Below are 57,671 nucleotides of genomic sequence, written 5' to 3' on the forward strand. Positions count from 1 at the left end.
TGCCATTAGCCAGGCCAATGGGGGCTTTACCACCGGCGGTACGGGCTGGTACCGCAAAACCTTTGTGCTACCCGCCACGCAAAAAGGCCAACGCATCCAACTGCAGTTCGACGGCGTGTATATGAACGCGGAGGTCTGGGTGAACGGCCAGTCGATGGGGCCGCATCCTTACGGCTACACCAGTTTCTGGTACGATGTGACCGACAAAGTGAAGTTTGGAAGCCCTAACCTGGTGGCGGTAGAAGTGAAAAACGAAGGCCAGAACAGCCGGTGGTATTCGGGTTCGGGCATCTACCGGCACGTGTGGCTTACGGTGCAGGGGCCGGTGCACATTGCCCAGTGGGGTACGTTCCTGTCTGCCCCGCAAATCACGGCCGCTTCGGCGCAAGTGCAAGCGGAAACCGAGGTGGTCAATCAGAGCAGCCAAGCCGCCCAGTTCACGCTCCTTACGCGCCTGCGCAGCCCCCAGGGCCAGGAAGTGGCCCGCACCGAAACCAAGCAAACCGTAACGGCCGGCGCCACGGCCACCGTACAACAAACGCTGGCCGTGCAGACGCCCGAGCGGTGGTCGGTGGACAAGCCCGCTCTCTACACCGCCGTAACGGAAGTCTACCAGGGCAAGCAGTTGCTCGACCAAGCAGAGACGCGCTTCGGCATCCGCACCATTTCGTTTGACACGCAAAACGGGTTTCGCCTGAACGGCCAGACCATGAAGCTGAAAGGCGGGTGCTTTCACCACGACAACGGCCCCCTGGGGTCGAAGGCGTACGACCGGGCCGAGGAGCGCAAAATCGAACTGCTGAAAGCCAGCGGCTACAACGCCATCCGCTGTTCCCATAACCCGCCTTCGCCGGCCTTACTTGCCGCCTGCGACCGGCTGGGTATGCTCGTCATCGATGAAGCCTTCGACCAGTGGCGCGAACCCAAAAACCCCTACGACTACAACCTCTACTTCGATAAGTGGTGGCAAACCGACGTGGCCAGCATGGTGCGCCGCGACCGAAACCACCCGAGCATCATTCTGTGGAGCCTCGGCAACGAAATACCCGAACGCAGTAAACCCGAAGGCGCCAAAACCGCCCGCCAGCTAGCCGACTTCATCCGCACCCTCGACACCAGCCGCCCCATCACGGCTGCCGTTAACGGCCTCGCCCCCGATAAAGACCCGTTCTTCGCCACCCTCGACGTGGCCGGCTACAACTACGCCGCCGGCGGCGACCATCACCAACAAGACGTTTACGCCCAAGACCACGCCCGCGTGCCCAACCGGGTGATGTACGGCGCAGAAACCTATCCGCTTGAAGCGTTCGACAGTTGGATGAAGACCCTAGATCATCCGTACGTGGTGGGCGACTTTGTGTGGACGGCCGTGGATTATATCGGCGAAGCCAGCATTGGCTGGCTCGGCTACTGGCAATACCAATCGTTCTATCCTTGGAACCTAGCTTTCTGCGGCGACATCGATATTTGCGGCTGGAAACGTCCGCAGTCGTTTTACCGGGATGCACTGTGGAAAGAGAATCAAGTTTCGCTCTTCGTGAAGCCTCCCACGCCTTCTTTCCCCACCAACCCCAACAAGGAAGAGTGGAGCAAATGGGAGTGGCGCGACGTAGTAGCCGACTGGAACTGGCCGGGCCAGGAAAACAAGCCCCTGACCGTGGAAGTGTATTCTTCCTGCGAACAGGTGGAGTTGCTGCTCAACGGCAAGAGCCTCGGCACCAAGCCCACCAACCGCTCCACCCAGTTCACCGCCACCTGGACCGTGCCCTACCAAGCGGGCGAGCTGAAAGCCATTGGCCGCAAGGGTACCAAGCAAGTGGGTTCCGCCGAACTACGCACAGCCACCCAACCCACCCGCCTAACTCTCGCCGCCGACCGCACCACCATCAAAGCCGATGGCCAAGACCTAAGCTACATCACCGTGGAGCTAACCGATAGCAAAGGCGTCCGCAACCCCAAAGCGGAAAACGTCCTCAAGTTCCAATTAACGGGCCCCGGCACCATCATTGGGGTCGGCAACGCGAATCCTATCAGCACTGAGAGCTACCAACGCCCCCAGCGCAACGCCTGGCAAGGACGGGCACTGGTTGTGGTAAAGTCCAGCGAACAAGCCGGCAAACTCACCCTCCGAGCCACTGCGGAGGGCCTACCAGCCGCCGAAGTGACTATCGAAGCCCGTTAGGCTACTGCACCCTAAAGAAAGGGTCTGGGCAGCTTGCCCAGGCCCTTTCCTTAGCTGGATGTAATCTACGCAAACGTCACCACCCATACCCATTCGTTTCGCTCCCAAGCCGTAGGATAAATCGAGTTGAGCAGGGCACGAAAAGCGGCGACTGGGCTGTCGTACCACCGGTAGTGGCCAGGCACATCCGGGTCAGGCTCCACTCCACCCCACTGCAGGTGGCCAGCCACTTCCCGCTCTTGCACGCCTTCTGCCAGAGCATCTGCATCTGTGAGGTTACGGACCTGCTCTGCACGAATTGACTTTACTTTTATCACGAGGGACGCGTCTTCCTGAACTTGTAGAAGCTCTCCAGGCCGGCCAAAGGGGCAAGGGATACGAGGTAGCCAGCCGGGCGAATCAGGCTGGGTGCTTTCGAATAGCGCTCCTTCCTCTCCTAAGCTATGGTAGCGGTACCAATTGGGGTGCAGTTGCAGGGGTAGATGGGGCGCGAACCGCCGGCGGGTAACCGTTTTATAACCTGCCTGCACCGCCGCTAGCATGGCGGCATTAAAGGAAATGACACGCATAACTTCAGTGTGTAAACTGTTGGTACTATTGCCTCCGTGGGCAAACCTCAAGGAGTGCATGGTGCGATGGTAAGAGGCAATTGCCCCGCTAACTTGGCATAATCCTTCGTTCCTGCTGCCCCACCCGGCTTATCTGTCAACAGTAACAGGTAGCGGCTGCAACTGAAAAGCAAGCCACGCTGCTGCCTAGCAGCTATTGCCAATGCACAGGAGAGTACCGCTTTGTATAAAACTATTATTATATCTTATCTTCCGCTTGTGCTGTCTGAGGCAGGTTTTTCACTTCCCTGCTGCTTATCACCTACCACAATTCACCCGAACAAGTTGGCTTCTACCGTGCGTAACTTCTTTGTTTCCAACGCTAACAGTAGTTGACCCAGAGATACCTTTCATCCTACCTTTTCAGTACCTACCGATTCCGAATTAATCCGTTGCCTATGAAACTTCCATTACCCTTTAATGCCGCTTTTGTTGTCGTGCTGTCTCTGTTGCTGCTTTCTGCTTCGGCTGAGGCTCAGCAGCGCCCCAAACAAGGAAAAGCCCCCAAAGGCACGGCCGTAGTGTACGACACCGCATTGTACAATGGGCTACGGTGGCGCTCCATTGGGCCCTACCGCGGTGGGCGGGCCGGCACCGTTACGGGCGTGCCCGGCAATCCCAACTTGTATTACATGGGAACGGCTGGAGGCGGGGTGTGGCGCACAACCGATGGCGGCGGCACCTGGGGCAATATATCCGACCGCTACTTTGGTGGCTCGGTAGGAGCCGTGGCCGTCAGTGAGTCAGACCCGAACGTGTTGTATGCCGGCGAGGGCGAGCAAACCGTACGCGGCAATGTATCCTCGGGCTTTGGCGTGTGGAAGTCGCAGGATGCGGGGCAGACGTGGGTGCACGTGGGGCTGAAGGATTCGCGTCATATCGGGCGCATTCGCATCCACCCCAAAAACCCAGATATTGTGTACGTAGCGGCGATAGGCAACCTGTATGCGCCCAACGAAATGCGTGGCGTATACCGCACGAAAGATGGTGGCAAGAACTGGGAGCGGGTGCTCTTCGCCAGCAAAGAAGCGGGTGCCGTAGACCTGCTTTTAGACCCGGCCAACCCACGGATTCTCTACGCTAGCACCTGGAACGTGCGGCGCACGCCCTACAGCTTCTCCTCCGGCGGACCAGGCTCGGGGCTGTGGAAAAGCACAAACGGGGGAGATACATGGCAGGAGATTTCCCGCAACGAAGGACTCCCAGTTGGCACGTTGGGCATCATAGGCGTGGCGGTTTCGCCGGTAAACTCCAGCCGAGTCTGGGCGCTGGTAGAAGCGGAAAAGGGCGGCTTGTTCCGTTCCGATGACGGAGGGATGCACTGGCAGAAGCTCTCAGATGATCGGAACCTGCGCCAGCGAGCCTGGTACTACACGCGCCTGTATGCCGACCCTAAAGATGCCGAGATACTCTACGTGCTGAACGTGTCGTATCATAAGAGCAAAGATGGGGGCCGCACCTTCCAGGCCGCGGATGCTCCGCATGGCGACCACCACGATTTGTGGATTGCGCCCGAAAACCCGAACCGCATGGTAATGGCCGACGACGGCGGCGCCCAAGTCAGCACAGACGGGGGCCTGAACTGGACCACGTACCACAACCAACCTACCGGTCAGTTTTACCGGGTGGTAACCGACAACCATTTTCCGTACCGCATCTACGGGGCGCAGCAGGACAACTCGACGGTGCGCATTCCTCACCGCACAACAGGGCAGGCCATTGAGGAACGCGACTGGGAACCAACCGCCGGGGGCGAGAGTGCTCACCTCGCCGTCGATCCGTTGAATCCTGATATCGTATATGGAGGCAGCTACGACGGATTTCTGTCCCGAGTGGACCATAGTACCCAGCAGGAGCGCACCATAGACGTGTGGCCCGACAACCCCATGGGGCACGGCGCCGAGGGCATGAAGTACCGGTTTCAATGGAATTTTCCCCTGTTGTTTTCCCCGCACGACCCCAAAAAGCTGTACACGGGCTCCAACCAGTTGCACGTCACGACCAACGAAGGTCAATCATGGGAAATACTTAGTCCTGACCTGACGCGCAACGATCCAAAAACGCTAGGGCCCTCGGGCGGCCCCATTACCAAGGACAACACGGCTGTGGAATACTACGGCACCATCTTCGCCATTGCCGAATCTGCGGCCGAGAAAGGCGTTATTTGGACGGGCTCCGACGATGGCCTACTGCATATAACCCGCGACAACGGCAAAACCTGGGCGAAAGTGCAACCCAAGGGCATGCCCGAGTGGATCCAGATCAACAGCATCGATGCGCACCCAACCCTCAAAGGAGCTGCTTATGTAGCGGCCACGCTGTACAAGTCTGGCGACTTCCAACCGTATCTGTACAAGACCACCGACTACGGACAGACCTGGACAAAAATCACCACTGGCATTCCCGCTACGCATTTCACCCGCGTCATACGCGCCGATCCTAAACGCCCAGGACTGCTCTATGCCGGCACGGAATACGGCATGTATATCTCCTTCAACGATGGCAAGCACTGGCAGCCTTTTCAACTGAACCTGCCGCCGACCCCCATCACGGATCTTACCCTTAAGAACGACAACCTGATTGTGGCTACCCAGGGCCGAGGGTTCTGGCTGCTCGACGACGTAACGCCCCTGCACCAGCTCAGTGCGGCGGTGGCCACCAGCAAGTTTCACTTATACACTCCCACGCCAAGCTACAAAATGGAGGGCCGGGGCACCGCCACAATTCCCGCAACTGCGGGCCAAAACCATCCAGGGGGCGTTTTGCTGTACTACTACTTGGCTGAAAAGCAGGATTCGACCAGTGCTATGAAACTGGAAATTCTGGATGCGAATGGCAAGCTGATTCGCACATTCGCCAACACCGACCGGGACCTGAAAGGCAAAACCCTCACGAAAGAAGAAAGAGCCAAGGCGAAAAAAGAACTACTGCCCACCCGCAAGGGACTGAACCGCTACGTGTGGGACCTGCGCTACCCCGACGCCAGCCAGTTTGAAGGACTTATTCTGTGGGGTGGCGGAACCCAAGGCCCGAAAGCCGTGCCGGGCACCTACAAAGCACGCCTGACGCTAAACCAGCAGACTCAGGAAACCACCTTCACGGTACTCCCCGATCCGCGCAGCAAAGCCACTCCCCAAGACCTTCAGGCGCAGTTCAGCTTCTTGCAAGAAGTGCAGCAGAAGCTTACTGAAACCCACGATGCTATCCGGGATATCCGGACCATTCGCGGGCAGCTCAGTACCATTACGGGGCCGTTGAAAGACCACGCAAATGCCAAGGATGTGCTGGAACTAGCGGGAGATATCGAGAAAAAAATCACTCAGATCGAAGAGGTGCTGTACCAGACCAAAAACAAAAGCGGCCAAGACCCCCTGAACTTTCCCATCCGACTGAACAACAAACTAGCCAACCTGGTCGGTCAGGCCAGCACCGGCGATTATCGGCCTACGGAGCAGGCCATAGCAGTTAAGAAAGAAGTGACAGAGCAAATAACTCAGCAACTCACGCAATTCAAAACACTTAAAGAGCAGGAAATTCCGGCCTTGAATAAGCTCATTCGGGACAAGAATGTGGATGCCATTACGCTACCCAAGCCGTCCCCGCCCCCCGCGTCCAGCAGTCTGTAGGCTGGCGGTCTTGCTCCCTTCCGAGCGTAAGATGGGCCAGCGCTTACGGGGCCTTACCGAGCCCTGGCTTATCTGAACGGCGCAAGAATATGTAAGTAAAGCGCAAGAATTGGGCGTTCAACTAGGATGGGTTGGAAGACCTTTGGGGCAGCCAAACGGAATCAATTTATACCCTCTTCCTTTATGCAACCCCTCACTTCCAACTCCCTGGATACCTACTCCGACGAGCAATTACTTAAACACCTACCCGGCTTTACCAACCACTACGCGACCGTCAACGGCGTACGGCTTCACTACGTGGAAGGCGGCCAGGGTCCCGCATTGGTATGCCTGCCGGGTTGGCCACAGACTTGGTTTTCCTATCACCCTATTGCGGCGGAACTGGCTCAACACCACCGGGTCATCATCGTTGATATTCGCGGTATGGGCAGCTCCGACAAACCCGCCACCGGTTACGACAAAAAGACCATGGCTCAGGATATTTACGAGCTGCTGCGCTACCTGGGGCTGGAGAAAGCTTCGCTGCTAGGGCACGACATTGGGGGCATGGTAGCCGCCAGCTTTGGGTTCAACTACCCGCAGGCTACCGACAAACTTATCTTGGCCGACGGAGCGCACCCTAGCGAAGGCATGCGGCAGATGCCCATGTTGCCAGCCCCCGGGGCCTTTGCCGATAAAATGGACGGGCAGCAGCCCTATGTATGGTGGATGGCCTTCAACCAGGTGAAGGAATTGCCCGAGCAACTGCTGGCCGGACGGTTTGAATACCTCTTGGAATACCTGTTCCGCTACGTGATGCTAGACGAGAGTCGGATGTCGGCCTTCGATCGGGCGGTGTACGCGGCCGTTTACAACCAGCCCGAGAATATTCGGGCGGCCAATGCCTGGTACCAAGCGTTGGAGCAAGACATTGCCGACGCCAACACGTATGAACGTCTTTCCATGCCGGTGCTGGGTATTGGAAGCCACGTGTCGTACAGTTATCTACAGATGAGCTTGCCTTACATGGCCGAAAACGTCGAGGTAATCGGTATTCTGGACAGCGGCCACTATATGTTCGAGGAAAAACCAGCCCAAGTACTAGCCGCTGTTTTAAGCTTTCTGCAGCCGTTCGCCAACTGAAAAAGTAGCGTCCGAGAAACAAGGGGAGCATAGTCAAGCTCCCCCTGTTTCTCGGACGCTACTTTTTCTTTGGTCAGTTAATTCCTTATACGGTCCTACCGTTCAGCAGGACCGTTTTTTGTGCTTCAGGCACCGGCGGGAGCGACACAAGCAAGTGATGAGGCAGCCACTTCCTTTGCGCACTGTTGGCCTCACCGACGATATACCTACTGGGCTGGAACCAACCTCAAACAACTTGATAGCAAGGACTTGCAACCTGCCCCATCAATGTATCACATAACCTGGCCACCTAGCTGGCGCTTCAAGCATTGGTAGGCAACGTGTATGTTCACTTAACAACGTACCCCTCAAGCAAGCGAAGATTTCTACTGGCTATCCAACTGAAACCGCTCGAAGGTGGCAGTGGCGGCAACGGGGCCGTGGGCTAGCACGCCGACCCGTATGCCCCGGTCCCAGGGCGGCAAGTACGTGCCGTTAATGGCCGCAGCACCGGCGGCGGGCATGGCCTGCCAGGTTTTGCCGTTGTCGGCGCTGTAATCGAAGCGAAACTGGTTGCCGCTTTCAGCGCGCATGCGAAAGGTTAGGGTTGAGGCGGTGGGCAGTTTCATTTCACTGATCGTTTTCTGCTTGCCTTTTTCCAGTTGCCAGAGTTGCAACTTGCCCCCGCCGGCTGTCAGGGCCAATGTATTTTCCGGGTCGCCGTGAGCAGCAATGCCGGCTACGGTGCCAGCAGGTAAGGTGCCGGGGTTCAGGAGCGTAGTAGTGGCGGTGTAATCGGCGGTAGTGGTATGCTGGCCCAACACGGCGCCGCTGTGTTGCGGACGGGCAGTGAGTTGCAGTTGACCGCTGCGCACTGCTACTGTAGGCCGCTCTTCCACTGGCCACTGCCACGATGGCAACAACGTGGGGCCATCAAATTCGTCGTTTAGGTCGCGAGCAGCTGCTGCGGGAGCAGGATTGGTGGGTACGGAGCCACCGCGGAACTCGGGCCAACCGTCGGCGTTCCAGGTGAACTCGCTGAGTACGCCTTGGCGGCCCACAAACTCGAAGCTGCGGGTGTCGTAGGCGTGGTGCAGCATGTACCACCGGTCGCCACGGTTGAACACGGTACCGTGACCGGGGCAGGCCCACTTGTCGTTTTTGGTGAGAATGGGGTTCTTCTCGTACTTCTCCCAGGGCCCGAGCAGGCTCTTAGCTCGCGCAATCCCGGTGCCATAGGTGCACGTATGCCCGCAACAGCCATTGGCGGCATAAAAGGCGTAAAAATAGTCGTTGCGCTTGATCATCGACACGCCTTCCACGAGGTTGCCTTCCCAGGGCGCCGTATTGCGAAACAGCTCTTTTTTCTCGCCCAGCAAGGCCGTGTGCTCGTCGTTGAGGCGTTGCGCCCAGATGGGGGTTGGCAGGTTGCGGCTGTTGCCATCTTCCTTCCAAATCAGGTACAGCTCACCTTTCTCGTCGCGCATCGGGAAGCCATCAATCGAGCCAACCTCCTGCCCTACTAATGGGCCCAGGTCGCGGTACGGGCCAGCGGGGCTATCGGCCACGGCCACGCCCACGGCCAGGTTGCCGCCTTTCTTGTGGGCGGTGTAGTAGATGTAGGTTTTGTCGCCTTCCTGGCTGATTTCGGGCGCCCAGAAATAGTAGTCGGCCCAGTCGGGCAGCTCATTGGGAAACACGTGGCCCGCCAGTTCCCAATCGGTTAGGTTGGTTGACTTCAGCAGCGGGAACACCGGCCCCCAGTTCGACGAGGTAGCCGTGGCCCAGTAGGTGTCGCCTACTTTGGTGATGGATGGGTCGGGAAAGTCGCCGGCCAGTACCGGGTTGACAATGGAAATAGCAGGTTCATCTGCTTCCGCTTTTGCTTCGGCGGTGTCGGAAGTAGGCGTGCTGACGGAGGTAGTCTTGGTATCCTGGCAGGCCCCGAGCATCGTCAGGGACAGGCCTAGCACAAGGCAAGTGGTTTTGCTTAACGCCATAGAGGGCAACGGTTACGGGGTAGGTTGAGGGGGTGGAACGGTTGTTTCGGGCTTATTCGCCGGCGGGCTCGGGCAATGGTACGCCAATTGGCACGGGCGAATCGAAATTGGGTGTGCCATCGGGGTTCCAGGTGAACTTCTGCATCCGGGGGCTGCGCGCATCGCCGCACCCTTTGTTGGGCTCGGCGTTGGCGTGGTAGAGAATCCAGTCTTCCTGCCCGTTTTTCGACTTGAAAAACGTGTTGTGTCCTGGCCCATAGACCTTGTTGGCCGGGTCTTGAGAGAATACAGGCTGGCTGGATTTCGTCCAGGCAGTAGGGTCCATGGGGTCGGCGGTGCTAGAGGCCGTGAGCAGGCCCAGCGCGTAAGCATCGGTGCTACAATGGCTGGCCGAATACACCAAGAACGTTTTGTCGTTGTGCTTCAGCACTTCGGGGCCTTCGTTCACCTTAGGGTCGCCCATGGTTTCCCAGGTGAGTTGGGGGCGGCTAAGCTGCACCCGCGGCCCGGTCAGGGTCCAGGGGTTGCTCATCTGGCAGATGTAGAGGCGTTGCTCCACCGAGGCCGGCTCCTGCCCCGACCACACCAAATACCGCTTGCCGTTCTGCTCGAGGATGGTGCCATCAATGGCCCACAGGTCCTGGCCGGGCACCGCAATTTGGCCTTTCTCCACCCAGGTACCCGTGGTGGGGTCGGCGGCGGCGTTTTCCAGCACCCACATGCGCTGGCCGCCACAGCAGTTGCCGGGGCCCGCCGTGAAATACACGTACCATTTGCCATCGAGGAAGTGGATTTCCGGAGCCCAGATGTCCCGGGAGGTAGCCCCCGTGGCGGGCGGCGTCCAGATTACCTTGCTCGGCGCCGACCCTAACTCCGACATCTTCGCCGTTTTCCACAAGGTCAGGTTGCGGCCCGTGGTGTGCATGTAGTAGTAGAAGCCATCCTTTTCGTACACCCACGGGTCGGGGCCGGACGCGAGTAGCGGGTTGGTGTAGGTGGTAGTGGGCGTAACGGGCCCAGTGGGCACGGTGGCGGATGGATTATTTTCTTTGGCGCAAGACCAAAGCGCGACGAGCAGTGCCGCGGCTAGGGATTTATAAAGCGGGTTGGGAAGCATGGCAGGCAGAGGCAGGCAGACAAGTTCGACAAAGTAAGCTAAACAACGAGTTGAGCAGGCTACCACTGAACTAAACAGCCGCCCCGACCAGGGCCGGAGCGGCTGCCAAGTAAGGTGAGCCCGCAGTAGGTTTACCAGTTATCGTTTTGCGTGAGCTTGTTCAAATCGACTTCCGACTGTGGCAGTGGCAGCAAGCGCGAGCGGTCCACCCGGAACGTATTGAAGTCGGGGTCACGCGCCTTCAACTGATCAACACTAGTTTGGTTGTCGAGCAGGCCCCAGCGCTGCAAGTCAAACCACCGTACGCCTTCACCCGTCAGCTCGGTAATGCGCTCATGCATGAGCTGCATCCGCAGGCTTTCGCGGGTGAAGCTAGCCGTCAGGGGGGCCAGACCCGAACGTTCGCGCACCTGGTTGATAAAGGGAATGGCTGCGGCCGTCTGGCCCTGTTCGTTGAGGGCTTCGGCGTGTAACAGCAGCACGTCGGCGTAGCGCAGCACCCGCTGGTTGATAGGCGAGTCGAAGTCCTCGAACGTCCGATAATAATCAGTCTGGTACTTGCGCCAGTACACGCGGGCGCGGTTACGGGCGTCCTTGCCGTAGCGGGTCAGAAAGCCAGTGCCATAGGCCAGCGTATCGGCATCGACGGGCAGGGAACTCGCAAACTGGGTCTGGTCGAGGCGGTTATAGAACACTGTAGCGGCCAGGCGCGGGTCGCGCTGCCCGTTGGCGGCGGGTTCCCGCAGAAACTCGCGCACCACCCAAGGCCGAACTTCGCCATCGTTGAAACCGAAGCCCGGCACGCCCCAGAACTGCGAGCGTTGCCCGCCCTGCGACGAGGTGGCATCGGGGCCGCCACCGGAGTCGTTGCCGCCTTTCTTCTCGTCGGAGAACTGCACTTCGAAAATGGATTCCGGGTTATTTTCAGTGGTATGCCGGAAGTTGCTGGTATAAGGGACGCCCTCTACCCGGTATAGGTTTGAGTTGATTACCTGCGCAAACTGCGTCTGCGCATCAGCCCAGCGCTTGTTTTGCATGTAGGCTTTGCCAAGCAGCGTAGTGGCCGCGCCTTTGGTGGCCCGCCCGGCATCGGTCGCCGGATACGTAGCGGGCAGGTCGGTTTGGGCAGCTTGCAGGTCACTGATGATTTGGTCCCACACTTGCGCCTCGGTGCCCTGTGGGAACGACTGGTTCAGGCCGGTGGAGTATTGCAGCGCCAGCGGCACTTTGCCGTAAAGCGACACCAGGTTGAAGTACGACAAGGCTCGCAGGAACTTGGCTTCGGCCACAATGCGCTTCTGTAGCCCCGCGTCCATGCCCTGAATGGTAGGCACCCGGTCGATTACCTGGTTGCAGCGGAAGATAGTGCGGTAATGGTCGCGCCAGATGTTGTTCGACACCTCGAAGTCGTAGTTCACCTGAATGAAGTGGGTGAAATCGGCCAGTTCGCCCCAGGGGCTTTGACTGAAGCCGGTATCGTCGCGCAAATCGAAGGCAAAGTTGAGCCAGCGGCGGTACATGCCCAGGCCTTGCAAGCCCGCGTAGCAGGCCACAGAGCCTTTCACGGCATCGTCGGAAGTTTTCCACGACAGTTCGGTGAGGGGCAGGTTGGGGTTGGACTGATCGAGCAGGTCTTTCTCGCAGGCCGTGGCGCTCAGCAGCAACGTGCCTGCCAAGCTTAGCCGTATTAGGAAAGTATTTTTCATGTCAATGACTGATTGAAAAGTAGAAATTGAGGGTGGCGCTTGGATTGGAGCGCCTACCTTTTGACAGGTTTAGAAACCTGCCTGAATGCCCAGCGTGAAGGAGCGCAGGTTGGGGTAAGAGCCTTCATCTACGCCACGAGCCAGGTTGTTGCCGATGGTGTTGAAGGCGCCGCTGCCCACGGTTTCGGGGTCGTAGCCGGTGTAATCGGTTATGGTGAACAGGTTTTGGGCGGTGGCCACAACGCGCAGCGAGGCCACGTATTTGGTGCGCTCCAGCGCTGCTTTAGGCACTGAGAAGGCCAATTGCAGGTTCTTCAGGCGCAGGTACGAACCGTCCTCCAGCCAGCGCGTCGAGTTGAAGCGGGCGTTGCTACCAGCGGCATCCGCGTTCTGCGGGCCGCCCGACTTGATGGCCCGCGGCGTGGTGGTGGAGGGGTTGGTGGGCGTCCAGGGGCTGAAGTCAGCGCGGTAGTTGCTGTTGTCCGCAGTGTTGTCGGTCAGGAAGCGGGACAGGTTCATCACGTCGTTGCCTTGCACGCCCTGGAAGAAGGCAGTCAAATCGAAGGCGCCGTAGCCTACGTTTAGGTTCAGGCCGTATTGCAGCTTGGGGAATACCCGGCCCACGTGGGCGCGGTCCTTATCGGTGATATTGCCGTCGCCGTCGAGGTCCTTGTAACGCACGTCGCCTGGCGCCCGCCCCGCTGGGATATTGGTTTCACCGGTCTGATAGATGCCGTCGAATTGGTAGAGGTAGAACGAGCCGATTTCGTAGCCCACTTCGGTGCGAGTGATGTCGCGGGGGCCGCCATTAAAGAAGTTGGGCGCGCCACTTCCTTCCGCACCGGTGGTGCCCAGATCGAGCACGGTGTTTTTCAGCGTGGTTAGGTTAGCCGTGACGCCGTAGCGGAAGGGTTGGCGGTTGTCGCTGTAGCCCAGCACGGCTTCCAAGCCCTTGTTTTCAAGCTTGCCTAAGTTGCGGTAGGGGTTGTCGCCGGCGTTGCCCAACAGTAGTGGTACGGGCGGGTTGATGAGCGCATTGTTGGTTTGCGACACATAGTAATCAGCCGATAACGTCAGCCGATCTTCCAAAAAGCCAATGTCGAAGCCCACGTTGGTGGTGCGGCGGTCTTCCCACAGAATGCCTTCGCTGGCGTAACCGGTTTGGATGGCTCCGTTTTGAATCACGCCGCCCAGCACGTAGTTGGCATTGTTGTTAAGAAAGCCCTGCGAAACGTAGGATCCGCCGTAGGCCCCACTAAGCAAGTCGTTGCCAAGGCGGCCGTAAGAAGCCCGAAGCTTGAGGTCGGAAATAGCGGCAACACCCTCAAAGAAGCTTTCTTTCGACACTCGCCAACCTGCGGAAGCCGCACCGAAGTTGCCCCAACGCCTGCCCTCCTCGAAGCGCGACGAACCGTCGCGGCGGAACGCAGCCGTCAGCAAGTAGCGCTGGTTGTAGTCGTAGGTAGCTTGCGCAAAAAACGACTGTTTGCCCCACACGTACGATGTGCCAATGGCCTGGGGCGTTGTGGTACCGGCGCTTAGCTCCCAGAAATAGTTGGGGCCGGTGCCGTATCCGAAGTTCACGCCCCGTGTGAAATCCTGCTGAAAACGCTGCTGGCTGTAGCCGCCTACCACCGTCAGATTATGGTCGCCGAAGCTCTTATCGAAAGTCAGCGTGTGTTCGGCCATGCCGAAGAATTCGTTGCCCTGGTTTTCGCCGAAGTTCGACAGCTGGGTGATGTCATTCTGCCGCCAGATACCGTACTTCCGCTTCTGCTGGTCGTGGAAAGCGTGAAACTCGGTGGCCAAATTGAGGCGGTAGCGCAGGAAATCGAAAATATCCACTTCGCCGTACACGTTGCCCTGCAAGCGGTTGGAGGTACCCGTGTCGTTCAGCAGATTTTGGGAGGCAATAGGGTTGAGTCCAAATGTGCTGGCGTTGCCATTGCCGATGCCAAAGCCGCCTGCCACCGTGGGGTCGTACACGGGGTTGACGGGCAGCATCTGCACCACGTTGTAGAACGGCGAGCCGTAGTTGGGAATGACGTTTAGGCGCGTTTGATTGGTGCGCGAGAGCATGGCGTTTTCGCCGAACCGGAACCGCCCGCGGGTAAAGCCGGTGTTTACCCGGAAGCTGTAGCGCTCAAACTTCGGCCCTTGCACCGTGCCCGTCTGATTGAAGTAGCCCCCCGATACATTGAAGGTTGAGTTTGGCCCCCCGCCCGAAAAGCCTAGGTTGTAATCCTGAATCGCGCCCTGCTTGAAAAACTCCTCCTGCCAGTCGGTATCAATGCCGGGCAGGGTGGCGGCGTAGGGCTGACGCGTCAGTCCGGCATTTTCATACGCCTGGTTGTTGATGGTTGCCCACTGGGCCGCGTTCATCAAGTCGAGGCGCTTTACCAGGTTTTGCACCCCGGCCGTGGCATTGAAGTTGACAGCCGTAGTGCCGGATTTGCCTTTCTTGGTGGTGATAATAATCACGCCGTTGGCACCCGAGGCACCGTACGGGGCCAGTGCAGCCGCGTCTTTCAGCACCTGCACCGACTCCACATCGGCGGGGTTGAAGTCGCGCTGGCCGCCTTGGCTTTGCACCCACAGCCCGTCTATCACATAGAGCGGACCACTGCCGCTGGCAATGGTACCCAGCCCTCGGATGTTGATGTTGGGCGCCTGCCCCGGCTGTCCGGAGTTGGTGACCTGCACGCCTGGCAAGCGGCCCTGAATAGCCTCACCAACCGACGCAACTGGGGCCCGGCGCACGTCCTGGGCACTCACAGTGGCTACCGAGCCGGTTACGTTCTGGCGCTCCTGCGTGAGGTAGCCCACTACCACTACCTCGTTGAGGGCTTTGGCGTCGGGGGCCAAGGGCGTGTCGATGGTGGTGCGGCCACTCACTGGAACTTCTTTGGCCGTGTAGCCTACGTAGGAAAACACCAGCGTCGCATTATCGGGTACCCCCGCGAGGGTGTAGCTACCGTTGACATCAGTTTGCGCGCCGTTGGAGGTGCCTTTTACCAGCACGTTTACGCCGGGTATGCCCTCCCCTTTCTCGTCGGTCACGCGGCCGGTCACGGTTATGTCGGGAAGCGGAGTTGCTTCGGAAGAAGCCGCTGACCGTTCGTTACTAGTAGAAGGGGTTGCTGCCACTGCCAAGGGCAGACAGCACAGCAAAGCAGGCAAAGCGTAGCGCTGAGGCTTAGGTACGGGGTGTTTCATGGGAATTTTGAATTGGGTTATAGAAAGAAATCAGCACTCAGGTGCAAACGATTGGGGAAAACGCATTGACATAGGTAAAGGCAAAAACAAAAGAAGAAAAAGACAACTTGTACGTTTTCCCTCTCACCACGCACTCAACCGCACGCACTACCGTGGAGCTTCGGGAAGCTAGCTCAGTCAGACGCGTCCAATGTAGCGGTTTTCACTTATTTATTGTGCTTAGATGATGTTTGCTGGTATTTAAATACTAAATCGCAGACGCACCTTGGCCCTACTTGGGCGGTCATTGGCAAAGGCCGGCGAGCACGCCACCGAATGCTAACCTTTCTAGGTAGCTAAATCATATATATTTTTTCATATTTGTGCGAATAGTTGAAAATGAACCCTCTTTTATTTACACATTTTCAATTTACTGTTCCATCCGCTGCATTTCTGTACAGTAGCCGATTGTAGCAGAACAGTATTTCTAGCTTTACTTAGCGCACTTTCGTTGTAGCCCCTCATGACTCCTAGCTCCTCGCCTTCCCGCCGGTCTTTTCTGCGTACCACTGCTTTAGGGCTCGTTTCTTTGCCTCTGCTGCTAGATTCCTGTACTAGCGCGCCAGCCAAGGAAGCCACCTACACCAACCCGGTGTACCCACACTCCTTCCCCGACCCATTTGTGCTGCAGCACGAAGGCCAATACTATGCTTTCGGCACCACCGGCCAAGGCCGCACCAGCCCCGATAACCGAATCTTCACGGTTCTTACTTCCCCCGACTTGGTGACCTGGAAGCCAGCAGGCGGTGCCCTAGTGCCCCCAGTGGGTGCCGAGGGCGCCGACTTTTGGGCGCCGGAGGTGGTCTTTCATGAGGGCACATTCTACATGTACTACTCCATGGGCGGCGGCGCCATAGCCGCCACCGTGGGCCACCGCCTGCACGTGGCAACCAGCAAAAATCCGGCAGGGCCCTACGAAATGGCAGCTCTGCTTGATGTGCCCGAAAGCAAGTTCACCATCGACGCCCACCCCTACCGCGACACCGACGGCCAGTGGTACCTATTCTACGCCCGCGACTTCATCGACACCGATAACGGCTACCTCCCCGGCACCGGCCTGGCGGTGGATAAGCTGGTGGGAATGACGCGCCTGGCCGGCGAGAGCCGCACCGTCATGCGGGCCCGCCACCCCTGGACGGTGTTTGAGAAGAACCGCACCATGCCGCTCTACGACAACCGCACCTTCGCCGAATGGCACACCCTGGAAGGGCCTTTCCTGCGGCGCCACGAAGGCAAATACTACTGCTTCTACAGCGGCGCCAACTTCCTCACCGACCGGTACGGCGTCGATTACTGCGTGGCTGACTCCATCCTCGGGCCCTACTCCGACGCCGGTGCCGAAAACGGCGCCCGGGTTTTGCACCAGGTACCCGGCAAAGTGCGCGGCCCCGGCCACCATTCCCACACCATGGGCCCCGATGGCAAAACCGAGTTTCTGATCTACCACGCCTGGGACAAGGGCATGAAAGAGCGGCAGCTCTGCATCGACCGGCTGGATTGGACGGCGCAAGGCCCCCGTGCTGTGGGCCCCACCTACACGCCGCAGCCGCAGCCATAGCGGGGCAGAGCAAGACAACCACCCACGGTACGCCCTAGCCCAAGTCGCCGCGCAAGCGGCGGCTTTACTGTATAGCAGCCCTACTGTGCTCCGGCATCGTAGGGCTCACTTTTTTTAGTCCCTAGATCAGATGCAGAAGACCATGGAGTTTTGCAGTTCGTCGCCGTCGTAAACCGTTGCAATTCCCACTTTAGTGGGGTTGGGGTCCAGGAGGGCGGCGTTGTGTTTCGGCGAATGTTGGTAAGCGCGCAGTATCTGGGCTTCTATGCTGCGCAGATTGCTGGAGCGCATACCCCGAAACCGCACGCAGTTCTCGAAACCGTAGCTAACAAACCCACTCGCCTTTTCGAATTGGTGCCCTACAGCGGCTAATCGTTGCCGCGGAGTAGCGTACTGCGGGTGAAAGTGGCCGTGCGTACGATGCGTGATGTTATAGATGGCCTGAAGACGAGCCGCCCGGCAAGCAGTTTCACTTAGCACCAGTGGCCGCAACCCCGCCCGCAGCCGATAGCTGTTCAGCTGCTGAAGCAAGGTGGGCGTAGTGCGTACATCGGTCCAGTTGACGGCTGGCGCAGCGGAGGCAGCCAGCGCGGGAGCAGCAGCCTTGCTGATAACGGTGAAGCAAGAAAAAAGCAAACAAGCGAGGAATTTCATGGGCGCTCCGCGGCGAAAGGTAAGAGGTAAAAGCAATCTGCCAGTCAGCTGGCATGGCAGGGGATACTTCTGGTTGCTGGGTTTCCCAAGCACGCGCAATACCAGCCACCGCTTGCGGCCAAGGAGTTGCCCGCACTGCGGAAGTCAAGCTGCTCGCAAGGCACACTTCGCTCAGCCAGAGAGCAGCAGGCTTCTGCTACAGCTCCAGTTGAAGAGAGATAGTGCTACTTGATAGGCTAGTACTTAGGTCAGCGGCAACAGCTAAAGTAGATGCTTCGCCTTGCTGCTAACCGAACGTTCAGGTAAGCGGATTGCCGCAGCCTAGACGCCGACTGAAACGGTACTTTTCAATAGAATAAAAATGCGCCAACCTATGCCTAACTGATGAGCAATTGAGTGCGCGACAGGGGCAAGCAAAGCTCGGCCCCCTCTGCCTTCCACACCAAAACGCTTGGGCGCTGTCGTTTAGTACAACACCCATGCCAAATAGCGCAGTTAGGCATTGAAAGGCACTTAGCGTTGGTACTATATAGTAATTGTGTGTTCCCGAACTCGGTAGTACCCACCTAGCTGCCCCAGTTACCAGAGGCGGTCTGGGACTTGCCAGATGCTCAATGCAGTGCGTTCAGCAGCACGCACGAAAAAAGCCCGTACTCCACTCTGCATTAGCGAGGGAATACGGGCTTCTTTAAGCGTGCTGCCGCTGCTAGAAAGAGCGGTGCACTGCGGGGGCTTTACATGATGCTGATGGCATAGCCGCCGCCAGGCGCGCAGAGCTGCGAGAGTTTCGTCTTGCTGGTGACAGAGACTTTGCGAATCTGATAGGCTTGCGGGTTCTTTTCGTAGTGGGCGTCTTTGGCGTCGGCGTAGATGGTAGCCGTGTATTTTTTGCCGGCGGGCAGGAAGTTCAAGTTGATTTTAGAGGTGCGACCCTGCTCGTCGCAGGTGCTGCCCACAAACCACTTGTCTTGGCCTTTGGCTTTGCGGGCGTAGGTGATGTAGTCGCCGGGCTCGGCTTCCAATACCTTGGTGTCGTCCCAATCCACGGCTACGTCTTTGATGAACTGGAAGGCGTCGAGGTGCTTGTTGTAGGTTTCGGGCAAGTCGGCGGCCATTTGCAGGGGGCTGTACATGGTCACGTAGAGGGCCAGCTGCCGGGCCAGGGTGCTGTGCACGAACGACGTGTTCTGCGGATTGTAGGCGCTGACCTTAGTTTGGAAGATGCCCGGCGTGTAGTCCATGGGGCCACCAATGAGGCGCGTGAAGGGCAGAATGGTGGTGTGGTCGGCGTTGTTGCCGCCGAAGGCCTCGTACTCGGTGCCGCGGGCCGCTTCGTTGCCAATCAGGTTTGGGTAGGTGCGGGCCAGGCCGGTTGGGCGCACAGCTTCGTGGCCATTCACCATGATTTTATGCTCGGCCGCTTTTTCCAGCACGTACTGGTAGTGGTTGTTCACCCACTGGTCGTAGTGGTGGTGACCTAGCGGCACAATGTCGCCGACGTAGCCGGTTTTCACGGCGTTGTAGCCGTACTTGTTCATGAACTGAAACGCCGAATCCAAGTGCCGCTCGTAGTTGCGCACCGAGCCGGAGGTTTCGTGGTGCATGATGATCTTCACGTTTTTGCTGGCGGCGTAGCGGTTCAGTTCCACCACATCGAAGTCGGGATAGGGCGTCACAAAGTCAAACACATAGTCTTTGTGCTTACCGAACCAGTCTTCCCAGCCCGTGTTCCATCCTTCCACCAACACGGCGTCGAAACCGTGTTTGGCGGCAAAGTCGATGTACTCTTTCACGTGGGCGTTGTTGGCGCCGTGGGTGCCGTTGGGCTTCACCTTCGAATAGTCGATGGAGTCGAGCTTGATGTTTTCCTGGTTGGTGTACGACCACGTGCTCTTGCCCGTAATCATTTCCCACCACACGCCCACGTACTTCACAGGCTTGATCCAAGAAGTGTCCTTGAACTTGGTGGGCTCGTTGAGGTTCAGCACCAGCTTGGAATCCAAAATATCACCCGCTTTGTCGCTCACAATTACAGTGCGCCAGGGCGAGTTGGCCGGGGTCTGAATCAGGCCCTTGTCGCCCACGGCGTCGGGCGTCAGGTGCGACTCCAGCACGAAGTTCTTGTCGTCCAGCTCTAAGTGCATGGCCGAGTAGTCGATTAGTGCCGCCTCGTGGATGTTGATGTACAGGCCGTCTTTGCTTTTGAGCATAAGCGGCGTTTGTACTCCCGTGGCTGAAAAAGGTGTCTGAGAGGCGTTGGGCGTCGTAGCCGCTTTCATCTTGCCCCGTATTTCCGACAAATTGGAAGTGACGGTGCTGTACTCCTGCGTGTCGTAGTCGCCGGGCAGCCAGAAGGCTTTGTGGTCACCAGCCAGAGCAAACTGGGTGCGCTCTTCTTTAATGGTGAAGTAGTCGAGCTTGGGCTGGCGGGGAAACTCGTAGCGGAAGCCCAGACCGTCGTCGAACACCCGGAAACGCACCAGCATGGTACGGCTACTGGTTGCCTGCGTCAGGGTCACGGCCAGCTCGTTGTAGTGGTTACGAATGGTTTTCACCTCGCCCCACACGGGTTGCCAGGTATCGTTGAAGGTAGCCGTTTTGGTGCCGGCCACCGCAAAGCCGTTGGTGAGCGAAGGCGCGGTTTTTAGCTCCAAGCCCAGCGTGCTGGTTTTCAGCACCGGGCGGCCTTTGTAGGTAAGCTGGTAGGTCGGAACGCCGTCGGCCTGCAAGGCGAACGTGAGCGTCAGCTGGCCATTGGGCGACTTAACGCTTTGCGCCTGGGTGGTCTGCCAAAGCAAACACAACCCCAGAAACAGCACCGTACGGCTGGCTCGTCCGAAAGAAATAGCAAGCAAAGAAAAGGAAGAGTGCTTCATGTGGGAAAAGAAATGAAGTAATAGGGTGACAACAAGCAGGCGGTTGATGGGCGAAATAGATGAAGCTCAGACAGCTGAAATGAAGTGGCAGCTTTCGGCAGTACTGCGCCGGTATAGAACCCTGCGGCCTCTTTCAAACAAAGAACAGCAGTTGCCCTCTTCTGCTTTTCAGAACAACTCCTAGGCTATCTGAAAGCCAGAATGGGCACGGGTTGCACTACCTAAAAAAGCGTTTTTTAGTACGTTCTCAAGCACAGTAGCCGCCGGGCCCTACGTGTTTTGTAGCGCCCAGCGGCTATGGTGTTTAGGTGTGCTTAGTAGCCAGTGTTCTGCTTCAGGTTGGGGTTGGCAACCAAATCAGTATTGGGCAACGGGAACACCGTGCGGAACGGCTCGATGTCCTTGCCAGCAACTACCCCTCCCTTAAACGGCCAGTTGTAGCCGGTGGCGTACTTACCAAACCGAATAAGGTCGGTGCGGCGGTGGCCTTCCCAGTACAGCTCCCGGCCGCGCTCATCCAGAATATCCTGCAAGCTCACCGCAGCCAAGGGCGTTGCATTCGAGCGGGCTCGCACTGCATTTACCTGCGCCAGCGCCGTGCCGGCCGCGCCACCCGTACCGCCGCGCAATATGGCTTCGGCGTACATCAGCTGCACATCAGCCAGACGAAACAGCGGATAGTCGGTATCCACAAAGTCGCCGTTGCCGGCGGGCGGGAAACCAGAGCCGGGTAGACCGGTCGAGGTAACGTTGCGCCACTTCGTGGAGGCGTACCCATCGTTGAACGACGAGATGCTGTTGATTTGCTTGGTTTGGCCGGCCGTGTAAAACAAAGCCCGTGTATCGGTGCTGGTAGCGCCGCCAGGGAATAGGTCTACGAGGTTGCTTTTAGCCCGAATGCCGTACCAGCCCCCGTTTACGCCGGCTTCGGTGGCCGACATGCTACCCCCTACCGAAGCGTGCACCAAAAACGTGGTGTTGCCAAAGCTCTGGGTGCGCACACCGTCGTTGACTACGGGCAAGATGATTTCATTACGCGCAGCCGACGTGTTGTTGTCGGCTAGAAATAGGAACCGATAGGTGGGCGACAATTGGTAGCCCGCCGAGGGGGCCAGCACTTTGTTGGCGTACGTTACGGCCTCGGTGTTGCGAGCCGTACCAGTGTACACTTGGGCGTTCAGGTATAGCTTGGTGAGTAGCGTCCAGCAGCAGGCCTGGTCGGCGCGGGCGTAACCGGGCTGGCGCGGGGCGCCCAGGGTGCCCTCAATGGCTTTCAGCTCGGATTCAACGAAGGCGAACAAGTCGGCGCGGGATATTTGCGCGGGCAGCGCCCCGCTGCCCACCTGGAACGTTTCGTCGGCGAAGGGCACACTGCCAAATAGGTCGAGGGCATGGTAGTAGCTCAGGGCTCGCAGAAACCGCACCTCGGCCCGGTATTGGCGCACTTGGTCGGCGCTGGCACCCGTGATGCCGCGGCTGGCTAGTTGCTCGTCGGTGGTGTTGCGCAGGAAATCGTTGCAGCCCGACACCTGGAAGAAAATTTTCTCATACATGCCCCGGATAAACTGATTATCAGCATTCCAGGTGTTGGCATTGAGTTCGGGCAACCCAGCGTCGCCCCAGGCAATAATGGCCTCGTCGCTGGTTAACTCCTGCATCTTCCAGTAAGCACGCAGGTAGTTGGCATAATCCGTCGGGATGAACGAGAGGTCGGCGCGGTCGACACCGCCGTTTTGCCCGCTCACCGAGAGCGTGGCGTAGAGGCGAGCCAGCACCTGCTGAATCTGCTCGGGGTCGCGGTACACTACCTCGGGACTAGCCAGATAGCTCGGCGACTGATCGAGGTCTTTGGAGCAGGAAAACGCAACCGGGGCCAGCACGGCGGCTAGAGCCAGCACGCGCAAACGGCGATTTATATAGGTAGGAAACATGGCAGAGCGAAAAGAAAGTGGGAATTAGAAGCCCAGGTTTAGACCGACCGTGATGGTGCGCGCCCGGGGGTAGATGGTGTTGTCGACACCGGTGTTAACTTCCGGATCCAACCCTTTGTAGTCGGTAATCAGGAACAGGTTCTGCGCCGCCAACGACACGTTGAAGGTGGTGCCTTTGCGCACCAACTCCCCGAAATCGTAGCCCACGGTTACGTTTTGCAACCGCAGGAACGAAGCGTCTTCCACGTAGTAGTCGGACAGGAACTGGTTGCTGGCGTTTTGCGTGAAGCCAGAGTACAGCAGTTCTTCCCCCGAGTTGCGGATAAAGCCGTTGGAATTTTGGGAGAAAAGCGAGCGGGAACGTTGGTTGTTGTAGAGGTAGCCGCCCAGGTTGGAACGGAACGTGAAAGCTAAGCTAGCCTTGGCATAGGTCAGGTTGCCCCCGAAACCGAGGATGGCCTTGGGGCGCGGCGACTTGTAGCGGTACAGGTCGCGGCTATCCACAGTACCGTCGTTGTTGCGGTCTACAAATTCGTTGAGTAGCGGCTTGCCATCGGTGCCGTACTTCTGCTCATACACGTAGAAGGCGCCCTCCTGATAGCCCACCGTGTTGATTTGGGCGTTCTGGTTGGGCTCGCCATCGAAGTTGTAGATGGAGCTGTTGCTCACCACTACCCCTACCGCGTTCGGCGAGTCGGAGTTGGTTAGTTTGGTGAGTTCGTTGCGGTTGAAGGTGGCATTGGCGTTCAAGCTCAGATTCAGCTGGTCGCCTTTCACCGCATCCACGTTCACGGCCACTTCCACGCCTTTGTTGGTCAACGACCCCACGTTGATGGTACCGGCGTTGGTTTGGTTGGTCAAAGCCGCTAGGAACACGGTGTTGAGCAGGTCTTTGGTATCGCGCTTGTACACATCCACCGAACCGTAGACGCGGCCCCCAAAGAAGCCGTAATCAATGCCCGCATTGTAGGTGGTGGTAGTTTCCCACTTGCGGTTCAGGTCGTAGAACTCGGCCCGCAAGGTGCGGTAGTAGTTGCTGCCCTGCGGATACTGCGAAAGGTTGGAACTGAGCGAGTAGAAAGGCAAGTAACCGTAGAGGTTGCCGCTACCCGTTCCAATATCCTGCTGCCCGGTCTGTCCCACGCCAAAGCGGATTTTCAGGTCGGAAATGGTGGTAGACTCTTTCAAAAAATCTTCGCCCTTGATGCGCCAGGCCACTGCACCGGAAGGGAAATAGCCCCAGCGGTTATCGGGCGAGAAGCGCGACGAGCCGTCGGCCCGCAGCGTACCCGTCACCAAGTACCGGTCGTTGATGTTCAGGTTGGCGCGGCCGTAGTACGACAGCAGGTTGTACTGATCGGTGAAGCTAAGCTGGTTGTCGTAGGTGCGCTCGGCGGCCACGTACACCGTACCATCGGCCCGGTTGTCGTCGAAGCGGTACTGCTCGTTTTGGAATTGCTGCCAGGAGTATCCGCCCAGCACTTCCAGCTTCGCTTTGCCGAAGTCGCGGTTGTACTTGGCGTAGGTTTCCAGCAGCGTGTTGTTGAGCCCCTGCTTGTACTCGCGGTTAATGCCACCACGCAGGAAATCAGAACCGGCGGCACCCGGCACGAACAAGGTTCCGTCGCTGCGCTGCACGTCGTAGCCCAGGTTCACGTTGGCCGACAACCCCGCCACGAACGGCAGCTTGTAATCCAACTGAATATTACCAATGCTGCGTTTGACGGTGCTCAAATCTTCGCGCTGCTTGATAAGGCCCACGGGGTTGCGCGGAGCCAACGTGCGAATGTTGCCATTGTCGGTGAACTCGAAGAAGCCCCCAAACGGGGAATCCGCCGCATACACCGGCTGGGTCGGATCAAAATACACGGCCCGGTTCACAGCGTCCTGCGCCGAGAAATTGTTCTTGATAAGCGAACCTTTGATGTTGATATCAATGCGGAGGTTGTCGTCGAGCAACAAAGGCGTCACGCCCACCGAGCCGGAATAGCGCTTCAAACTGTTGTCGAGCAACAGGCCCTGCTGGTTGAGGTAGCCCCCCGATACGCGGAAGGGCACTTTGCCCGCCGAACCAATCAAGCTCACCGTGTTGTCGGTGGTGTAGGCGGTGCGGAAAATCTCTTTCTGCCAATCGGTGCTGGCCGTGCCGAGCGTGGCTTTCTGCTGGTCGTTGCCGTACTGGTCTACCGTCGCGCGGAACTCACTGGCCAACAGCACAGGCACAAAATCAGCGGGCTTGGCCAACGAGTGCTGCGTGGATACGTTCACCCGCAGCGCCTCGCCCTGCAAGCCGCGCTTGGTGGTCACGATAATCACCCCATTCGACGCCCGCGAGCCGTAAATGGCGGTCGAAGAAGCGTCTTTCAGCACCGTAATGCTCTCAATGTCGTTGGGGTTAATCAACGACAAGGGGTTGCTGTTGCCGGCTAAGCTGGTGTTGTCGACGGGCACGCCGTCAATCACAACTAGGGGCGAGTTGGACGCATTCAACGATGAGCCGCCCCGAATACGAATATCGGTGGTTGCTCCTGGTGCGCCACTGGCCGTCGTGATTTGCACACCAGCCACTTTGCCTTGAATTAGCTGCTCGGGGGTAGTTACCTGCCCTTTCACAAACTGCTTCTCGTCGATCTGTTCAACAGCACCGGTTACGTCTTGCCGGCGTTGCGAGCCATACCCAATTACTACGGCTTCGCTGAGCAAGGTGGTGTTTTCAGCTAGCGTAGCCACGGGCACCGCCGTAGTGCCACCTTCCGTGACGATAATGGGGGTGCGGTTGGCTTTGAATCCCACGTAGGAAGTGACGAGGGTATACGAACCGGCTGGTACGTTGGCAATGGAATAGGCTCCGGTACCGTCGGTGCTGGCGCCGAGGGAGGTGCCTTCCAGCACCACCGTCACGCCGGGCAACCCTTCGCCGCTGGCATCAACTACTCGGCCCGTGATGGTGCCACCAGCAACTGGCGCCGTAGCAAGCAGGGACACATTGACTGCCAGGCCAGCTGGATTAGCGGCCGCAATGCCGGGCAGGAAAACGCTACCAAGCGTGGGCAGCAGAGCCCACTGGAGCGGTCTGGCCCGCCGGGGTACTGGTATTGAAAAAGGCATGCGTTGTGGGAATTAGGTAAGTGATTTGAAAAGATTGTTTGTCGTTGAAGCCCACAAACCCGAGTGGAATAGCTGGATTGGTAGTGTGAGCGAAGAGCAGCAGATAGCCTTGCGGTCAAGCAAATCAGGCTGAAGGATGTATTGTAAATCGACGCTTCTCCACTGCAAGGCAACGGGGTATGAATTCGTCTTCAAGGCACGTGCAAAGGATTGCATTAGTGTGACTTCAAAGCAGTGGCTTGATAGAAGCACGGAGCACTAGGCCAATGTCGGGGCGCAAAGCGCGAGCTCAGCTATCAGAAGCTGCCCGTTGCCACAACTAAGCGGCGAAGCGCCTCACAGCGTGTAGGCGCTTCATTGCCAGACGTTAAGGGCAAGACGGCAAATCAACTGGCATGGCCAGTACAGCTGCATTCGGGGCGTTCATACTTTTAGGGGTGAATGGGGATACAAATAAAGCCCAGCAAGCCCCCCAAGAGTTAGAACACAAATTGCCGTTTTTAGCACTAAATTGTTGTCGCTTTAGCTTAAAACCGTGTACTAGCTTACATATTCACAAAAAAGTGCCGATGAAGATTGTCCGTGAACACATTGAGCCTGATGCAGAAAGCTCGTTTCGCCTCCTGTTCACCCCCTGCATAACCGATATTTTCTTCTGGCATTACCATCCCGAATACGAGTTGGTGTACATCGAGGGCGCCAATGGCACACGCCACGTTGGCGACCATATTTCGCGCTACGAGGGCAGTGACTTGGTGTTTATCGGGCCGAATATTCCGCACCTGAATTTCGACTACGGCGTCGCGACGGAGCCTAAAAAAGTAGTGGTTCAGCTAAAGGACCATTTCTTGGGTGATGCATTCAAACAAACCCCTGAGTTTGCGGCTATCACGCAACTGTTTGAACGCGCCCGATTTGGTGTTTCCTTTCATGGCCATACCAAAGACCTAATTGGCCGGCAGCTAGCGCAACTGCCCGACCTCCCGCCATTTGAGCGGCTACTGACCCTGCTCCGCATATTCCAACAGCTGGCCACTAGCAACGACCACACACTGCTGCACGGCTCCGCCGTTACGAGCACCTACAACCTACAGGAGCAGCAGCGCATTCAGCGCGTGAGCGAAATGGTAGCGGAGCACTACCCGCGCAAAATTGAAATTCGGGAGGTAGCCGCCCTTACCAACCTGACGGAAGCCGCTTTTTGTCGCTATTTCAAGCGCATTACCCGGCTCACTTTCACGCAGTTTTTAAATCAATACCGGGTACACCAGGCCCAAAAGCTGCTATTGCAAGACACAACCGTTTCGGAGGCTTGCTTTGCTTGCGGCTTCGAGAATCTATCCTATTTCACCAAAACCTTTAAACGGGTAACCGGCGAGAATCCCTTGCAATTCAAAAAGCGCCTGCAAGCCTGAGGCAAACACATACAACAATTATTTAAACCACATTACACAATTACAAACTTATCATGCCTAACACCCATCCTACCATTGAACTATATAAAAATATAGTTGACAGTATTGTAACTTCAGCAGAATTGAGAGACGAAGCAATGACTAAGCTCAAACAAGCCATTGAAGATCCTCAATCATTTTATAATGCAGATAGAGAATTTATTCTATCTGGACGTGGGTTAAGCTATCCGGAGGATGTTGAGTTAACTTCTAAATTTGTTTTGATTGATATGTTGATAGAAAACAATCAAATGATAGAAATTGATTGGAAGGAAGCCGAAGAAGAAATTCGCTTGCAATTGAACGAAGTGCTCAAAGCTAAGAATTATGGTTTTCAACTATCAAAGAATAATCTATATGAAGACAACATTGATACTTATGAAATATTATTTTCTATTAATGATGAAGAATTAGAGCCATTAGGTTATGCTATAGAAATGTTAGATATAGATTCTGACAGCTATGTGCTGACAGTTATACCGCTAAACATACAAGAAAAAGCAAATGGATTGTTTGAAAATATCAAATAAAAAAACTTACCTACCATTTTATCTAGCACAATACCTAAGCCCTTTCAAAGTTCATAAATAATTCATCTTATCTAAAAAATACTATCAGACAATATTCATTGTTTTCATGAGGCTATTTTTTATTTTTGTTTTTACACTCACCTCATACTTGATTTACGGACAGTCTTATAATCCTGCTTCTAAAAAGCTATATCAAGAAGCCTACCTGATCATTAAATCCGACACTGCCTTTCAAAAATTCCGCGGAAGCAGTTCTTGCGTGGCTGTGTTTGACAGTATTGTCCACCTAAATCAGCTGAATTTTGCAGAGGAGCTTGGGAGGAAGTGGAAATACTCCGGTTACAAAAAAATGAATCGGCTACACGACTCTTTGAGTACACTAGATGCGTCAGGCTATCATAAGCCTTATTTCTCGCGGCTAACAGCTCGATTGACTTCTACTTCTGGCACTGATAAAGGCTGTATGGTTGTTATGTTTTCGCGCCTGAGCAATGACATGCTGCTGGCAGAAGTCAGTAACAACCAAGATGGAGGTCCAAGCGTGCGAAGTATTCTTTCGTTGTTCGATCAGTCGATAATCTACCTATTTCTAATTGGCCCTGACAGCAAAATCCAACAGTACTACACGCAGTTTGTTAGCTACAACTAATCTGTTACGAGCAGGCTCATTCTTAAAAATCTCTCCGACCTTCGGCCACCTATTTCCCGTTTTCGTTGTTATCAACGAATGCACAAGACCACTCTGTTGACTGAACAACCTACTTATACCGACCCTTACGCCATCGAGAAAGAGCTGCGTAAGGTGCAGGCCCTCATGAAGCTGGAACAGCAAGAGGACCTAGAGCAATTCAAACTCAAAAACGCCAAGGCCAGCATTGCCGAACGCCAACAGCGCGGCTTGACCTGGTATCCCGTCCAAATCATCAAAGAAGACATCGGCTTCGGTGGCAAATTGGTGCTAGAGCTAGAACGCCCGGCTTCGCAGAAAGGCCTGCACCTGTTTCAGGTGGGCAAGAACGCGGCCTTGTTTGGCAACGTACCCGGCCGCTCTGGCTCCGACCGGCCCACGCTCAACGGCGTGATTACGGCCGTAAAGCGCAATAAAATCCTGCTGGCCACCACCAAAGAAGACCTCCCCGATTGGGTGGACGAAGGCAAGCTCGGCGTGGACCTAACCTTCGACGAGGTCAGCTACCGCGAGATGGAGTACGCCTTGGGCAAAGTGATGGGCGCCTTCGATGGGCGCTTGGCCGAGTTGCGCAACGTGCTGCTCGGCGCCAAACCCGCGCAGTTCCGCCCCGAAAACGAAGCCACGCTCTACTACCCGAGCCCGCTCAACGAGTCGCAGCTGGCGGCTGTGCGGCACGTGCTGGCGGCCAAGGACGTAGCCATCATTCACGGCCCGCCCGGCACCGGCAAAACCACCACGCTGGTGCAAGCCATTATGGAAACCACCCGGCGCGAGCGGCGGGTGCTAGTGTGCGCCCCCAGCAACACAGCTGTGGACTTGCTGACAGAGAAACTGGCTGAGCGCGGCGTGAACGTAATCCGGATGGGCAACCCTTCCCGGGTATCGGACTTGCTGCTCGAGCACACGCTCGATGCTCAGATTATGGCACACAAAAGCTACCCCGAGCTTAAAAGCATGCGCCAGACCGCCGAGCAGTACCGCGAAGTAGCCGGCAAGTTCAAGCGCCACTTCGGGTGGGAAGAACGGGAAGAGCGCCGCGCCCTCAAAGAGCAGGCCCACCTGATGCTGCAAGACTCCGACAACTTGGAGCGCTACATCACCGAGGACTTGCTGGATAAAGTGCAGGTAATCACCTGCACGCTAGTGGGCGCCAGCAACCGTGCCATCCGCCACCTCACTTACGAAACCATTTTCATCGACGAGGCTGCGCAAGCGCTGGAACCAGGCTGCTGGATTCCGATAACCAAAGGCAACCGCGTGGTGCTGGCCGGCGACCATCAGCAGCTGCCACCTACCATCAAGAGCGAAAAAGCCGGAGCCTTGCGCGAAACGCTGTTCGAGAAGTGTATCCGGCGCCAGCCCGAAACGGCCCGCATGCTGCAAGTGCAATACCGCATGCACGAGCAGATCATGGAATTTAGCTCCGAACAGTTCTATGACGGCAAGCTACAAGCCGCCCCCACCGTGGCCCACGCCGACCTGCCCGACTACGACATTCGCTTTGCCCCCGACCAAGCCGTGGAGTTTCTGGACACCGCTGGTTTTGGCTTCCAGGAGCTAGGAATTGCCGAAAGCCGCTCTATTGCCAACCCCGAGGAAGCCGATCTGCTGCTCAAGCGCTTGGCACAACTCTTAGAGCCCTACGATGCCGCTGACCATACCGAAGACCTATTGACCATCGGCGTTATTGCCCCCTACCGCGCCCAGATCAACTACCTTAAGGACGCCATCGAAGAGAACAACGAGTTGGCGGGCCTCATGGAGCACCGCATGCTGAGCGTTGGCACTGTTGACTCATTCCAGGGCCAGGAGCGCGACATCATTGCCATTAGCCTTACCCGCAGCAACACCCAGGGCGACATCGGCTTTCTGAGCGACATCCGCCGCATGAACGTAGGCATGACCCGCGCCCGCAAGAAGCTCCTCATCGTCGGCGATTCGTCCACACTCGGCTCACACCCGTTCTACAAGGCCTTCCTTGATTACACGGAAAGTATTGGGGCGTATAGAACTGCTTGGGAATTGCAATAAAAGAGGCCTCTCTCCTAGCTCACTCTTCAGAAGTGGATGGCAGCTAGATCCTAATTTTTAGCGCTATTACTGACAACATAAAAGGCCCGCTGGTTATTCAGCGGGCCTTTTATATTATAAATGATATTAGCATGAGCAATCAGTTGCTCTCCTCGTAGCGTGAAAAAACGAGGAATGAAGCGCTTTTTACTGCACCTCAATCACCGACATAGTGTGGGGAGCGTCGGACTTTTTGTTGACGAAGTTCTTCTCGGGCTTGTCGAAGTCGGAAACGTAGAGGCGGTTGCCTTTAAGGAGCACTTCGGCGGGTTGGTCCAGGAGGCCGTTGGTACCGTCGGTGTCGCCGTTTTGGGCTAGCGTCGTGACGGTGTTGTTTTTGAGGTTGACGACTTCAATGGCGTTTTCGCGGGAGTTGCAGAGGTAGGCTTTGTCGGTTTTGCGGTCGATGATGAGGCCGTCGACGCAAGTTATTTTCTTGCCCTTGAGCGTCAGAGCCTCTTTTTTGGTGAGGGTACCGTCGGGCTTCATCGTCATCTTATAGAAGGTACCGTCGCCGAACGAGCCGGTGTAGAAATTGCCTTTGCTGTCGTAATCGAGGCCGTCGGCTCCGTTATCGACGCCGGTTTCGTTGACTTGGGTGGTGAAGGTGGTTAGTACGTGCGGGTCCATGGTTTTGGGCTTCAGGTGCACTATCCCCTTGTTCAGCTCGGCCAAGGTAAAGACCAGTACGGCACTGCCTTTGTCGTTGTCGGACATATCCCACTGGCTGTCGGTCACGTAGATTTTGTTGCCTTTCCAGACCACGGCATTGGCCAGCGCAAAGTTGTCGACCACCGTTTCTACGGTGCCGGGCTTGCCGTTGGTCACACGTACGCGCATCAATCGGGATTTAAAATCCTTGCTGTTTTCGTACTGGTTTTCGGCGTAGTAGAGGTTGCCATCTGGGCCGAACGCCAAGTCCATGGGGGCGGCTTTCTTGGTGGTGGGCTCGACGGGCAGGTTGCTCAGGTAGGGCTTGAGGCTGGTATCGGTCATCTCCATAAGTACCGCCGGCTTCGAGTTGTCGGCTAAATTGGGCACGGATAGGATGATGCTGCCATTGGGTGCCAGCGTTAAGCCGTCGGGGGTGTTGTGGGCGTCGTCGAGGGTATGCAGCAGCTTTGGGCTGCCAATAGTAGCTATAGTATCCGTGGCGGCGCCAGACGTGGTAGAGTCGCCGGGCATATCGGGCTGTTCGGGTGTGGTGGGCGTTTCGGTGGTGGTGTTGGACTGGCAGCTAGCTAGCAGAGCGCCGCTTAAGAGCAGCGAGAGAAGTTTGGGTTTCATTGTGTGGTGTGCGCAAGCATCAGAGTAGAACGATTTTGATGCTGTGCTTAACGGGCTGCCGGTAAGCTCGTTAGTAGATGCCAAAATTTTACTTCCTTAAAACCCATTCGTTCGGGTTAGAGTATCACCCTTGGAAAGCTAGAATTATCGGCCATTTCCGTAACTAGCCGCCCGAATTCCATTTCCAACCCCACACCAGGACTCACCCGTCCCCCTGCAGTATGGCTCAAATCAGCGAAAACAAAGTCGTCACCATCACCTACGACCTCAGCGTGACCGATGACAACCAGGAAAAAGTGCTCGTAGAATCAGCCGAAGCGGATGCGCCCATGGTGTTCCTGTTCGGCCAGAGCGGCTTACCAGAAGAGTTCGAGCGCCAGCTCGACGGCAAGCAAGCTGGCGACTCCTTCACCTTCTCCCTCACCCCCGAGCAAGCCTACGGCGAGTACGACGAGCAAGCCGTGGTTGACATCCCGAAGAACGTATTTGAAATCGACGGCCAGGTAGACCAGGAGATGCTGCAAGTCGGCAACTTCCTCCCCATGGCCGACAACCAAGGCCACCACATGCAAGGCAAAGTGGTAGAAATTGGCCCCGACAGCGTAAAAATGGACTTCAACCACCCGCTCGCTGGTATGGTGATGCACTTCGACGGCAAAGTAGCCGAGGTGCGCGAAGCCACGCAAGAAGAGCTAGACCACGGCCACGTCCACGGTGAAGGCGGCCACGCCCACTAGGCTGTTACTTATCTGCTGATACAAAAAACGGGGCCTCTTGGCCCCGTTTTTTGTTGCTAAAGTCCGCTCTCCGGGTCTCTACTGCTATTTTCAGCTTTTACCGCTGCCCGCAGTTCCGGCCAAAACTCCCGAAAATCCGCTTCGTAGGCGGGCAGTTCTGCCAAAAACGCGGCGGCGCCTGTAGCCAGCACGGACCCGGATGGTGCGCGGCGGCTTAGTCCCAGCAAGGCCCGCTCTAGGCCTAGAGGATACGCGTAGCCGCTAAGCCAATCGTCGCGGCGCATGTAGTAGAGGGTTTGCTGTAGGCGCTCTGGCAACTCTTGGCGGCGGGCGTGGAGTAAGGCGTAATGACGTTGGGCGAAGGCTGCCAGCGGCTCGGTAGGGTCGTAGTGGTAATGTGAGAAGTCGCGGGCTAGTAGGTGGTCGAAACCGACATCGGAAACGACGCCCGCCCATTTGCCAAGGCCTGATTCGCGCAAGCGGGCGGTGGTCCGGCGCACAAGCGGATGCGCATCGGTGAACGAGTCGATGAAGCGGTGCAGGCGGATGCCACGTTGCACGGCCGGCGGATACGCTTCCAGCGCAGCACGACCCCGCACGGCTTCGGCGGCAAAATTGCCAACTACTACGTCAGGATAATTTGGCGCGGCGGGCGTATCGGAGAGAACTAGGTGGGCCAGGAAGTTCATGAAGTAGTTGTGGACTGCTGCTAGTTGAAGGTAAACTACTTGTTTACACGTACTGCTTAACAAGCAACCACCAACAATCAGCTGCCAAAATAACCTTCGCGGAGCAGAGCCGTATCCCTAAGCTCCAACCTACACTACCAAAACTCTGAAATTATGGCCGAGCAAGTTGCCGTTAGTCACGATGTAACTGAGCTGATCAAGCGCATCAAGGACATCAAGATTGCCATGCTGACTACTGCCGAGCAAGATGGCACCCTTCATAGTCGTCCGATGTACACCCAAGAGCCGCAAAACGACGGCACATTGTGGTTCTACACAGAAAAGGACTCCGCTAAGATTTTCGAAGTAAAAAAAGATCAGCACGTAAGCCTGAACTATTCCAAGCCTGAGGATAACCTTTACGTGGCCGTTTCCGGCACAGCAACGGTTACCACAAACTCCGAGCTTATCAAGAAATACTGGTCGGAAGGTCTGCGGGCTTGGTTCCCAAATGGTCCAGAAGATCCGAATATCGCCTTGTTGCGCATTGACATTGTGCGGGGCGAGTATTGGGACCAGCCGAGCAACGTACTTGTACGCGCTTTCGGCTACGCAAAAGCCGTAATAACTGGCGAGCGGTACCAGCCCACCGGCGACGAACACACCCAAGTGAAACCCTAAGTAATTTTCTGCCCTCCAACGCGAAGCTCTGCTTTGCTGTCTAGCCCTTCGATTTGTGAACTATAGTCGTGCGGCGGGCAACGAAGTAGAGCTTTGTGCTACCAACCCAAACCCACCAACAACCCAACCCTAACTGTCTTTCTGAGCTATCTACGAAGGGGCGGAAGCAATTCCGTCCCTTCTTTGTTGTTTTCGGGCATGCGTGTTGTGGCGTACAAGTTGTTGTGCCCTACTTCTGTTTGCTCCGCGCTAGCTGATAAAAGCGAAAGCGCGCTTCACATCAAAGCTGCTGCCCTTGCTTACCACTCTTACCTTATTCACGCTTCAGCCTAACCAGAAACGGTGGGGATTGGCTCAGATGGGCACTTCGCCGCCGCAGTTGCAAAAGGTATCCGGCCTGCGCTTTTTCAAGCTGGCGGGTAGTGGCAATGCCAACGGCTTCGGGCTCTGGCCGAATTTGCACCGCTACGGCTTTATGGCGGTGTGGGACTCGGCAGCAGCAGCAGCAGCCTTTTTTCAGGAGCATGCCTTGTGGCAGGAATATCGTCAGCGCAGCGTTGAAACCTGGACGCTGGATTTGGCACCGCTGAAGTCGCACGGCCTTTGGGATGGCACGAATCCGTTTGACTACGAAACGCTAGACTTAGCTCCCGCCGACGATGCCCCTGTAGCCGTACTAACCCGCGCTTCTATCCGGTGGCAGAAAACCTGGCGCTTCTGGCAATATGTAGCCCCCACTAGTGCGGCCGTAGCCCACGCCGACGGTGTGCGGGCCGCCATTGGCCTTGGCGAGTTGCCCATCATTCGCCAAGCCACGTTCAGCGTGTGGGAATCAGCCCAAAAGATGCAGCAATACGCCTACCGCGACGCCACTCACCGCGAAGTTATCAAGCTCACGCGTCAAGAAAAGTGGTACGGCGAGGAGCTATTCGCCCGCTTCCAAGTGCTGCGCAGCGAGGGCACATTAGATGGCAAGAACCCGCTGGATATGCTGCAAGCAACAGTTTAAGCTCGTCTAAACTACCTTATTTTAATACTAGAAGGTTAGTTCCCCTCCTTAGATAAGGAGGGGTCAAGGGTGGTTGATATTTATTGAACGATCCATAAGAACGTCATGCAGAGCGCAGCGAAGCATCTCGCGTGCTGACGTTGCCATGCTAACTCAACGATTCGAGCGAGATGCTTCGCTGCGCTCTGCATGACGTTCGAGATAAACAATGGTAAGTCCCCCCTAACCCCTCCTCATCTGAGACGGGGAACTAGACTTTAGCTCTAGAAAAGCTGGTTTGTGGTGAATTGATGACATAGCTCCAACCTCTCTTTCACCCATCCGTTCTGGAAAATACCCTTCCGTTTTGGTAGGGTTTCAAACACCTCCTGATGTTACATCAGGAGGTGTTTTTATTTTATAATATTGATTATCAATTATTTAAACAAATTATAGAAAGAAAGGTAGGACGCGGCATTGGTCTTGGATTCTGGTATCCATCACCAATTCACCAACACTCCTATGAACACGCTACTACCTACCGATCAACCGACCAGCTTGCCGAAGTGGCAGCAGCCCGAAAAAGTGGCCGGGTGGGTCTTTCTGGCTGGCCTTGTGGGGGCCGGCGTGTATAGCTGGGGCGTCATCGTGCCCTACCTCGTCGACATTGTGTTCGACACTGTGAAGCTTGGGATTGGGCTTGGGGTGCTGTTTGCCTTGTTTCTGCTGATTACCAACAAGCGGGTGAAGGCGGGGCTGTGGTACGCCGGGCAGCGCATCTTCCGCACGGCGGCGGGCATCTTCGTCAATACCGACCCCATCGGTATCATGGAGGACTACATCCGGAACACCGAGAAGGAGGCCCGCAACATGGAGGGTGAGGTCGGCCACATCGAAGGCGCCCACGAGCTGGTAAAGCGCAAGCTGACCGACAACCAGAACCAGATGCAGGAGTACCTAGCCTTGGCTGCCTCGGCCACCCGCCAGGGCGAAAAAGACGCCTCCGACAGCTACGCTTCCCGTGCCGCCCAACTCCAGGACTACAACCAGCGCCTCACGCCCATGCTCACCACCACGGCCAACGTGAGCCTGGTAATGCGCCAGATCCTGAAAGCGGCTCTGCGCCAAATCGACAACAGCAAGTTCAAAGTCGGTTTGCTGAAAGACGAATACGCCCTGGTAAAGCGCACCAGCTCGGGCATGCGGGCCGCCATGAACATCCTGCGCGGAGACCCCGACAAGAAGTATTTCTTCGACCTCGCCACCGACCGGGTAGCCCAGGACATGGCCGCGCAGCTCGGCCAGATCAAGCAGGCCATGCGCTACTCGCAGGAGTTCGTCAAGGAAATGGACATCCAGAACGGCGTGATGAGCGAAAAAGGCCAGCGCCTGCTCGGCATGTATCAGAAAGGCGAGTTCAGCGCCATCATGGACGAAAAGCCCCAAGCCCCACAGTCACCCAACCAAATCCGCAGAGCCTCCAATGATGCCTATTCTAGCTTGCTTGACTAGCTTTTTGCTGATGACCCTGGTGCTAGCGGGCCTCAACACCTTCTTCCCCGCAGCGCCTCTCAGCCAGCTCCGCCCCGCGCCCACGGTAGCGCCTCACACGCCGCTTGTCTTCGCCATGCCGGCACCTAAAGCAGCTCTTGTAGCAGCGTGGCGCCCCACTTTTCCCCAATTCTAACTCCTGACTTCTAGCTTTTTCCATACCATGACTACTCGCGGTAAAATTGTAATTGGCCTGCTCATCGTAGTGGCCCTCTATTTCGGCATCAACAAAGTGGTTTCCAGTGGTGCCGTGTTCAAGAAAGCCGACACGCAGTCGGTGCTACTCAACTCCATTGAGCTGCCCATCGCCGCTGGTAGCGGCAACCGGGCCAACATTGCGGTGCCACTGGCTGACCTGCCCGGCACCACGCCCACCGAAAAAGGCACGCCCATCACGTGGGAAGTAATGGCCTGGAACTCGCAAATGGCTGGTATGCTGGCCAACGGCGGCCCCCGCACCACCCAAGGCTCGGCCATGGCCGCCAACGGTGTTGACCTTCAGATTGTGCGCCAAGACGACGTAGCCAAAATGCAGGCCGACCTAGTGAAGAATGCCGCCGACCTCGACGCTAACCCTAGCACGCCCGGCCTGATTGTGAGCATCATGGGTGACGGACTGCCCGGCTTCTCGGCGGTGCAGGAGCAGCTCAAGAAAGTGGGCACGCAGCTCCAAATCATTCCCTACTCGGTGGGCAAATCGTTCGGCGAAGACAAGCTGATGGGCCCGAAAGAGTGGCTCGACAACCCCAAGCTGGCCGTGGGCAAAACCATTGCCTGCTACCTGCGCGACGGTGACCAGAACATTGCCCTGAAGTGGTGCGCCGACAACGGCCTCAAAGTCAACCCCGACGAAACCACCTACGACCCCGAAGCCGTGAACTTCATGTCGGCCTCTGACTTCCTGGTAGCTGCCGAAAAGTACATCGTGGGCAAGCCTGAGCAGCGCACCAAAGTGGTAAACGGCAAAAATACCGGCGTGAAAATCGACGTGGTAGCCGATGCCGTAGCCACCTGGACGCCCGGCGACGTGAACATTGCCAAGCAGAAAGGCGGCCTGGTGAGCATCGTGTCCACCAAAGACTACTCCAACCAGATGCCCAACATTATGGTGACTACCAAGCGCTGGTACGACGCCCACCAGAAGGAAGTGGCTGGCCTGATGACCGCCTTCGCCGTAGCCGGCGACCAAGTGAAGTCGCACCCCGAGGCGCTGAAACGGGCCGCTGACATTTCGGCCGACGTGTACGCCGACAAAGACAAAAACGGCGCTTACTGGCTGAAGTATTACAAGGGCGTGAGCGAAGCCGACCGTACTGGCGAAGTGGTGGAACTCGGGGGCAGCAAGGCCTTCAACTTCGCCGACAACCTGGCCTTGTTCGGCCTCGAAGAAGGCGGCACCAACATCTACGCTTCTGTCTACAAAACCTTCGGCGACGTGCAAAGCAAGCTCTACCCCAAGGAGTTGCCCAGCTACGTACCCCTCGACCAGATGCTGGACCTCAGCTTGCTAAAGAACATGCAAACCCAGTACAAAGGCAAAGCCGTGGCCCCCGCCGACCAGCAGAAGTTTGCCGCCGACGATGAAATCCGCCGCAACGTGAGCAAGCGAGCCTGGAACATCGAGTTCAACACCGGCCAAAGCTCCTTCACGCCCGCCGCCGAGCAGCAGCTCAACCAACTCTTCGACGACCTGGTAGTGGCCGGCAACCTGAAAGTAGCCGTGCACGGCCACACCGACAACGTCGGCGACCCGCAAAAGAACCAGCAACTCTCCGAAGACCGCGCCATGTCCGTGCGCGAGTGGCTGCAACAGAAAAGCACCAGCGCCTTCCCCGAAGGCCGCGTGCAGGTCTACGCCCACGGCGCCACCGAGCCCGTCGAAAGCAACGCCACCCCCACCGGCAAAGCCAAAAACCGCCGGGTAGAAGTGGTATTGGGTAACTAAGTGGACCTCACCCCCCCCCGTGGCTCCCCCTCTCCTCAGGGAGAGGGGAGCCACGGGGGCGCTAGCGCTGCATGAGTACTTGTCCTATCTGATTCGCATAAACCATTCACATCTAAAAAGCCTTCGTCAGGCTCCCCCTCTCCCTGAGGAGAGGGGGCCGGGGGGTGAGGTTGACGTATGAAAAATCTATTCATCCCGAATGCTCAGCCGCGTCAGTCGGTTTTCCTGACCATGGTGGCGTGTCAGGGGCTGGTGCTGTTGGTGCTGTGGCTGCTGTATCCGCTCAAGCTGTTCCCAACGCTCGGCGAAGTGCTGACCGCCTTTCAGGACTTGGTGCGCACGCAGGGTTTGATTCAGGAGCTGTGGGCCAGCTTGGTAACGGCCATTCAGGCAGTGGGTATAGCGACGGTGCTGGCCCTGTTCATCTCCTACCTCACGGCGCTGCCGTTCTTTCGGCCCCTGGCCTACGCCGCCACCAAGCTGCGCTACCTCACCCTCACGGGCCTCACGTTTTTCATGGCTCTCATGCTTAGCTCGGGTCACCAAGTGAAGCTGTCGGTGCTGGTGTTCGGGGCCACGGTGTACTTCGTGACGGGCATGACCAGCGTGATTCTGACCACCACGCAAGAGGAAATGGACCACGCCCGCACCCTCGGCATGAGCGAGTGGCGCAGCTTTTTCGAGGTGATTGTGCTCGGCAAGCTCGATGATATGCTGGAAGTGGTCCGCCAGAACTTCGCCATCATCTGGACCATGATTACGCTGGTCGAGACGCTTTACCAGTCGGAAGGCGGCATTGGGCTCCTGCTTTACAAGCAAAACCGCTACCTGCACCTGGCCGGCGTTGTGTCCATCCAACTGGTTATTCTGGCCGTGGGTGCGTTGCAAGACTACCTATTCGTACTCCTGCGCCGCGTGTTCTTCCCCTATTCAAGTCTTAGCACTGCGCGCTAAAACGGCAGTAAAGCCCCCTTATTAACGTCCGCATTTGCGTATCCTTTCTCCATCTGTCATCCTGAGCTTGTGAAGGACCTTCTCACAATAAAACGGCAGGCAATGCAATGTCTCGTTCGGCGGGCATAAGGTCCTTCGCAAGCTCAGGATGACAGATGGGAATTGGATAGACAGAAAAGGATGGCCAATGAAGTTCAGCATGATGCTCTTTTCTCACAGACTCACCCCTCACCACTTCACAAATTCACCACTCGTGACTCCTCTACCCTACAACTACAAAGAACCGGTCCTCACGCTGCAAGGCGTATCGATGACGTTCAACGGGGAAGTTGTTCTGCGCGACATCAATGCACAGGTCCTTGACGTGACCCGGCCGGGCATGAACCAGGGGCAGGTCGTGGGGTTCTACGGCCGCTCCGGCATCGGCAAATCGGTGCTGTGCCGCATCATGGCCGGGCTGCTGGCCCCGAGCAGCGGCACGGTGCACGTGGGCGTCGAGCAGTTGCCGGTGCAGCCGGGCATGGTGGGACTCGTGCAGCAGCGCTACCCCCTCTTCGACCACCGCACCCTCCACGACAACCTGCTGGTGGCCGCCCTCCGCAAACACGCCCCCGACGAGGCGCAGCGCCAAGTAACTTCCTACCTCGACCGGTTTTGCCTCACGCCGCACCGCAAGAAGTACCCGGCGCACCTCTCCGGCGGCCAACGCCAGCGCGCCGCCATTGCCCAACAACTGCTCTGCTCCGAGCACCTCATCCTGCTCGACGAGCCCTTCTCCGGTCTCGACGTGGCCATGATCGACGAGGTCAAGAAAATCATCCTCGAAGTCACGACCATGGACGAGCTCAACACCGTCGTCATCGTCTCCCACGATATTGCCACCACCACCGCCCTCGCCGACCGGCTGTGGCTGCTCGGCTACGAGCGTGACGCCACCGGCCAGCTCATCCCCGGCGCTACCATCACCCAACAGCACCAATACAACCTCGCCGAAATGGGTTTAGCCTGGCACAAAAACGTGGAAGCCGAACCCGAATTCGCGCAGTTCGTGGAGGAGATTAAGAGCGAGATTCGGGGGAGTTAATAATCCCACCTTGCATATTTCCCCTTCAAAGCATTTTCAGCTGCATACTTTAAGCTGGTATCATTAATTAGCTGACTTTCCAGCAGAAATTCACGGACTAACAATGGCTTCCAACCTGCACTAGCTATTGCCACCCAATATCTAAGTCCAGATTGGTCTCCCGGATATCCTCGAACACCATCCACAAATTCAGGTTTCCTAGCTACATCAATTATATCCTGCACAATTGAGTCATCGGGCACCAATTTAAGCAATGCTATTGCCCGAAGCGCACCGTAGATAATCTTTGGGTTCTGTGTTTGCAAAATCTCTTTCCACGCATCTTTAAGTGGTTTTTCAAGTAACGAGAGGCGCATTATTGCATCGCCCAAAGCCATATAGAGAATGGTTGCATCAAAGTCACGATGCGCAAATTCCCATAAAAAAGGCAGTGCAGAATGATGCTTGACCACACCAAGAGCAATTATCAAATGGTATTGAGTTGACCAAGTGCGCTTGTCCTTAATCTCTTTTTGCAATGCACTAAATATTACTTCTCCGGATTCAGCAAGGCCAAGTTTTCGCAGTCTTTTGGCTCCCGATTCTCTTTTGAGTGCTTTCGAGCTACTCAGTAATTTAACAGCTTCAGCAAGCTTCAAAGAAACTTCAGGCATACAGAGAATAAAATAATCGACGTCATCAAAACTAGACATAATAATGCGTCACTCTTTATCAGGATCAGCTTGCATTGCTGACCTGCCGCAGTCTGACGTTCTTTGAGTGCCCAATTCATCCTTCCTCTCCACAAAATGCCCTCCGGAACACTCCTACTCATTGACGACGAACCGCGCTTGCGCCAACTCTTGGCGCGGGTCTTGGAACTGGAAGGCTACACGATTCTGCAAGCCCCCGACGCCCGGCGCGGCCTGGAACTGCTGGAACAACACGCCGCCGACGTGCTGGTAGTAGTGTCCGATGTGAAGCTGCCCGATGCCAACGGCGTGGAGCTGCTGCCCCGCCTCAAGGCCAAAGCGCCCGACATGGAAGTGATACTGCTCACCGCCTTCGGCACCATTCCCGATGGTGTGAAGGCCATGAAGCAGGGCGCCTTCGACTACCTCACCAAAGGCGACTTCGAGCAGCAACTAGTAGTAGTAGTAGATCGGGCCGCCGAAAAAGCGCGCCTGCGCCGCCGGGTGGCCGAATTGGAGCGCAAAATGGGTCAGCGGCACAGCTTCAGCTCCATGATTGGCTCGTCGGGGGCGCTGCGGCGGGCCCAAACCATGGGCGAGCAAGTGGCAGTGACGGATAGCACCGTGCTGCTGGAAGGACCCACGGGTTCGGGCAAGGAGCTGTTTGCGCAAGCCATCCACGAGGCGAGTCCGCGCCGGTCGAAGGCCTTTGTGGCGGTGAATTGCAGCGCGTTTCCGCGGGAGTTGCTGGAATCCGAGCTGTTTGGATACAAGAAAGGCGCCTTTACGGGGGCGCTGGCCGACAAGAAAGGCTTGCTGGAAGAAGCCAACGGCGGCACCTTGTTTCTCGATGAAATCGGGGAATTGGAGCTGAACGTGCAAGCCAAGTTCCTCCGGGTGCTGGAGTTGCAGCAGTTCACCAAGCTCGGCGACACCAAGCCCACCAACGTGAACGTGCGCCTGGTAGCAGCCACCAACCGCAACCTCAAGCAGGAAGCCGCCGAAGGCCGTTTCCGCCCCGATTTGTACTACCGGCTCTCGGTGTTCACCATCAACGTGCCGCCGCTCAAAGACCGGCCCACCGACGTGCCCGCCCTGGCCGAATACTTCCTCCAATACTTCGCCGCCAAGCTCTGCAAGCGCCTCCCCGGTCTCGATGTGGAATGCCTACGCCTGCTCCAACAGTATCCCTGGCCCGGCAATGTGCGCGAGCTGAAAAACGTGCTGGAACGCGCCGCCATTCTCGCACCCGCCGACCAGCCCCTGGCCGCTGCCTACCTCCCCGACGAGTTTCACGCCCCGCCCGCCCCGCTCAGTTTCACCGATGCCAGCCCCGACGACAATAGCCTCCGCACCGTGGAAGCCCGCCACATTCAACTGCTGCTTCACCGCACTCAAGGCAACAAAACCGAAGCCGCCCGCCAGCTCGGCATCGGCCTAACCACGCTTTACCGCAAAGTGCAGGAATACGGCCTGTAGCGCGTAATTAACGCCCAGCATCCCCTTCATGTGTCATGCAGAGCGCAGCGAAGCATCTCACTTGCTGATGTTGCAATGCTAATCCAGTGTTAGCACGCGAGATGCTTCGCTGCGCTCTGCATGACGCGCTTTTGGTTGACGTGTGCGTGTTTACCGCCAGTTGGTAGCAGCGCTTCAGTTGGCCACGTCTTGGTGTTACTTTTCCATTCCATGACCTTAAAAACCAAAATCCGCCTGAGCATTCTGACCATGTTGGTGTTGCTGCTGGCGTTGGGCGGGTATGCGTTTCAAACCATTCAGCGACTGGAAGGCGGCGCACGCGGCATACAGTTGGCCAACTTCAACTCTGTGGAGTATGGCCTCCAGATGCTGCGAGCCGTGGAACAGTTGGAACAGGAGCCAACGGCGGCCGCCCCGCTAGAGCAGTTTCGGCGAGCCCTCACGCGCGAAGCAGCCAATATCACCGAACGGGGCGAACTAGAGCTAGTAGACACGCTCACCCAACACCTAGCGGATTATCAGACCCTAGTGGATGAGCAGGCTCCACTGGCGCAACAGCAGCTCAAGCTGCGTCAGTTGCAAGCCGAGATTCACCGCGTCGTTGACCTCAATACCGTCTCCTTTAACGCCAAAACGCAATCTGCTACCACCAACGCCGCCCGCGCCCGGCAAATGGTCTTGATTTTCATTAGCCTGAGTGCCGCTATTGGCTTGGTGCTAATCGTACGGCTGCCGCGGGAAGTGCTGCGCCCCCTGCGCCGCCTCACTGCCGACGTGGAAGATGTAGCCAGCCCCGGCCCCACCCACCTCGTGCCCATTGCCAAAAACGACGAAGTAGGTGCCGTAGCCTTGGCCCTGAACCGAGCGTTCGGCTACATGCAAGACCAGCGCAGCGCCACCCGCATAGCCTTAGCCACCGAGCGCAACCGCCTGGAAAGCCTGGTCGAGCACCTCGACGAAGGCTTGCTGCTGCTGGATGAAAGCGGCTGCGTACTACTGGCCAACCCCACCGCCCGCCGCCTGCTCGACCGGTCCGCCGCCGACTTGGTTGGGCACAAAGCCGAGGATCTTAGCCGCGAATCGGAACTGCTGCATACGCTGTTTCAGCCGCTGCTCGAACCAATTGCTAAACCTGCCGATGGCAGCGCGCAACCGCCGCTGCTCACGTTCCGGCAGCACGGAGAGGAAGTGTACTACCGGCTCACGGCCAGCCATATCGTGTCGTTCAACAAAGAATTGCGACAAACTGAATTTGCGGGGCACATCTTGTCGTTGCGCAACGTGTCGGAGTTTAAGAAGCTAGACGAAATCAAATCCAACTTCTTAGCCACGGTGTCGCACGAGCTGAAAACGCCGCTGGCCAGCATCAACCTCAGCCTGATGCTGTTGCAAGACGAACGCACCGACCCCGAAGAACGCCTGCGCATCGCCGACGGCATCCGGGAGGAAACCACCCGCTTGCTGGGCATGGTGGGGCAGCTCATCGACGTTTCGCGGCTCGATGCTGGCGCCGGTATCAAGCTCGATGTACGCTCCGTAGCACTAGCCGACGTGGTGGAATACGCCGTGGACACGGTGCAGCCGCAGCTCCAAGACAAGGAACTGTGCCTGGAAACCAACCTGCCGCCCACCCTGCCCGCCGCCCGCGCCGACCTCGAAAAAACTACGTGGGTACTCATCAACCTGCTCGCCAACGCCATCCGCTACTCGCCCCGCGGTGCCCGCCTGACGGTGCAAGCCACTCAACTACCCGGCCACGAACTACAAGTGAGCGTGCAGGACTACGGTCCCGGCATCCCGGCAGAGTACCACGAGCGGATCTTCCAGCGCTTCGCCGAAGTACCCAACCCCGCCGGCCACAAAGGCGGCTCCGGCCTCGGCCTAAGCATCTCCCGCGAGTTCATCAGCACCCAAGGCGGCCGCCTGTGGGTGGAAAGCGCCCCCGGCACCGGCAGCCGCTTTTTGTTCACGCTCCCTGCAGAAAGCAACTGAGCAGCAACATAATAACGCAAAAGGCCTCTACTTGATCTGACATCCGCTTGTCGAAGCATGCCATATGCTTTAGCAACGTTTGCACACGAGCTACCTGAGCGAGCGGACGCTATACTGAACAAGACAAACTCCTTTCTCCCCCGCTATGCAGCGGCCTACTCTAGGTGCCGCTGAAAATGCATTTGCAGGATGGTATCAACCTTGTCTTTCGTCAAAGGCTTGTTGACTAGGCCCGCAATGGGCAGTTCCTGTACGCGCTCCAAGTCGCGGGAGTGCATGGACGTGGTGAGCATCACAACCACGATGGACTGCTGCTGCACCTTGGGTAACTGCGCGTAAGCCTCTAGAAACTCGATACCGTTCATAACTGGCATGTTCACGTCCAACAGAATAAGCGACGGACACTTGCCATCAGGCGCCATGCACGTTTCGTTTAAAGCAGCCAGCGCTTCTCGGCCATTATGTACGGTAAGCAGTTGTTCGGCTACTCCTAAACTCTTTAATAGTAATTCGTTAAGAAAATTAGTTGTTGGGTCGTCATCAACTAACAAGATACTAGGAAGCTTATGCATAAGACAGGTACACAGAATACTCGCCCACGCCGACTAGGGGTCAGCCGCTGAGCTCACAGGTACATACGTGCCTAATCCAAAAAAATATCTTATTACCGCGGAAAAAATACACTAAATGTTGTCCCCACGCCCAATGTGCTTTGCACTCGGATGTGGCCTCCCACGTTTTCCACCATTCGCTTCACCATGTACAGCCCGATACCGGTACCCTCTACATGGTCGTGGAGCCGCTGAAACATGCCAAAAAGCCGGACTTGCTGCGCTTCGTTGAGGCCAAGACCGTTGTCTTGCACTTCCAGCACCGAAAAGCCCTCCACTTGGAAGCAACGAAGCCGCACGTGTGGGGTCCGGTCGGGCGAGTAATATTTCAGCGCGTTGCTAAGCAGGTTGTACACCACGCTTCGCAGATTTTTCTGCGAGAAAGAAATGGTTGGACACTGATCTACATCCACCTCGAACCGGGCCTGGGTCGACTCCAGCAGCGGAGCCAGATCCAAGCGTACTTCCTGGGCTACGGCAGCCAGGTCCACGGTCTGGGAAGGCTGGATCTGCTCTTTTTGCAGTTTCGTAACGTCGGTTAGGTGGTGGATGGTTTTTTGGAACCGCTCCACCGCGCCCTGCATCATTTCCAGAATGGGCAACACCTGCTCATCGGCAGCCCCCATTTCGGGCAAATGCTGCAGGAGCGCATGCAACAGGCCTTCGATATTGGCAATGGGAGCCCGCAAATCGTGGGAAGCTGTGTAAATGAAGTTGTCGAGGTCGACATTAGTGCGCGTGAGTTGCTGGTTGGTGTCGGACAGCTCTTCGTTGGTGGCTTGCAGTTCTTCGTTGATGGCCGCTAGTTCCTCGTTCAAATCTTGCACCTGCTGGCGGCTAAGCACCTGGTCGGTGACGTCGGCAACCATGGAGTAGAAGCCCACCACTTTGCCGTCTTGGCGGTCGGGGACGTAGTTGGTGCGGATGTAGCGGATGAAATCGTCGCGGTAAAACATGCGCGTTTCGAAGTCGAGTCGCTCCCCAGCCATGGCCCGGTCGACGTACGGTTTCACCTCGTGGTACGCCCTGTCGCCGAGCACCTCCCGAACTGGGCGCCCCAGCATGTCTTCGGGGTTGCGCTTGAACCAGATTTCGTAGCCCCGGTTTACAAACTGGTATTTTTCTTCGTGGTCGATGTACCCGATCAGCACGGGCAAGGCGTCGGTAATGAGTTGGAGCCGCCGCTGGTTTTGCTCGCGCTGCTGGCGGGCCAACACCTGCTCCCCCACTTCGTAGGCAAACACCGAAATGCCCACTATCTGCCCATTTTCCCGGTAAGCCTGGTACGTAAAATTAAAGTAGTTGACTTTAGGAGGCCGGTTGCCTGGCTGGTCGATGACGAGCTGCAACTCGTTGCCATAGAACGTTTCGCCCGTCTGGTACACGTTGTCAAGCAGGGCCACAAATCCCTGCGCAAGCGCATCCGGCTGGATTTCGGCGATGGTACGTCCCCGCATTTCACGGTTCGGAAACAGCTGCTGATACGCTTCGTTGTGGTATTCAACCCGGTGTTCTGGCCCGCGCAACAGCACAATACAAGCCGGCGTCTGCTCGAATACTTGATAGAACGTTTCGCGTTCCTGGGCAATGCGCTGCAATCCGCTCAGCACCTCGGCTTGCAAGGCATCGATTCGCTGGCGGTCCAGCACCTGCTCCGTTATTTCAAAGGCAAATACCAGAATTCCATCTATCTGGCCCTGCTCATTGTAGCGGGCCTGCTGAATGTAGTTGAAATACCGGTCTTCCAGTACCCCATCGGTGGAGCGCTGCATGGGAATAAGCAGCGCCGGTTCTTGGTGCGTTTCGCCGGTTTGATATACCTGCCGGAGTGTTTGATACACCGCATGGCCCCGGATTTCTGGCATGGCTTCCAATATGGGCCTGCCTTCCAGTTTTCGCCCCAGAAAGAGCCGCTGATACTCTGGGTTCACTAGTTCAAACACCAAATCGGGCCCGTCCAACACACAGATGGCAGCGGGTGCCTGCATAAAGAACCGCTCTAAGCGGGCCCGCTGCCGCTCCACCTCATTTTGGACCTGTTGTACTTGCTGGGTGCGCTCCAGTACGCGGCTCTCCAAGTCGATGTTAAGTTCGAGCAAGGCCTGCTCCGTGAGCTGCAACTCGGCCATATTGGCCCTGATTTCTTCGTTGGCCGCAGACAACTCTTCGTTGGCACTAGCCAATTCAGTGTTTAGTTGTTCCACTTGCTGGCGGCTCTGCTCGACCTGCTGGCGGCTCTGCACCTGTTCGGTCACGTCGTAGGCAAAGTTGAGGATGCCGTTGACGGTACCGTCTGCGTCGCGCAGAGCTTGTAGAAACAGGTTGTAGTAGCGCTGTTCTAGGTGGCCGGTATTGGTAGTGTCCACCCACGTCTCGATTTCAACGCCACTGAACATCTCCCCAGTCTGGTATACTTGGTCGAAGAGCTCAAAGAACTGTTGGCCTTCCAGATCGGGCATAGCTTCGCGGAAGGTCCGGCCGTGAAGCCTACGCTTTGGAAACAGCTGCTGGTAGCGCGGATTAACCAGCTGATACATGTGGTCGGGCCCGCGAAAGGTGGCGATACTAGCGGGTAGTTCTTCCAAAATATGGAAGAGGCGCTGGCGTTGCTCTTCGGCCTCGGCTTGCGCTACTTCCGTGGTCTGGGCCGTAAGCATCAGCGCCTGATTGGCGGCTTCCAGCTGCTGGTTTAGCCGCTGAAGCTGCGCCTCGTTGCGCTCGATGCCGCGCCGTGCTTTCACTTGCGCCGTCACTTCGTAGGCAAGCACCAAGATTCCGTCAACAACTCCCTCTAGGTTGCGCGTTGCCTGGTAGATGAAATTGTAATAGTTCTCGCCTAGGCTGCCGGAATTGTCGTGGTCGATTTGCACCAGCATTTCGTGGGCATAAAACGTTTCGCCCGTACGGTACACGCTGTCGAGCAGGCCGAAGATGGGCTGCCCAGCTAGCTCGGGCATCGCCACTGCAATGGGCATACCCAGCAATGGCCGTTCTCCCACCAATTGTTGGTACAGCGGATTAACCAGCTTGAACACGTGCTCGGGCCCTTCGAAAATGCAAATCATGGCCGGAGCCTGCATCAAAATGCTGTGCAACTGCTGACGTTGCCGTTCGGCGTCGGCGCGGGCTTCTTGCTCGCGGGCTTGGCTTTCACGGAGCGCCTGCTCTACAGCCGAACGGTCTTGGTCGGAAGTATCCGAAAAGCTGACGACTAGCAGGCCCCCGCTGCGTTGGGCCGCCAGATGAAAATAATTATCGAGCTTATCGTGCTGGTAGTTTAGGTTGTATCTGTCCGCTTTGCCCGTTTCAAAGCTGGACCGATAGAAGTCGAAAATACCAGCGTCCTTCGCGTTTGGATATAAAGTTAGAAACGTCTGCGCGGGCTGTTCGGGCAACTGCAACATCCGCTGGGCGGCCGGGTTGAGGCGCACATAGGCCAAGTCCGTCATGGTCTGGCCATCGGGCGCGTACACGGGCCGGAACAAGATAAAGCCTGTCAAGGACACCTCCATCAGAACGTGTAGCAACTCGTCGGGCGCAGATGATTCGGAAGGCAGCGGAGTACTAGAATCGGGCATAGCGGGAACACAGAAAGCCAGCTAACAAGCGCGGCAGACGACGTACGGGCGAGAAAGATACCAGCGTAAATACAATATCAAGGTGAAGAATACAACCGCGCAGCTTGCTTCAGTGTTTGGAATTAGCCCTTCCCGGCATTTCGCTGTAATTTCGCCGCCTGTTGATTGTTGCCGGTTGCTTGTTACTTGTTGATGGGGGCTTCATCGCCACATAAGGACATCAACAGCTAGCAACCAACTACCAATCAACAACCAGCAAATAACAACCAACAACTCATGCCCGGTTACAGTCCCCAGGAAATCGAGAAGAAGTGGCAGGCCCACTGGCAAGCGCACCATACGTTTAAGGCGGACAACAGTTCCGACAAGCCGAAATTCTACGCGCTGGACATGTTTCCGTACCCCAGCGGCGCAGGCCTGCACGTCGGGCACCCGCTCGGCTACATTGCCTCTGATATTGTGTCGCGCTACAAGCGCCTGCGCGGCTACAACGTGCTGCACCCCATGGGCTTCGACTCGTTTGGCTTGCCCGCCGAGCAGTACGCCATCCAGACTGGTCAGCACCCGGCCGTTACCACCGAAAAGAACATCGACACCTACATCCGGCAGCTTAGCTCGCTGGGGTTCAGCTACGATTGGAGCCGCGAAATCCGCACCTCCGACCCCGCCTACTACAAGTGGACGCAGTGGATTTTCCTGAAGCTGTTCAATAGCTGGTACAACCTCGACACCAACCGCGCCGAGCCTCTTAAAACCCTGCTCGACAAGTTTGCCGAAAACGGCAGCGAAGGTATCCGGGCGGCCGGCGACGACGAGGAGCGGCACAGCTTCACGGCCGGTCAGTGGCAGATGATGAGCGAAAAGCAGCGCCTTACGGCCGTGCATCCCTACCGCCTCGCCTACCAGCAAGACACCTTCGTGAACTGGTGCGCCGGCCTAGGCACGGTGCTGTCCAACGACGAAGTGAAAGACGGCCTGTCAGAACGCGGCGGCTTCCCCGTGGAGCGCCGCTTGATGCCGCAGTGGAACCTACGCATCACCGCCTATGCCGACCGTCTGCTCCAAGGCCTCGATACGCTCGACTGGCCCGATGCCGTGAAGGAAATGCAGCGCAACTGGATTGGCCGCAGCATTGGGGCCGAAGTGACGTTCCCGGTGCAACACCACGCCAGTGCCCAAATCAAGGTATATACCACCCGCGTGGACACCATCTACGGCGCGACGTTCCTGGTGCTGGCGCCTGAGCACGAGCTGGTGAAAGAACTGACCACGCCAGAGCAGCAACAGACGATTACCGACTACATCGACGCCACCAAACGCCGCTCGGAGCGCGACCGGATGGCCGACGTAAAGGCCGTTTCGGGTGCTTTCACGGGGGCGTATGCTCTCAATCCGGTGTCTAATGAGCCCGTGCCGATCTGGATTGCCGATTACGTGCTGGCGGGTTATGGCACCGGCGCCGTAATGGCCGTGCCCTCCGGCGACCAGCGCGACTACCTGTTTGCCAAGCACTTCGACCTGCCCATCGTGCAGGTAACCGATGCGCAGCAAGGCCTCGACGAGCAGGCTGACCCTACCAAGGAAGGCCGCTACATCAACTCCGGTATCATCGACGGCCTCGGCTATAAAGAAGCCACCGCCAAGCTCATTGCCTTCCTCGAAGAGAAAGGCCTCGGCAAAGGCAAAACCAACTTCCGTATTCGCGATGCCATTTTTGGTCGTCAGCGCTATTGGGGCGAGCCGATTCCGATCTACTACAAAGACGGCGTGGCCTACGGCGTAGCCGAAGCCGATTTGCCGCTGGTGCTGCCAGAAATCGACGAGTACAAGCCCACCGAAACCGGGGAGCCACCGCTGGGCCGCGCTAAAGACTGGAAGTACAAAGACCAGTACGACTACGAGCTGAGCACTATGCCCGGCTGGGCCGGCTCTAGCTGGTACTACCTGCGCTACATGGACCCGCACAACGCCGAGCGGTTTGTGGGCGAAGAAGCGGAGAAGTATTGGCAGAATGTGGACCTCTACCTCGGCGGCGCCGAACACGCTACTGGTCACCTGCTTTATTCCCGCTTCTGGCACCTTTTCCTCAAGGATTTGGGCCTCGTGTCAGCGCCCGAACCATTCCAGAAGCTCATCAACCAAGGCATGATCTTGGGCCGCTCGAACTTCGTGTACCGGATCAACGGCACTAACACGTTCGTTACGCTCGGTAAGAAAGACCAGCATCAAACCACTGCGCTCCATGTCGATGTGAACATTGTACACAACGATGTACTAGATACCGAAGCCTTTAAAAAGTCGCGCCCTGACTATAATAGCGCTGAGTTTATCCTCGAAGATGATGGCCGCTACGTAAGTGGTTGGGAAGTCGAGAAGATGTCGAAGGCCAAATTCAACGTGGTCAACCCCGACGTGCTGGTAAGCCAGTACGGGGCCGATGCGTTGCGCGTATACGAAATGTTCTTGGGGCCGCTGGAGCAGTTCAAGCCATGGAACACCAACGGCATGAGCGGCGTGGGCGGCTTCCTCAAGAAGTTCTGGCGTCTCTATCACCCTGCCGACGGCGCCTTTGCCGTAACCGACGAAGCCCCAAAACCAGCTGAATTGAAGGCCTTACACAAGGCCATCAAGAAGGTAGAAGAAGACATCGAGCGGTTCAGCTTCAACACCACCGTCAGCGCCTTGATGATTACGGTGAACGAGCTGACGGCCCTCGAATGCCACAAACGCGCCATTCTGGAACCGCTGGTGGTTATCCTTTCGCCCTACGCGCCGCACTTGGCGGAGGAGCTATGGCAGTTGCTCGGCCACGAAGCTGGTAGCATCAGTTCGGCCACGTACCCAGAGTTCAAAGAGGAATTCCTGGTGGAAGACACCGTCAACTACCCGGTAGCCATCAACGGCAAAGTGCGCGAGCAGCTCCAATTCGCTGCCACCGCCACCGCCGCCGACATTGAAGCCGCCGTGTTAGGCTCCGACTTCCTGGCTCGGTTCGGCGACGGCAAAACCGCCAAGAAGGTCATCGTGGTGCCTGGCCGCATGGTGAACGTGGTGGTATAACTCCTGCGACGCCATCAACACCTACTAACAAGGTCCGTCAGAAGCTCTGACGGACCTTTTTGTTGCCCGGTTCGGTGCATGCTACCTAGGGGCGTGTAGGCAGGTGGTGATAAAGACCATCATATCATAGTGAGCTAAAACCCACTTCTAGTCTACTATGCACATAGCCTGCTTAGCAGAGTACAGCAGTTTACATACGTTGTCGTCGCGAAAAGCGGGCGTTGCGCTGGGCCGCTCCTATTACGCCAATACAGGTTAGAGCAGGTATTTTAGGCGTGCAGTCTAGAAATCCAGATGTACAAGCTAGCTTCCCCAAGCTCAGGCAGACTACAAAGCGTGTGTACTAAAGAGTAAGCTTTGATTCTTTGCATATGACAACACTGGCTACACCCATTTCCAAACCCACTTTTGCCGAGGCGTTGCGCTTCTGGCTGAAGCTAGGCTTTATCAGTTTCGGTGGACCAGCCGGCCAGATTGCCATCATGCACACGGTGCTGGTGGAAGAAAAGCGCTGGATTTCCGACGCCAAGTTTTTGCATGCTCTCAACTATTGTATGCTCCTACCCGGCCCCGAAGCCCAACAGCTAGCCACCTACATTGGCTGGCTGCTGCACGGCACCCGCGGTGGGCTGGCCGCGGGCATTCTGTTTGTGCTGCCGTCGGCCTTTATTTTACTGGCCTTGAGCTTGTTGTACGTGACGGTGGGCAAACTGGCGGCATTGCAAGGCGTGTTTGGCGGGCTCAAGCCAGCCGTAGTGGCCATTATTCTGCTGGCCGTGCTGAAGATCGGGCAGAAATCATTGCTGACGCCCCTGCACTACGCGGTGGCAGCGGCCAGCTTTGTGAGTATTTTCTGGCTGCACGTACCTTTCCCACTGCTTATTCTGGGGGCGGCAGTGGTGGCGCTGCTGGCTCGCAAGTTTTTCCCGGCTCCAACTGCTACTGCCTCTGCGCAAGCGCAGGCAACCAAACAGGAAGACAACTACTTCCTGACTACGCGCACAGTGGTGCCGGGCACTGGGTTTTCGCTGCCGCGGCTGTTGCGCCAGTTTGCAACGGCCGTGGGGTTGTGGCTGCTACCCTTGGGCATGCTGTACCTATGCGTGCCTGAGTTCCCGTTTTGGCGTACTCTCAGCTCGTTTTTCACCCAGGCTGCTTTGGTGACATTTGGGGGAGCCTACGCGGTGCTACCGCACGTGGCGCAAGTAAGCGTGGAGAAGCTGCAATGGCTCACGCAAGGCCAGATGCTGGATGGGCTGGCGCTTGGCGAAACCACACCGGGCCCTCTGATTATGGTGCTGGCGTTCGTAGGGTTTATGGGCGGCTACACCCATTTTGGCGGTTCGCTGGGCATGGGCGCGCTGGCGCTGTTCACCACTTCCTACTACACGTTTCTACCTTCTTTCATCTTTATTCTTATGGGCGCCCCCCTTATTGAACGCACGCAGCACAACACTCAACTGAAGGCTGTACTGGGCGTTATCACCGCCGCGGTGGTGGGGGTCGTGTTGAACCTAGCTGTTTACCTGGGCCAGGCAGTGTTGTTTCCTGCAGGCCGCCTTGGTGTAGCCTTTCTACATTGGCCTAGTCTGGTGTGGCTGCTCGTGTCGTTGGGGGCGCTGTATCGGTTCAAGGTGAACATGATACTTTGGATTGGAATCAGCGCTGCCGTGGGACTGTTGTACTACGGTTTGTCTGCCTTCAGCTTATAAGTTAAGCCTGCCTGTTGAAGTAGCCCCGCTTGTCTGGTTGGCAAAGCTCTACGAGCCCGCAAGCTGACAGTGATAGATGTACGCCACCTACGTTTCAATTAACCTCGCATGCTATTCCTGTGCTGCCACAACCGTGGCCATGCCATCTGACTAGCTGGTGGCTGCGCGCTGTCCTCAACCAACTCAGCACAAGCATTACCCTAGGGCGGGCACTACGGTAGTTGCATAAGCCACTCTTGCGCCATCTCTTCGCTATCAAACATACGGTAAGTCATGGCGGCCGCTTTGGCCTCGCTCACTACCTGGCTGACCGAGAGACGGGCAAATACATCATGCGGCAGTATAACGGCACCGTATACGTCTGAGCCCTGGTTGCTGCGCGTCAACCAGTAGTTTACAATCCACTGGCTTTCTTCCGGCGTGAAGAGGTTCATTAGGCGTTGGTCGCCCAACAGCTTGTTCCAGCTTCGGCGCTGTAGTAGCTGCCCGGCATGCCGCAGGAACGCTTGTAGTTCAGACAGATTGCGCTTCCCGGCATGGAATTCCACCACCGCATAGCCCTGTGGATGCTCTAAAATACGGCCGACTGGATTTTCGAAATAGATACGAACACCAATGAAGGGTAGCATAACAGTAGACGGAACAGTAGAATAGGGAAAACAAAATTAAATTATTCTTATCATATATAATTTAATTTCTAAGAAACCTTACACTATTATTCGTCTTAAGTGAGGCTGGATTGTCGCCGAAGACAGATACCATCTTCACAATCAGCGAGAAATAAGGTATGCTGTTATTATGCTAACTGTCTTTCGTACGTAGCCTACCACCTGCGTTTAAATTTGCTGTTTGTAGCGCACTGGCGTAGCTGCGGTTGTTACACAGCCAGTTTTTGCGGAAAGTGCTCTTTTAATAGTTGCTGCACCTTTTCCCGAGTCAGGGGCTTGCTTAGAAACCCCTGCAAGGGCATTTCCTGCAACCGCATTACGTCTCGCGGGTTGAGAGAAGTAGTGAGCATCATAATCACTACCGTCTGTTTGTTGACGAAATCCAGTTCTTGGTAGGCCTCTAAAAACTCGAATCCGTTCATGACGGGCATATTGATATCAAGCAGGATTAGAGCCGGGCAGTTGTTGGTGTTGCCTTGTTCTCGGAGGATGCACAGCGCCTGCTGCCCATTTTCAGCCACCAGCACCTGATGAGCCACCGATAAGTCGGCTAGTAATAGGTTGTTAAGGAAATTGGTGGTTTTGTCGTCGTCAACTAACAGGATGCAGGAAAGCTTCTCCATAAGAACTTTTAAAATGAGTTGGGATAGGACAACAGGCTAACAGCGAAAAAAGATACGGAACGTAAATTCCATGCTTGTATATCTATCCACTTCTAGATGCACCGCCACCATTACTGTCGCGCTTCCTTCTTCCAGAAAATCCACTTGTGCTTATCCCGTAGTGCCAGCTACAGCACCTAGCAAACTTGACTGTGCCCTCCAGTAGCTGTTCTCAGCCACTGCCAGCTTACGTCGACCATAGCGTATGCGCTTCTACCATAGGCGCGCTTTCGCGCACACTAGCACCGCTCTGGCAGGTGCAGTTGTTTCTCTACTTACACAATAGTGTAGCGAAGACAACCTGTAAACAGGCTCTTTTACTACAATCGGCCTTCGCACGGCAGATAGTCTCAGGTTCTTTTAGTGGCCGTAGAAAGCGGTTTACCTGTAGTTGTGGCAGCCTTTATACTACGGGGTTCGGGCGCGGCGCGGGGTCTTGGTCGAGGCCGCAACGCTCCATAAAGGGATTGGTGAACACCCGGCGCGTGGGCGCATCAAGCAGCCGCTGACGGCAGCCAAGCCACTGGTTTACGGCTGCATTTCCGTACATCCGGCGTACTAAAGCCGGGGTCAGATTGAAGTTGATTTTGCCCCAATGCAGCGTAAAAGCAATACCCAGTTCTTCCAGACGAGCCCATATCCGTTCCAGGAACTTGCGGGTTGTTTTGCCTTCTACCCCGTCAAATTCTAGCACCGCCGTTACGGGGAAGCGCGTGAAGCCAAGCGTGGCACGAGTGCCTTTCACAAACCGCAACCCCAGCACCCCAGGAAACGGCGTGTGTTTGTTGAGCGCCTGAATTTCGGCTAGCACGCGGGGAACCTCGTGGTTGGCGATGCCAATGGCGGCGCTGGCGGCTTTGCCTCGGATATTGGTGTTATCGAAGGTTTCGCTCATCGTGCCCGCCGTGCCATTGGTATTCTCGAAAGCCAACGGATAGAGTCGGTTTACCAGTGCCGGCACCAAGGCTGCGCTTAGATTGCCTAAATGGTCGAGCACAGTTTCAATCAAGCCCAGCGTGCTGTCGCCGTAGGTGAAGCCCGGAGCGGGAGACGGCCGGCGGGGGTAGTTGGGGCGGTAGGGCGCTTTAAAAAGCAGCTGCACAAACACGCCGTGTCCCGGATTGGCGCCCGTGACATCGAACTGGTGGGGGTTGATAATGATGGTGAGGTGATACGGCTGCCGGGTGGAGTCAGTGAGTGGCAAGGGCAGCCAGGGATGCAGGCCTGTCAGGTCCAGGTGCGTCATGAGGCGCTGCACGGCCGGGCCATAGGGCACGCGGTAGGCACTGAAATCTTCCAGTAAAAACAGCGGTTCCACTTCCAACAGCACACCATGAATGAAACCGAAGCTCCCGAAACTCACCAGCGCAGCATTGAACAGTTCATCGTCGCGGCACACTTCCGTAACGCCGAGCCAGTCCGTGAACTTCGCCGACGCCACCGGGTACGATGCCCGTTCCAGCCACACGTGCTTGTTGGCTCCCGTTACGAGGTGCAAGCCTACGACCGTTTCTGGAACGGCCCCGAAGCGGAAGGCCCCGCCGTGCGTACCCGTTGATAAAGCGCCGGCTATGCTCTGTCCGTTGCTGGCCCCGGAGGCACGAATCGACTTGTTGCGGGGTTCCAGTTGCTGCTCCAGGCCCACAATGCTCATGCCGCACTCCGTGAAGAATAAGTTGTCGGCGGTGCGCCCGGCGGTTTGGTAGGCCGGCGCCACCATGGCCGGCTTTAGGGCGAATGACTGCCGCAGGGCCATCGTGTCCACTAGCCCGCCATCCGTAACTGCCACTTCCGAAAACGACCAGCCTTTGCCTAACGCCCGCAGCCGCACGTTGTGGTCGATGCCGTAGCGTATCAGCCACTGGAAATTGGCCGTGGTTTGGCGGTACTGCTCCTGGCTGGTGGGCAGATTGGGGATACGCAGCTTGAAGCAGGCGCTGGACGTCAGGCGTTGCGTGAAGTTTTCGTGGCGGTTGGTCCACTCCGCCATCGGGTGCGCTTCTATTCCGTTGGGCAAGTTCATGGGCGAACAGAAACGTGAAGTGGAACGCCAGGAGCTACAGTTGGACCAAGCCCCAGCGTATCGACTGGGGGCGTGTAGGGCGCACAACACCAGCTTACGCGCTGCTTGGTTACCACGCCCACCGTCACGAGGGAGAGCAGGAAGTTGCCGAAAGAGGTTTTCACCGTCACGCCGTTCAGGTGCGCAAAGCGTGGGTCGCAGGGCGGGCGAAGGTCGGTGGGCTGCTTGAGGCCCCAGAAGTAGGCTGTAACTAGTTGCGTGCTGTTAGGGTCGTTTGCCGCTGTATCACAGTCGTGCCCCGTGACAATGCGGGTGGTCATGCAGCCTGATAAAGTGCCCACTAGCACCAAGCCGGTAACGGTTGCGAACTGAGTCATATCCCATATTTATATAGTATAATTTATATATTTATTCAACTAGATACAACAGCTACTAAAAATATAAAAGCCACATCCCTAACCTGCCTTGGTTCGGATAACGTGGCTTTTTTGATGTTTTGCGGCCGGCAGAAATGCCGTGGCGCATTCCGGTAGCGGAATTGAAAGAGGGTTATCCCGACGAGTCGTCTTTTTCGACTCGCTGAGACACCTACAAGCAGGTTGTAAGAAGACGAAGCTAGCAGCCTCCCCGTGTCCTAGACCTTACCGTGGCAAGTTGTTAGCTCTCGTGCTGTGCCAGTTCCTCGCGCAGCTTTTTCGGCAAGGAAGCGCGCACCAAGTCGTATGAGTGGTCGATAAGTTCCCAAAGCTGACCGTTCGGAACACCGGTCCCAATGAGTACTGTGTTCCAATGCTTCTTGTTCATATGGAAGCCAGGCAACACATACTCATGCTGCTCCCGCAGTTCCACAGCG

The 57,671-nt window shown here is 56.7% G+C and carries 39 protein-coding genes (2 of these 39 cut by a window edge); 20 read left to right on the forward strand and 19 right to left on the reverse strand.

Annotated features, from left to right (window positions below; all coding sequences use genetic code 11):
- Positions 1-2,182: the 3' portion of a glycoside hydrolase family 2 TIM barrel-domain containing protein gene (locus MTX78_RS11870; RefSeq protein ID WP_243794108.1), read on the forward strand. The gene continues 227 nt to the left of window position 1, outside the view; 2,182 of the gene's 2,409 nt are visible here — the last part of the coding sequence; its start codon lies beyond the left edge, outside the window; it ends in the stop codon at positions 2,180-2,182.
- Positions 2,183-2,247: 65 nt separating this feature from the next.
- Here the strand turns inward: MTX78_RS11870 and MTX78_RS11875 are convergent, their stop codons facing one another.
- Positions 2,248-2,751 carry a hypothetical protein gene (locus tag MTX78_RS11875; RefSeq protein ID WP_243794118.1) on the reverse strand — a complete coding sequence of 168 codons (504 nt, stop codon included), beginning with the start codon at positions 2,749-2,751 and terminating at the stop codon, positions 2,248-2,250.
- A 437-nt stretch (positions 2,752-3,188) separates the two neighbouring features.
- Here MTX78_RS11875 and MTX78_RS11880 point away from each other — a divergent pair, with 437 nt between their 5' ends.
- Positions 3,189-6,416 (forward strand): WD40/YVTN/BNR-like repeat-containing protein, encoded by a 3,228-nt coding sequence (locus MTX78_RS11880; RefSeq protein WP_243794119.1) that lies wholly within the window; start codon positions 3,189-3,191, stop codon positions 6,414-6,416.
- A 183-nt stretch (positions 6,417-6,599) separates the two neighbouring features.
- Complete coding sequence (locus tag MTX78_RS11885; protein ID WP_243794121.1) at positions 6,600-7,538, forward strand: alpha/beta fold hydrolase; 939 nt, start codon at positions 6,600-6,602, stop codon at positions 7,536-7,538.
- 365 nt (positions 7,539-7,903) lie between these two features.
- Here the strand turns inward: MTX78_RS11885 and MTX78_RS11890 are convergent, their stop codons facing one another.
- The 4 genes from MTX78_RS11890 to MTX78_RS11905 form a co-directional block, all read right to left on the reverse strand.
- Positions 7,904-9,517 carry a family 43 glycosylhydrolase gene (locus tag MTX78_RS11890; RefSeq protein ID WP_243794123.1) on the reverse strand — a complete coding sequence of 538 codons (1,614 nt, stop codon included), beginning with the start codon at positions 9,515-9,517 and terminating at the stop codon, positions 7,904-7,906.
- Between the two features lie 52 nt (positions 9,518-9,569).
- A complete protein-coding gene (locus tag MTX78_RS11895; protein WP_243794124.1) occupies positions 9,570-10,634 on the reverse strand; it encodes a glycoside hydrolase family 43 protein in 1,065 nt (354 codons plus the stop codon).
- A 131-nt stretch (positions 10,635-10,765) separates the two neighbouring features.
- Entirely contained in the window at positions 10,766-12,340 is a 1,575-nt protein-coding gene (locus tag MTX78_RS11900) for a RagB/SusD family nutrient uptake outer membrane protein (RefSeq protein WP_243794126.1), read from the reverse strand.
- A gap of 69 nt (positions 12,341-12,409) precedes the next feature.
- Positions 12,410-15,556, reverse strand: coding sequence for a SusC/RagA family TonB-linked outer membrane protein (locus MTX78_RS11905; RefSeq protein ID WP_243794128.1), 3,147 nt, complete (start codon positions 15,554-15,556; stop codon positions 12,410-12,412).
- A 502-nt stretch (positions 15,557-16,058) separates the two neighbouring features.
- On the opposite strand from MTX78_RS11905, the gene MTX78_RS11910 reads away from it, so the two are divergent.
- Entirely contained in the window at positions 16,059-17,153 is a 1,095-nt protein-coding gene (locus tag MTX78_RS11910) for a glycoside hydrolase family 43 protein (protein WP_243794129.1), read from the forward strand.
- A gap of 126 nt (positions 17,154-17,279) precedes the next feature.
- On the opposite strand, the gene MTX78_RS11915 is transcribed toward MTX78_RS11910, so the two are convergent.
- From MTX78_RS11915 to MTX78_RS11930, 4 genes are all read right to left on the reverse strand, one after another.
- Complete coding sequence (locus tag MTX78_RS11915) at positions 17,280-17,789, reverse strand: CAP domain-containing protein (protein ID WP_243794131.1); 510 nt, start codon at positions 17,787-17,789, stop codon at positions 17,280-17,282.
- A 752-nt stretch (positions 17,790-18,541) separates the two neighbouring features.
- Positions 18,542-20,683 (reverse strand): glycoside hydrolase family 97 protein, encoded by a 2,142-nt coding sequence (locus MTX78_RS11920; protein ID WP_243794133.1) that lies wholly within the window; start codon positions 20,681-20,683, stop codon positions 18,542-18,544.
- Between the two features lie 314 nt (positions 20,684-20,997).
- Complete coding sequence (locus tag MTX78_RS11925; RefSeq protein WP_243794135.1) at positions 20,998-22,614, reverse strand: RagB/SusD family nutrient uptake outer membrane protein; 1,617 nt, start codon at positions 22,612-22,614, stop codon at positions 20,998-21,000.
- Between the two features lie 24 nt (positions 22,615-22,638).
- Positions 22,639-25,722, reverse strand: coding sequence for a SusC/RagA family TonB-linked outer membrane protein (locus tag MTX78_RS11930; protein WP_243794136.1), 3,084 nt, complete (start codon positions 25,720-25,722; stop codon positions 22,639-22,641).
- Positions 25,723-26,291: 569 nt separating this feature from the next.
- Between MTX78_RS11930 and MTX78_RS11935 the strand changes: the two genes are divergently transcribed.
- The 4 genes from MTX78_RS11935 (at position 26,292) to MTX78_RS11950 (ending at position 30,428) form a co-directional block, all read left to right on the forward strand.
- Complete coding sequence (locus MTX78_RS11935) at positions 26,292-27,137, forward strand: helix-turn-helix domain-containing protein (RefSeq protein ID WP_243794138.1); 846 nt, start codon at positions 26,292-26,294, stop codon at positions 27,135-27,137.
- 53 nt (positions 27,138-27,190) lie between these two features.
- Positions 27,191-27,706, forward strand: coding sequence for a DUF6630 family protein (locus MTX78_RS11940; RefSeq protein ID WP_243794139.1), 516 nt, complete (start codon positions 27,191-27,193; stop codon positions 27,704-27,706).
- Positions 27,707-27,812: 106 nt separating this feature from the next.
- Positions 27,813-28,355 carry a hypothetical protein gene (locus tag MTX78_RS11945; protein ID WP_243794141.1) on the forward strand — a complete coding sequence of 181 codons (543 nt, stop codon included), beginning with the start codon at positions 27,813-27,815 and terminating at the stop codon, positions 28,353-28,355.
- Between the two features lie 78 nt (positions 28,356-28,433).
- Positions 28,434-30,428 carry an AAA domain-containing protein gene (locus MTX78_RS11950; RefSeq protein ID WP_243794142.1) on the forward strand — a complete coding sequence of 665 codons (1,995 nt, stop codon included), beginning with the start codon at positions 28,434-28,436 and terminating at the stop codon, positions 30,426-30,428.
- 186 nt (positions 30,429-30,614) lie between these two features.
- On the opposite strand, the gene MTX78_RS11955 is transcribed toward MTX78_RS11950, so the two are convergent.
- Complete coding sequence (locus tag MTX78_RS11955; protein WP_243794144.1) at positions 30,615-31,754, reverse strand: SMP-30/gluconolactonase/LRE family protein; 1,140 nt, start codon at positions 31,752-31,754, stop codon at positions 30,615-30,617.
- A gap of 221 nt (positions 31,755-31,975) precedes the next feature.
- On the opposite strand from MTX78_RS11955, the gene MTX78_RS11960 reads away from it, so the two are divergent.
- Positions 31,976-32,491 (forward strand): FKBP-type peptidyl-prolyl cis-trans isomerase, encoded by a 516-nt coding sequence (locus MTX78_RS11960; RefSeq protein ID WP_243794146.1) that lies wholly within the window; start codon positions 31,976-31,978, stop codon positions 32,489-32,491.
- Positions 32,492-32,547: 56 nt separating this feature from the next.
- On the opposite strand, the gene MTX78_RS11965 is transcribed toward MTX78_RS11960, so the two are convergent.
- Positions 32,548-33,180, reverse strand: coding sequence for an acyl carrier protein phosphodiesterase (locus tag MTX78_RS11965; RefSeq protein WP_243794147.1), 633 nt, complete (start codon positions 33,178-33,180; stop codon positions 32,548-32,550).
- Between the two features lie 153 nt (positions 33,181-33,333).
- On the opposite strand from MTX78_RS11965, the gene MTX78_RS11970 reads away from it, so the two are divergent.
- The 7 genes from MTX78_RS11970 (at position 33,334) to MTX78_RS12000 (ending at position 40,362) form a co-directional block, all read left to right on the forward strand.
- Positions 33,334-33,840, forward strand: a complete 507-nt coding sequence (locus MTX78_RS11970; protein WP_243794149.1) for a pyridoxamine 5'-phosphate oxidase family protein — start codon at positions 33,334-33,336, stop codon at positions 33,838-33,840.
- A gap of 295 nt (positions 33,841-34,135) precedes the next feature.
- The gene (locus MTX78_RS11975) at positions 34,136-34,849 is read left to right on the forward strand and encodes a spheroidene monooxygenase (RefSeq protein WP_243794156.1); all 714 of its coding nucleotides are present in this window, start codon (positions 34,136-34,138) and stop codon (positions 34,847-34,849) included.
- Between the two features lie 501 nt (positions 34,850-35,350).
- Positions 35,351-36,340: a hypothetical protein gene (locus MTX78_RS11980; protein WP_243794158.1), complete on the forward strand. Its 990-nt coding sequence runs from the start codon at positions 35,351-35,353 to the stop codon at positions 36,338-36,340.
- Positions 36,333-36,515, forward strand: coding sequence for a hypothetical protein (locus tag MTX78_RS11985; protein WP_243794160.1), 183 nt, complete (start codon positions 36,333-36,335; stop codon positions 36,513-36,515). Before MTX78_RS11980 ends, MTX78_RS11985 begins: the two co-directional genes overlap by 8 nt.
- A gap of 27 nt (positions 36,516-36,542) precedes the next feature.
- On the forward strand, positions 36,543-38,324 hold the full coding sequence (locus tag MTX78_RS11990; RefSeq protein WP_243794162.1) for an OmpA family protein: 1,782 nt from the start codon (positions 36,543-36,545) through the stop codon (positions 38,322-38,324).
- Between the two features lie 177 nt (positions 38,325-38,501).
- Positions 38,502-39,278 (forward strand): ABC transporter permease, encoded by a 777-nt coding sequence (locus MTX78_RS11995; protein WP_243794164.1) that lies wholly within the window; start codon positions 38,502-38,504, stop codon positions 39,276-39,278.
- A 253-nt stretch (positions 39,279-39,531) separates the two neighbouring features.
- Complete coding sequence (locus MTX78_RS12000; protein ID WP_243794165.1) at positions 39,532-40,362, forward strand: ATP-binding cassette domain-containing protein; 831 nt, start codon at positions 39,532-39,534, stop codon at positions 40,360-40,362.
- Here MTX78_RS12000 and MTX78_RS12005 read toward each other — a convergent pair.
- Positions 40,359-41,015 carry a hypothetical protein gene (locus tag MTX78_RS12005; protein WP_243794167.1) on the reverse strand — a complete coding sequence of 219 codons (657 nt, stop codon included), beginning with the start codon at positions 41,013-41,015 and terminating at the stop codon, positions 40,359-40,361. The genes MTX78_RS12000 and MTX78_RS12005 overlap by 4 nt on opposite strands.
- Before the next feature lie 135 nt (positions 41,016-41,150).
- On the opposite strand from MTX78_RS12005, the gene MTX78_RS12010 reads away from it, so the two are divergent.
- Both MTX78_RS12010 and MTX78_RS12015 read left to right on the forward strand, forming a co-directional pair.
- Positions 41,151-42,512 (forward strand): sigma-54-dependent transcriptional regulator, encoded by a 1,362-nt coding sequence (locus tag MTX78_RS12010; protein ID WP_243794169.1) that lies wholly within the window; start codon positions 41,151-41,153, stop codon positions 42,510-42,512.
- A gap of 210 nt (positions 42,513-42,722) precedes the next feature.
- Positions 42,723-44,504, forward strand: coding sequence for a sensor histidine kinase (locus tag MTX78_RS12015; RefSeq protein WP_243794183.1), 1,782 nt, complete (start codon positions 42,723-42,725; stop codon positions 44,502-44,504).
- Positions 44,505-44,659: 155 nt separating this feature from the next.
- Here the strand turns inward: MTX78_RS12015 and MTX78_RS12020 are convergent, their stop codons facing one another.
- Both MTX78_RS12020 and MTX78_RS12025 read right to left on the reverse strand, forming a co-directional pair.
- Positions 44,660-45,076, reverse strand: coding sequence for a response regulator (locus tag MTX78_RS12020; RefSeq protein ID WP_243794184.1), 417 nt, complete (start codon positions 45,074-45,076; stop codon positions 44,660-44,662).
- Between the two features lie 92 nt (positions 45,077-45,168).
- On the reverse strand, positions 45,169-48,693 hold the full coding sequence (locus MTX78_RS12025) for a PAS domain-containing protein (protein WP_243794186.1): 3,525 nt from the start codon (positions 48,691-48,693) through the stop codon (positions 45,169-45,171).
- Between the two features lie 276 nt (positions 48,694-48,969).
- On the opposite strand from MTX78_RS12025, the gene leuS reads away from it, so the two are divergent.
- Positions 48,970-51,753, forward strand: coding sequence for a leucine--tRNA ligase (leuS, locus tag MTX78_RS12030; protein WP_243794188.1), 2,784 nt, complete (start codon positions 48,970-48,972; stop codon positions 51,751-51,753).
- Between the two features lie 371 nt (positions 51,754-52,124).
- Positions 52,125-53,465: a chromate efflux transporter gene (gene chrA, locus MTX78_RS12035; RefSeq protein ID WP_243794201.1), complete on the forward strand. Its 1,341-nt coding sequence runs from the start codon at positions 52,125-52,127 to the stop codon at positions 53,463-53,465.
- A gap of 212 nt (positions 53,466-53,677) precedes the next feature.
- On the opposite strand, the gene MTX78_RS12040 is transcribed toward chrA, so the two are convergent.
- The 5 genes from MTX78_RS12040 to MTX78_RS12060 form a co-directional block, all read right to left on the reverse strand.
- On the reverse strand, positions 53,678-54,094 hold the full coding sequence (locus tag MTX78_RS12040; RefSeq protein ID WP_243794208.1) for a hypothetical protein: 417 nt from the start codon (positions 54,092-54,094) through the stop codon (positions 53,678-53,680).
- A gap of 248 nt (positions 54,095-54,342) precedes the next feature.
- A complete protein-coding gene (locus MTX78_RS12045; RefSeq protein WP_243794210.1) occupies positions 54,343-54,756 on the reverse strand; it encodes a response regulator in 414 nt (137 codons plus the stop codon).
- 442 nt (positions 54,757-55,198) lie between these two features.
- A complete protein-coding gene (locus tag MTX78_RS12050; protein WP_243794212.1) occupies positions 55,199-56,818 on the reverse strand; it encodes an FAD-binding protein in 1,620 nt (539 codons plus the stop codon).
- A complete protein-coding gene (locus tag MTX78_RS12055; RefSeq protein ID WP_243794214.1) occupies positions 56,815-57,195 on the reverse strand; it encodes a hypothetical protein in 381 nt (126 codons plus the stop codon). The genes MTX78_RS12050 and MTX78_RS12055 overlap by 4 nt, the downstream gene beginning before the upstream one ends.
- A gap of 280 nt (positions 57,196-57,475) precedes the next feature.
- Positions 57,476-57,671, reverse strand: the 3' portion of a protein-coding gene (locus MTX78_RS12060) for an MmcQ/YjbR family DNA-binding protein (protein ID WP_243794215.1). Its footprint extends 164 nt past the window's final position; the window shows 196 of its 360 coding nt (coding positions 165-360); its start codon lies beyond the right edge, outside the window; the stop codon is at positions 57,476-57,478.

Source organism: Hymenobacter tibetensis (assembly GCF_022827545.1).
In the GTDB taxonomy this organism is placed as follows: Bacteria; Bacteroidota; Bacteroidia; order Cytophagales; family Hymenobacteraceae; genus Hymenobacter; species Hymenobacter tibetensis.

Excerpts from the sequence above, each read along its gene's own strand:
- MTX78_RS11890 (WP_243794123.1), bottom strand. The coding sequence starts at position 9,517 with ATGGCGTTAAGCAAAACCACTTGCCTTGTGCTAGGCCTGTCCCTGACG.
- MTX78_RS11965 (WP_243794147.1), bottom strand. The coding sequence starts at position 33,180 with ATGAACTTCCTGGCCCACCTAGTTCTCTCCGATACGCCCGCCGCGCCA.
- MTX78_RS11935 (WP_243794138.1), top strand. The coding sequence starts at position 26,292 with ATGAAGATTGTCCGTGAACACATTGAGCCTGATGCAGAAAGCTCGTTT.
- MTX78_RS11895 (WP_243794124.1), bottom strand. The coding sequence starts at position 10,634 with ATGCTTCCCAACCCGCTTTATAAATCCCTAGCCGCGGCACTGCTCGTC.
- MTX78_RS11930 (WP_243794136.1), bottom strand. The coding sequence starts at position 25,722 with ATGCCTTTTTCAATACCAGTACCCCGGCGGGCCAGACCGCTCCAGTGG.
- MTX78_RS11995 (WP_243794164.1), top strand. The coding sequence starts at position 38,502 with ATGAAAAATCTATTCATCCCGAATGCTCAGCCGCGTCAGTCGGTTTTC.
- MTX78_RS11880 (WP_243794119.1), top strand. The coding sequence starts at position 3,189 with ATGAAACTTCCATTACCCTTTAATGCCGCTTTTGTTGTCGTGCTGTCT.
- MTX78_RS11875 (WP_243794118.1), bottom strand. The coding sequence starts at position 2,751 with ATGCGTGTCATTTCCTTTAATGCCGCCATGCTAGCGGCGGTGCAGGCA.
- MTX78_RS11920 (WP_243794133.1), bottom strand. The coding sequence starts at position 20,683 with ATGAAGCACTCTTCCTTTTCTTTGCTTGCTATTTCTTTCGGACGAGCC.
- MTX78_RS11900 (WP_243794126.1), bottom strand. The coding sequence starts at position 12,340 with ATGAAAAATACTTTCCTAATACGGCTAAGCTTGGCAGGCACGTTGCTG.
- MTX78_RS11905 (WP_243794128.1), bottom strand. The coding sequence starts at position 15,556 with ATGAAACACCCCGTACCTAAGCCTCAGCGCTACGCTTTGCCTGCTTTG.
- MTX78_RS12040 (WP_243794208.1), bottom strand. The coding sequence starts at position 54,094 with ATGCTACCCTTCATTGGTGTTCGTATCTATTTCGAAAATCCAGTCGGC.
- MTX78_RS11980 (WP_243794158.1), top strand. The coding sequence starts at position 35,351 with ATGAACACGCTACTACCTACCGATCAACCGACCAGCTTGCCGAAGTGG.
- MTX78_RS12010 (WP_243794169.1), top strand. The coding sequence starts at position 41,151 with ATGCCCTCCGGAACACTCCTACTCATTGACGACGAACCGCGCTTGCGC.
- MTX78_RS12020 (WP_243794184.1), bottom strand. The coding sequence starts at position 45,076 with ATGCATAAGCTTCCTAGTATCTTGTTAGTTGATGACGACCCAACAACT.
- MTX78_RS11910 (WP_243794129.1), top strand. The coding sequence starts at position 16,059 with ATGACTCCTAGCTCCTCGCCTTCCCGCCGGTCTTTTCTGCGTACCACT.
- MTX78_RS12015 (WP_243794183.1), top strand. The coding sequence starts at position 42,723 with ATGACCTTAAAAACCAAAATCCGCCTGAGCATTCTGACCATGTTGGTG.
- MTX78_RS11885 (WP_243794121.1), top strand. The coding sequence starts at position 6,600 with ATGCAACCCCTCACTTCCAACTCCCTGGATACCTACTCCGACGAGCAA.
- MTX78_RS11970 (WP_243794149.1), top strand. The coding sequence starts at position 33,334 with ATGGCCGAGCAAGTTGCCGTTAGTCACGATGTAACTGAGCTGATCAAG.
- MTX78_RS12005 (WP_243794167.1), bottom strand. The coding sequence starts at position 41,015 with ATGCCTGAAGTTTCTTTGAAGCTTGCTGAAGCTGTTAAATTACTGAGT.
- leuS (WP_243794188.1), top strand. The coding sequence starts at position 48,970 with ATGCCCGGTTACAGTCCCCAGGAAATCGAGAAGAAGTGGCAGGCCCAC.
- MTX78_RS11940 (WP_243794139.1), top strand. The coding sequence starts at position 27,191 with ATGCCTAACACCCATCCTACCATTGAACTATATAAAAATATAGTTGAC.
- MTX78_RS11950 (WP_243794142.1), top strand. The coding sequence starts at position 28,434 with ATGCACAAGACCACTCTGTTGACTGAACAACCTACTTATACCGACCCT.
- chrA (WP_243794201.1), top strand. The coding sequence starts at position 52,125 with ATGACAACACTGGCTACACCCATTTCCAAACCCACTTTTGCCGAGGCG.
- MTX78_RS11990 (WP_243794162.1), top strand. The coding sequence starts at position 36,543 with ATGACTACTCGCGGTAAAATTGTAATTGGCCTGCTCATCGTAGTGGCC.
- MTX78_RS11925 (WP_243794135.1), bottom strand. The coding sequence starts at position 22,614 with ATGTTTCCTACCTATATAAATCGCCGTTTGCGCGTGCTGGCTCTAGCC.
- MTX78_RS12055 (WP_243794214.1), bottom strand. The coding sequence starts at position 57,195 with ATGACTCAGTTCGCAACCGTTACCGGCTTGGTGCTAGTGGGCACTTTA.
- MTX78_RS12025 (WP_243794186.1), bottom strand. The coding sequence starts at position 48,693 with ATGCCCGATTCTAGTACTCCGCTGCCTTCCGAATCATCTGCGCCCGAC.
- MTX78_RS12045 (WP_243794210.1), bottom strand. The coding sequence starts at position 54,756 with ATGGAGAAGCTTTCCTGCATCCTGTTAGTTGACGACGACAAAACCACC.
- MTX78_RS12050 (WP_243794212.1), bottom strand. The coding sequence starts at position 56,818 with ATGAACTTGCCCAACGGAATAGAAGCGCACCCGATGGCGGAGTGGACC.
- MTX78_RS11960 (WP_243794146.1), top strand. The coding sequence starts at position 31,976 with ATGGCTCAAATCAGCGAAAACAAAGTCGTCACCATCACCTACGACCTC.
- MTX78_RS11945 (WP_243794141.1), top strand. The coding sequence starts at position 27,813 with ATGAGGCTATTTTTTATTTTTGTTTTTACACTCACCTCATACTTGATT.
- MTX78_RS11955 (WP_243794144.1), bottom strand. The coding sequence starts at position 31,754 with ATGAAACCCAAACTTCTCTCGCTGCTCTTAAGCGGCGCTCTGCTAGCT.